Consider the following 57,671-nt stretch of genomic DNA (forward strand, 5'->3'; position numbering starts at 1 on the left):
CATCAGAACATGGCTGGTTCCGATATGGGCGATGATCATAAAGAATACTTCGCTGGTGAAGCCGCTCTAAAAGCAGCCGGTGAAGACAACACCATGAATCAGTTCTAATACTGATCGATTAAATGAAGGGCGCTACGGCGCCCTTTTTTGTACCCTAAATCAAGCGGTATGATTACCACGCTGCTAAGACTCACCCATCAATGCCCACTCATAAAACAAGGCTTTATTGATCTGGCGCAAACCTCTATTTCTAGGCCTCGTTTTAGCAGTTAAAATCTGCTCCAAATCAATACTTTCTAACAATGATAGGCGTTTAATAACCACACTTTTTAAACGTTATTTCGCATAAGGATTGTATTAATGAACAGAAAAGCGCTTTCCGCATTTGTTCTGAGCGTATCAATGGTTGCCACCGCTAACTGCATGGCATACGAATCAGGCGATATGATTGTACGCGTGGGTATTGCTAATGTAGACCCACACACATCAAACGACACGTCCGTTCCTGGCCTAGATGTTGATGACAATACCCAACTCGGTATCACCGGCACCTATATGCTAACCGAGAACATCGGGGTTGAATTACTCGCCGCAACGCCTTTCAAACACGATATTACCCTTAACGGCGCTAAAGTCGGTGAAACTAAACACCTGCCACCGACTCTGACGCTGCAATACTATCCCATGGATAGCAGCTCTGCCTTCCAGCCTTATGTTGGCTTGGGTATTAACTACACTGAATTCTTCTCAGAAAGCACCACCGGAGCACTGGCCGGCACCTCGCTAGAACTCGATAGTTCCTGGGGTTTAGCCGGTCAACTGGGCATCGACTATGCCATTGACGACCAATGGTTAGTCAATGCTGCTGTTTGGAAAATGGATATCAATACCGATGTCAACGTGAATGGCGCTAACCTGGGTGAACTCGAAATTGACCCCATGGTGTATATGATGTCTGTCGGTTACAAGTTCTGACATATAAGTTCTTGTATAGGCTTTTGTATAAGCTTTTATATAAGCTCTTATATAAGCTCTTATCAAACAACACTAGAGGCCGGGATGTAAAAACATCCCTGCCTAAAATCGCCCACATAACCCATCAAAAACAGCTTTAGATTACCCCTCCACCACGCTAATAATGGTCTAATGAACCTGCCATTAGCCCCCATCACTGCACTGCGCCCCACGCTATTATCTGATACAATTTATGACGTCTTTAAAGATTATTCGTATAACGAAACAATAACGATAATAGATTTAATGGAATAATAATGACTGATAATCTGCAACTGCCGACATTGAGCGACAGTATTCTAACGCTGTCCAACCGAGTAGCCACCCTCACCTTTAATCGGCATGATGTTCGTAATGCCCTCACGGGTACTCTGTTGATCGACGATATCATCACCGTCTCAGACTGGGTTAATCGTACCCCGCAAATCTCGGTATTAATTATGACCGGTGATGGCAGCGCTTTTTCCGCTGGCGGTAACATCAAAGAGATGTCCGAACGGGACGGTCAGCATAAGGATGGCGCGTTTGGCGGGGACGTTTATACGGTGCAGAATAAATACCGACATGGCATTCAACGTATACCTTTAGCCATGAGCAACATTGATATACCGGTCATTGCCGCCATTAATGGCCCCGCTATCGGCGCTGGATTTGATTTAACCTGCATGTGTGATCTGCGAATTGCTTCAACGACAACCCTATTAGGTGAAACCTTTGTCAATCTAGGACTGATTCCCGGCGATGGCGGGGCTTGGTTTTTACAGCGCTTAATCGGCTATCAGAAAGCCGCCGAACTAACACTCACAGGGCGCATGATCAGTGCCGATGAGGCGAAATCGCTGGGCATTCTATTAGAAGTTGTCGAGCCGGAACTGCTGATGGAGAAAGCCATGGAGCTCGCCCTGCGGATCGCAGAAAAACCACCGCAAGCCCTCCGTATGACTAAACGGCTACTTAAGGGGGCACAGAAAATGGAATTACCCGAGTTTCTTGAACATTCCGCCTTAATGCAAGGCATCTGTCATAATACAGAAGATCATCTTGAAGCCGTTAATGCATTTGTTGAAAAACGAACGCCTAACTATCAAGGCCGATAATGCACTGAGTAACACTAAGGAAGGTGCGAATAAGTCAATTACGCCTCTGGCTTTCGCGTATCTGGCCATTCTAATGTCCACAGAGAACATAACGGACTTATTCGCACCTTCCCTAACACAGACCATGACGTGAATAATTCTGGGCTATATCTATAAGGACCTTAAGCATAGCGACATTGAGCACAAGCAGCTCAAGCATAAGCACCTTAAGTAAGCTCTTTATGTAAGCACCTTATGTAAGTACTTTAAGTAAGCACCTTAAGTCAATGTCTTGAGTAAGTAGCCCAGATTAATCCACCTTATTGGCTTAAGCTAAATGAGCCTCATCATCCTGTTTAAACTGTAATTTAGCCAAACGAGCATAGAGATCTGAACTCTGTAATAACGCCGCATGACTCCCCATATCAACAACCTGTCCCTGTTCCATGACCACAATCTGATCCGCATGTAGAATCGTTGATAACCGGTGCGCGATAATCACGGTTGTTCGCCCCCGCATTAAGGTATTCAATGCCAACTGGACGTTATGCTCATTCTCGGTATCCAAGGCACTGGTCGCTTCATCTAGCAAGAGTATGCGACGATCACTGAGAATTGCCCGCGCAATCGCTATACGCTGCTTTTGCCCACCAGAAAGACGAACACCGCGCTCACCTAACTCGCTCTGATAACCCTCCGGCAAACGCTGAATAAATTCATCGGCATAAGCGGCCTTGGCGGCGGCGATAACCTCAGCTTCGCTTGCAGCGGGACGACCATAGCGAATGTTGTCGATGACGTTAGCGGTAAATAACGCCGGTTGTTGCGCCACTAACGCAATCTGCTGACGTAGCTCATTCGGATCGAGAGCGCGTAGATCGAGGCCATCGAGACAGACCTGTCCCTGCTGCGGATCATAAAAACGCAGTAAAAGCTCAAACAGCGTTGACTTACCCGCCCCAGATGGCCCAACAAGCGCGGTGATACTGCCCGCTTTCAATGTTAATGAAAAATGATTTAATGCCCTCTGCTCGGGTCGCGAGGGATAGCTGAAACAGACATCGGTCAAGCTCAGTTGTGCCCGCAACATGGCCGGATTGGCAGGCTTACTCTGCTGATCGAGCATATCCATCACGGAATGCCCACTTAACGAAGTATGGCCGGCTAACGACTTAATATCACTTTCGGCATCCAGTAACGCCATCAAGCGCTCGGTGGCCCCCACGGCTCGCTGCAATTCACCATACACCTCGGAGATCGTGCCTACGCCCATGGCAACAATGAGTGCATAAAACACAAAAGCACCTAGCTCACCGGCTGACATAGCCCCGTTAATCACATCATAGCCGCCCACCCAAAGCATGCCTGACAGGGCACCAAACACCAGCAAAATGACCAGCGCCATCAGCATGGCTCGCTGACGAATACGCTGCTGAGCGACCTTGAAGGCACGCTGTACTTCGGCGCCAAAAGCTCGGCTTTCGTGTGCTTCCTGAGTATAGCTTTGCACCGTTTTTATCTGCTGAATCGCCTCCCCAGCATAACTGCCAACGTCGGCAATACTGTCTTGACTCTGTCGCGCCAGCGTGCGCACCTTACGAGCAAAAATAATAATCGGCAATAGGACCAACGGCACCCCCGCCACAATGATCAACGATAGCTTAATATTGGTGACAAATAGCATGAGCAGTGCACCCGACGTCGTCACGACACTGCGTAACGCCATTGAAAAAGAGCTACCGATAATGGCTTGCAACAAGGTAGTATCGGTGGTCAAACGAGACATTATCTCGCCACTTCGATTGGTCTCAAAAAAACTAGGCTGCAAGCGAATGACATTATCGAACACCGCCTGTCGAATATCCGCAGTCACCCGTTCCCCAAGCCAAGAGACGAGATAAAAGCGAATAAACGTCCCACCGGCCATCAAAACGGCCATACCCACCAGCAATAGAATGGCTTGATTGAGTTGTGTCACAGAGCCTGCCACAAACCCATTATCAATCACCAAGCGCACCCCCTGACCGATCGCCAACGTAATACCGGCAGTCAATAACAAGGCGATCATGGCACCCAGCCAATAGCGACGATAGGGCTGCATAAATCGCAATAACTGAGCTAAGGTGGAGCATTTATTCATCAGCAAGAGACCCGCATTACGAGATCATTAACTATCTGGCGCGTTAAAACATCTTGGCTTTTAATAAAAGCCAAACTTGTGGCGTCGCCTGCTTGAGCCAATAGAACTGATAGCGCAAGGTCAATTTAAGCCAACCGGTGGTCGAATATTTGCGTGCACTGGTGGTTAATGTTGCGCCGGTATTAATCAATGCTATACCGCCATGGTGTGCCTGCCAAACAAACAGATGATCTTCACCATAAGGCGCATCAAGCGGGTAGCCACCTAAACGCTTAAACTGATCGACCGCAAGGCAAAAACCTTGATCGCCAAACGGTAACCGAAGACAACGGGAGCGCAAGTTGGCTCCCTGACGATTCAGCCACATTGGCCCGCGTCCATCACTCAAAAAACGTAGATTAAAATAGTGTAACCCTGTCGGTGCACGCCTCAAGCTTTGCTTGAGCATCTGCCACTGAGCGTTTGAAAACTGACTGTCGAGGTGGAGAAACCAGATAAATTCGCTGTTCACCCGTTGTGCACCGGCATTCATCTGCGCCGCCCGTCCCGCTTCAACGGTCAGCGTTATGATGCGTTCATCGGTTGGCAATTGCGCTCTGAGTGAGACTGAGGCGGGACAAAATACAAAGATTATCTGCTCGGCCGATTGCAGATAAGCTAACTGCTGCAACATCGGCGCAAGGGTTGTTTCAGATGGACCAACGGGGATCACTACGGCAATGCTCAAGGGTTTCATTTGGCCGCCAACACCATCACGTAAGTTTTTTTAGGTTTCACTACAAGAGGCACCATATTTAAAACAACTAAAACAACGATGATGTTTCATGCTCACCTGCTGTTCTAACGATGCCCGCAGATCACTGCCCATATCATATTCAGGATCATCATCCACCAGCGTACAAGCATATACGCGCATCTGCCCCCGCTGCTTAACAACCATTTTACTAAAGGAACACATAAAGCTGTTGCGGGTCTCTTCAGTATGAAACTGGGTCATGCAATTGGTGGTAATATCTGGCCCATGACCATGACTACCCGGGGGTAAAAAATCAGGAAAGGCAACGAATTTAGTATCACTAGGAATACCGTAATTCTCTAATATCGCCCGATACTGATGCTCTACAGCCGCGGTATCTTCACCGTCTGCCATATGACGAGCGAGCGACACCTGAAAGCCCATATCATAGAGCGCTTTCATCCCTTTCAGGGCGAGATCAAACATCCCCTCACCCCGCCCAGCGTCATGTTCAGCTTCGATATGAGAATCGATACTGATACGAAAACTCACGGGGTAACGGCTTTTTAACAGCGGCACTAACTGATGCAATCGCTTTTGTACCGCATCGGTGCCATTGGTTAATACCAAACAAGGGACATGCTGCGCGGCTTGTTGCAGTATTTTGACGAGATCTTTTGCCAGAAAAGGCTCTCCGCCGGTAAAGGAAAACTGTTCGACACCTAATTCAACCGCCTGATCAATATAGGGTGTAACATCCTCTAATTTTACTAACTCAAGCCGCTTATCGCCGGGGCTAGACCCCTCAAGACAAAAATCACAACTGAGATTGCAGGCGGTACCGGTATGAAACCATAACTCTTTCAATAGATGAGGGCGTATATACCCTCGATCGGCACCATCAGCCGTTGTATACCAGTCTCGACTTCGAATTAGCTCCATACAAACCCCTTACAATTCAATCTACTAACGCATGTATTAATGATAAAAGCTGCGCTCTGGCCGGTCTTGAATCATAGGCTAATGAATCCAATAAGCGACGTAGATCAGCTTCAGTATCCACATCGTACCCAGTGGAACTGAAAGCAACCTGAAAACCGGCAGTTGTACAAGCTGCGGCTAGCTGTTCACCAAGTGCCGGGGTACTCCAACCAAGATTTTCCAAAGCGGGCCAAGGTTGGCAGCCTCCCATCGCCGTCACACCACCATCTTCGGCGGGAGACAGCACAATATCATGCTGTTCTAACAGTCGATCAAACTCGGCATAGCGCTGCAGCGTATGCTCCGGCGCATCGGTACCGATAAACAGTAATCGAGACGCACCCTGCTGACGTAATATCTGATCGACATAATTCAGCTTGGTCCCTAAATTACCTTCACACTGCGGCACGACCTGATAATCGCGTAACAATAGGTCTTCTGCCCATTGCCGGTCCGCCTCACTGCTAGGCGAAAGCACCACAGGGCCGGGCCAACTGCGGGCATCTTCCAAGGCGCAGTTCAATAGCGCACAGGCAACTTGATAAGCAGCATCTTTACCGAGGGTGGCGGCAATACGCTGCTTCCCTTGACCATGAAGTGGTCGTTTACAGAAGATAACTAGGGTTGTCTGACTCATTGACTCTATCCTTACCTATAGAAAAGGCAGCTCAAAGCTGCCTTTATCATCATTTAAACCTTATTTTTAAAACGCTTGAAACTGAGGTTATGCAAAGCGCCTTATCGAAGCAGAAATCGCTTAACCTTCACGAAACCAGGTGGTCCCTTCACGGCTATCCTTCAAGATAATACCCTGAGCGACTAAATCTTCACGAATCTGATCCGCGGCGGCAAAATCTTTCGCCTTTTTCGCATCAGCGCGCTGCTGTATACAGCGTTCGATCTGTTCAGGGGTAATTTCGCCCGCTTTACTCTCACCCTGCAAAAACACCTCGGGTGATTGCTGAAGTAGTCCAATGATACCGCCAAGCTGCTGCAACTGCGCGGCCAAGGCCGATGCTTTTGCCTCGCCTGCACGACTGGCTGAATTCAGCTCGTTAACGAGTTCAAACAATACCGCCAAGGCTTTGGGCGTATTAAAATCATCATCCATCGCTTCATAAAAGCGCTCAGCGTAATCGTTATTCAACTCACCGGCCACCGCATCGACACCATTGAGTGCCTGATAAAAGCGTTCTAGTGCACTGCGTGCCTCTTTCAGACTGCTCTCAGAATAATCAATATAACTGCGATAATGTACGGAAGAGAGGAAATAACGGACCACCTCAGCATCATACTTTTCAAGTACATCGCGGATAGTGAAGAAGTTGCCTAAGGATTTAGACATCTTTTCAGCATTCACTCGCACCGCCCCCGCATGCATCCAGGTGTTAACAAATTTCACACCATTCGCCGCTTCCGACTGTGCAATCTCATTCTCATGGTGAGGGAATGGTAAATCAGGGCCACCGCCATGAATATCAAAGGTATCGCCTAGGCAGCATTTAGACATGGCTGAACACTCAATGTGCCAACCTGGACGTCCCGCGCCCCAAGGCGATTCCCAACTCACTTCACCGGCTTTAGCCGCTTTCCATAGCACAAAATCTAACGGGCTCTCTTTCGCATCCTGTACTTCAACCCGCGCACCGGAACGTAGCTCATCGACATTTTTATTCGTCAGACGGCCGTAATCGGCAAATTTTTCTACCCGATAATAAACATCACCGTTGGCGGCAGCATAGGCATAATCTTTATCGATCAATACTTGCACCATATTGATAATATCTTGCATGTGACGCGTTGCTCGGGGCTCTTGATCAGGCCGCAAGACACTCAGTTTATCTTCATCTTCATGCATTGCGGCAATCATACGCTCCGTCAACTGATCTGGGCGTTCGTCGTTTTCAGCCGCACGTTTAATGATTTTATCGTCAACATCGGTGATATTACGAATATAGGTAACATCCCATCCTCGGGCACGCAGGTAGCGAGTAATGACATCGAATGCCACCATCACGCGTGCATGCCCGATATGACAAAAATCGTATACGGTGATACCGCACACATACATGTTGATCTTGCCCTCTTCCAATGGTTGAAAGGGCGCTTTCTCTTTAGTCAGGGTGTTATAGATCTGCAACATCGGAATTCGCTTATGGCTCTGGCTTAGATGAAATTCGGTGAACAATCGCTGCATGAGTACAGACCCATGAACGTTTAGTCGGCCATTATAGAGGAAACCGCGAAAGAATTAACAACCGGATTTACATTCCCTGCAAAAGGCCATAAAAAACAGTCTTTTGGTGGGCATTATTAAACGATTCATGGTGTGAGGATTGTGTTTTTCGCTGAGACTACTGCGATGCATTATAAAAAGCCGAGCATCACTGAAGAGTGATTAGCGGCGAGTAGCGACGAAAACTGCCACGATTCAGCATGATTAGCATACCGAGAGTGTCGAACAGCTGCATGTAAAACGCAGCAACGTTGGCGAAAACCCTCGCAAACCTTCATGACAACATGAATCAACGCTCAGGCTCAAGCATTAGAGTGTAGAAAAACTACTCTCTCCGTTAATTTATAACCGCTGCTATTTATGCGCTAAATAGCCATAATACACACTCAAGACGGTGTCGGCCGTCTGTTGTTTATGATCTATTTTGGGAGTATTGCATGCTGAGGTATTACCTTGCATTGTTGCTTTTAGGTGTCATCTGGGGCTCTAACTTCATTTTTATGAAATGGTCAACCTTACTGATTACGCCGATGCAGACGGTTTTGCTGCGCGTCCTATTTGGCTTTCTGCCACTCTTAATCGTGGCGGGGTATAGCAAACAGTTGCAACTAAGTCAGTTGAAACATCTATTTCATTTTATGGTGATGTCCGTCCTCGCAACGACATTTTACTATTACGGCTTCGTCGCCGGCACGGATTTGATTCCGACCAGCGTGGCGGGCCTGTTAAGCGGCTCAATTCCTATTTTTACGTTTATTTGTGCCTTTCTGTTTTTACGTCAAGATCGACCGACCTTACAGATGCTGATGGGTGTAATCGTCGGCTTTACGGGCATTATCATTAGCGCTAGACCCTGGGAAGGTACTGAGGGCGTGAATATTATGGGGGTCCTATGGATGCTCGCCGGAACCACCAGCCTTGGTATTTCGTTTGTCTATGCGCAACGTCAACTATCTCCTCTCAAGTTACCCCCTCTGGTCTTGGCGACCTGGCAAACCGGCTGCGCCACTGTCACGCTATTAATCTTGACGGATCTATCCGGCATTAGCCATCTTGCAGCGGATATCAAAACCGTATTAGGGGTGGTGCTTGGCCTTGGCGTGCTAGGCACAGGCGCCGCGTTTTTTCTTTATTACTATGCCATTGAAAAGCTAGGCTCGGTAAAAGCATCGGGCGCCACCTATATTGCACCACTGGTGGCGGTGATTATTGGCGCCATTGTCGGTGAAGATATGAATAGCTCGATTGTGATAGCTTTCATGCTGATTTTAGGGGGCGTGATATTGATTCAAACCGGTAAACCTAAAGCCTCGCCGATACAAGCAGCAGACATCGACAGGCATCAACCCTAATTACCTAATCGAATATTATGGCCGAGTCATGATTGTTGCGTTGCAGATGGGCTCAGCGCTTGCTGACACCACGTCCAAACCGCCTCCACGGCTTGTTGCGGTGCACGGCTGCGTTTGCGTACTAAGTAATAACTAGGCTTTACGATCAGTCGTTTATCGATGACTGAGATAAGCCGCCCAGCAGCAATATCCTTCTCAACAAAAGCCCGACAAGCGAGTGCGATACCCTGACCTGCCAACGCAGCATCAATCGCCAATGTTGTTTGATTAAAGGTCGCCCCCTGTGGCTTTTCATTCGTTTGAAAAAAAGTAGGCCATTGATTATGTGAATCATGCAAAATAGGCAATTGCCGCAAACGCTCTAATGACAGCGGCAAACGGTGACCGACCATTAAAGATGGACTCGCCACAGCAATCAACTCTTGTTGAAACAAGCACACGGCATCCAAGCTCGGAGGAAACGAGTCATGGGTTAAACGCACGGCAATATCCACTTGATCTCTATCGAAGTCAGATACCGATTCGGTGGCGATAATGCGTAACTCTATATCAGGTAAGCGTGCATTCAATTCGCCTAATCGTGGAATTAATAACTTTGCTGCGAAGCTAGGGGTGACACTGATCGTCACTACATTGGGGTGGGATTGGATATGATTAATAGCATCGCTCATCACATCAAATGCCTGTGTCATCTCGACTAAAAAGCTGGCACCTTGAGACGTTAGCGCCAAGCCTCTTGGTAATCGATGAAATAGCGTTTGACCTAAATACTCCTCTAAAGCTCGGACTTGCTGTGCGACAGCACCTTGTGTAACACCAAGCTCGTCAGCGGCATGACGAAAACTCAAACGCCTACCTGATACTTCAAATGCACGGAGCGCATTAAGAGGCGGAAGCTTTCTTCGTGAAATAGTCATGACGGCATACCAATCGTTTTACGACATATTAACTGGAATATTAAACCCGAGAAAGCCCTGTGTATGGCGAAATAAGGCCGTGCCTATATAAAGATCAAGGCAACAGTTACAGGCATACTGGTTGTACGTCGAAAAATGTTAACACTGAGATCCTGCTTCTCTGAAATCCCCGAAGGGCGGACATTAGAATGGTCATCTACTACTTTGTCAGCCAGCTTGAAAAGGTCCAGACATTTCGCTGCACTGGCTTTCGCGTATCTGGCCATTCTAATGGCCGCAGAGAACATAACGGACTTATTCGCACCTTCCCTAAAGCGACTCATCACAACCGCAACTATGACCGCTTTTAACAGCAAAATCATGAGAATAAACTAATATTTAGACAGCGATGTATGAAAACGAGTGTTTGGCTAACCAGTCGTGCTATTTAAGCCGCTAACCTATCAATCTCCGTTTTTAACGTTACGTGAATTGCGTCAGCCTCTCTAGGAGTGCCCTCATGAGTACCACCGAATTCCGCATGATGGATGGCAATGAAGCCGCCGCCTATATTGCCCATCACTTAAATGATGTGATCGCCATCTACCCCATTACGCCGGCGTCTCCGATGGGAGAATTAAGTGATCGCTGGAGTGCCGAAGGGGTTACCAACCTGTGGGGTGTCATCCCCGATGTGATTGAGTTGCAGAGTGAAGGCGGTGCTGCTGGCGCGGTTCATGGTGCATTACAAGCCGGCGCTAAAACGACGACCTTTACCGCATCGCAGGGCTTGTTATTAAAAATCCCTAATATGTACAAAATTGCAGGCGAGCTTACCCCAACGGTCTTTCATGTTGCCTCCCGTTCATTAGCATCCCATGCGCTATCGATATTCTGTGATCACAGTGATGTGATGTCGACGCGGGCAACCGGTTTTGCGCTGCTCGCCTCCAACTCAGTACAAGAAGTGATGGATATGGCCACGATTGCCGAGATGGCTACGTTGACAGGTCGAGTACCGATTTTACATTTCTTCGATGGCTTTCGTACCAGCCATGAAGTCAAAAAGGTTGAACTGGTCACCGAAGCGATGCTACGTCAACTCATTGATATGGAGCGTGTGCGCGACTGCCGTAGCCGAGCGTTATCACCGGATCATCCGGTGGTGAGAGGTACCTCACAAAACCCCGATGTTTTTTTCCAAGCCCGTGAGGCGAGCAACCCCTACTACGATGGCTTCGCCACTATTGTGCAGCAGGCGATGGACAGATTTGCCGATATCACCGGACGGCAGTACCAACTCTATGAATACGAAGGCGCTGCCGATGCCGAATCGGTCATTATACTGATGGGATCAGGCGCCGAAACGGCTTGTGAAACCGTTGATTACTTAAATCGTAACGGCGCTAAAACCGGTGTATTGAAAGTACGTCTGTTTCGCCCTTTTGATGCCGAGCGATTACTCAATGCTCTACCCCGGAGTGTGCAGCAGATCGCGGTTCTCGATCGCAGCAAAGAACCGGGCGCCAATGGCGAGCCTCTTTATAAAGATGTGGCTACCGCGTTGATGCAATCGGTTTTAGCCAAGCAACGCGCTAGTGATAGCTTACCGAAACTCCTAGGTGGTCGCTTCGGCTTATCGTCTAAAGAGTTTACTCCGGCGATGATTAAAGGCGTATTTGATGAACTCCAAAAGACCAATAGCATCAATTTATTTACCGTTGGCATTGATGACGATGTGACCCATAAGAGTATCGATTATGATGCTACCTTCAGAACCGATGCCCACAGCGACACGTATCAAGCCGTCTTTTATGGTCTAGGCGCGGATGGCACGGTCAGCGCCAACAAAAACAGTATTAAGATTATCGGCAATGTGGAAGGTCAGTATGCGCAAGGACACTTTGTCTATGATTCGAAAAAATCCGGCGCGGTAACCGTTTCACATCTCCGCTTCGGCCCTCATAAGATCCATTCCGCTTATGAAGTTCAAAACGATCAAGCTGATTTTGTTGCCTGTCATCAGCCCCGCTTCCTGAATTTATACCCGATGTTGACTAAGGCGCGCCATGGGGCTGTATTTCTACTTAACACCCGTGCGCCAGCGACAGAGGTTTGGGATACCTTGCCCGAACAGGTACAACAACAACTCATTGATAAACAAATTCGCTTCTTCGCTATCGATGCCTATCAAGTGGCGCAGCACTGCGGCTTAGGTAAGCGCATTAATACCATTATGCAAAGCTGCTTCTTTAAGATTTCTAATATTTTACCGCTTGATCAAGCCATCGTGCAGATTAAACAAGCGGTACAGCACGCTTACCGGCGCACCCCCACGCTCATCGAACTGAACTTAAAGGCGATTGATGCGAGCCTCGATCAGCTTCATGAAATTCAGTTACATAGCAAAGCAACCAGTCGTATTCCCATGCATGAATTAATCTCTCATCAAGCTAACGATTTTGTACGACAACTCACTGCCGAGTTAATTTCGGGTCATGGGGATCAGGTGCCGGTTAGCGCTTTTTCTGCCGATGGTACGTGGCCTACGGGCACCGCCGCGTTCGAAAAGCGAGATCTCGCTACCGAACTGCCGTTATGGGATGACACGCTCTGTACTCATTGCGGTAAATGCGTATTAGTCTGCCCTCACAGCGTTATGCGTAGCAAGATCTTCGATCAATCCTTGTTAAAAGAGGCCCCTAATAGCTTTCGCGCCGTGCCGATAAAGGGTGCCAAGGATTTCCCCGAAAACAGCTATATCAGTTATCAGGTATCCCCAGAGGATTGCACCGGCTGCACCCTCTGCGTCGATATCTGCCCGATTGTAGATAAGCAAAATCCGACACACAAAGCGATCAACATGGTACCTAAAGTTCAAACCTATGCGGATGAAAGAAATAATTGGGACTTTTTCCTGTCGCTACCGGAGTTTGATCGCACCAAACTAAAAAGTGGCACACTGAAAGGCTCAATGGCCTTTCAACCCCTATTTGAATTCAGCGGTGCCTGTTCTGGTTGTGGCGAAACGTCTTATATTCGCTTAGCCAGCCAACTGTTTGGCGATCGGATGATCGTCGCCAATGCGACCGGCTGCTCATCTATCTATGGTGGCAATCTGCCGACCACCCCTTGGACAACAAATGCCGAAGGACGGGGGCCCGCCTGGAACAATTCGCTGTTCGAAGATAATGCGGAGTTTGGCATGGGCATGCGCGTTGCTTTGGATAAACAAAAGCAATATGCCACGCGCCTACTCAATGAACTGAAGCCACAGCTCGATCCCGAGCTGGTTAATCAGTTAGTCACTGAAACTGAAGCCGATGAGGCGGGGATTGAACATCAACGGCAATCGATTGAACAACTCAAACTCGCTCTCGATGGGCTAAGTGATCATTCTGCTAACGGTGATAAAGCCATTGAACTACGTCACTTAGCCGATCAACTCAGCCGCAAGAGTGTCTGGATTATCGGTGGCGACGGCTGGGCCTACGATATTGGCTTTGGCGGTTTAGATCACGTATTGGCTTCAGGACGTAACGTCAACATTCTGGTACTCGATACTGAAGTCTACTCTAACACCGGCGGTCAAACCTCGAAAGCAACCCCGATCGGTGCGGTGGCTAAATTCTCTGCTTCTGGTAAAGCGGTGGCTAAAAAAGATCTAGCCCGCCTAGCTATGGATTATGAGCATGTGTATGTTGCCCATATCGCCTATGGGGCCAAGGATGTACAGACACTTCGCGCATTTCTTGAAGCTGAATCCTATGATGGCCCTTCGTTAATCATCGCCTACTCACCCTGTATCGCTCATGGCTTTGAGCTCAAGGATAGTCACTTACATCAGCAGTTAGCGGTCAAGAGTGGTCACTGGCCCCTATTTCGTTACGATCCCCGCTTGGCGGCACAACACAAAAATCCGCTCACCATGGATTCTAAACCCCCTTCTATCCCCTACGCTGAATTTGCGCGCCGAGAAACCCGTTTCAGCTCATTGTTACAAGCTCATCCCGTTGAAGCCGCCGCTTTTCTCGATAAAGCACAACACGAAGTTAGCGAACGTTATAAGCATTATCAGCAGCTGGCAGAGATGGACTGGGAAGCCGCATCAATACCGCAACAAGCCCCCAAATAAGCCAGTCGTTCAATGCGAGCGGCTAGAACATCAGCAACGTTTAACGAAAAGAACTATGATCTGATTAATAATCATTATCATTTACAATAAAAGTGATATATTGTATAACGTTGTTTTAATCAATGTTGCGACAGGTATCTGCGGATGGCTAACTCACTTAAAGCTAAAAGCCTTTGTAAACTTAAAAGCGAACTTATCTCGAAACACCTAGACGAAATAGCGAATATAACCCGTAATAGTCAGTATATTTGTAGTAAGTGCGCCCGCTCATCCGAAGGGAAAAAGTGGTTATGCAAACCGGTCGCGATCTAAGTCATTTAAGTGATCACTAAATTCGACCCATAAATGTGCTACATCAATAACTCGCTGCTATTCTGTGATTATGAATGCTTATTTCTTCTTTTAAAACGTGTATGGAGTCCACATGCTAAACAGCTCAATGCTGGAAAAACTCAATCATCAGATCAATCTAGAATTTTACTCATCTAATATGTATCTACAGATGAGCTCTTGGGCAGAATCAAAAGGCTATGAAGGATGCGCTGCGTTTTTATCTCAACATGCAGATGAAGAGATGCAGCATATGAAGCGTCTATTCACCTATGTGAATGAAACCGGTGCCATGGCGAAAATTGGATCGATCAAAGCCCCGATCGAAACCTTTGAATCCATCAAAGATCTATTCGAAAAAGTCTATCAACATGAATGCTTGATCACTCAAGAGATCAATGGTCTGGCGCATACCGCCTTCACCAATCAAGATTACTCGACCTTTAACTTTTTACAGTGGTATGTTGCTGAACAACACGAAGAAGAGAAGCTGTTTAAGGGCATTCTCGATAAAATTGAGATCATCGGCGACGATGGTAAGGGACTCTTCTTTATCGACAAAGAGATTGGACAGTTAGCTAACGTCGATAGCAGCAATATCTTAACCGATACCGATTGATACTCTTTCCTCGCGGTCCTTCTAGCGATATCCCGCTCTATCGTCGTTTAATCAACCGATAACACCATAAACGAAGACCTCGCTGAAGATTCCACGAGGCCTTCTCGCGTCATTCAAAGAAATAACATACCAAATGATACATAATTGATTATCGTCATTATTTTTTAGTAACACAAAGCATAGAATTTAGTGATCAGAAAGGATGCTCCACTGCATTGGACACTCACGTGGCTTCCTGACTTTATTAACGTTACCGGTGTGATTTGGGCGCGATCCCGATCAGCCATTAAGGTGAATAAAATGACCACTAGCACTCCCCCTACCGACGATTTTTCACAATGCCATATCCGCATTCTGCAGAATTTTGAACAGCTACGAGCCTTAGGAAAAGTGGATATCACTAACCCTGTTGCTACAGATATTCAGGCCAGCGCCAAGAAACTGTTAACTTTTTATCATGAGGTCGTCCTCAATCACCATCATGAAGAGGAACAGGAACTCTTTAATATCGTCATGGATTGCGCCAGCCCCGGCGAAGAACTGCATGCCGCTTCGCGGATGATAAAACGCCTTACCGATGAGCATAGAGCGTTAGAACAGCAATGGAAAAACATTGAAGCTCCGCTAAAGAAATTAGCACAAGGAAGGTTCGCTCAGATGAATAACGCTGCCGCTACCGCCCTAGCGGATAGCTATCTATTACATGCTAAATATGAAGAGTCACACTTTTTACCCCTCGCCGCGACCATTCTCAAAAATACCGATCTTGAGTCATTAGGGCTTAGCTTACATACACGTCACAACATCCATCAAACCGCTGGCTATATGTGAGATCTCCATCACGTAAAAAAACGGCCACATAAAGTGGCCGTTTTTAGCAGTTTATCGCGTTATTTCTTCCAAGTATCTCGCAAGCCAATCGTCTTATTAAAGACTGGATGCTCGGGTGAATGTTCATACCGATCGGCGACGAAATAACCTTCACGTTCAAACTGAAAGGTCGTTTCTGGCGCCGCATCGACTAAACCAGGCTCTACCCAACAGCCCTCAATAACACTGAAAGAATCTGGATTGATATTGTCGAGGAAATTACCTTCGCCTTTATCCGGTGATTCGACATTGAATAAACGATCATAGACTCGTACGGTGGCCTGCTTGCCTTCTGTGGCCGATACCCAATGCATCACACCCCGAGGTTTCATCCCTTCCGGTGGATTTTCGCCAACCGTTCCCGGCACCAAAGACGCATGAATTTCGCAGATTTCGCCCGCCTCATCCTTAATCACGTCGTCGGCTTTAATCACATAGGCACCGCGTAAGCGCATATAGTCATCCGGTACGAGCACTTTAAACTTCTTACGCGACAAGGTGTTATCTTCATTAAAGTCCGACCGATCGATATACAGCTCGCGCGTAAACGGTAACTGCCGCGTACCCATCTCTTTTTGCGGATGAACGGGTGCATTAAGTACTTCAACTTCACCTTCTGGAAAATTGGTAATCACCAATTTCAGGGGATTCATCACACACATCGCCCGTGGCGCGTTCTCGTTTAAGTCTTCGCGTACAAAAAACTCAAATTGAGCCATATCGACAACGCCATCGGTTTTAGACACCGCTAGACTATCGCAGAAATTACGTACCGCTTTAGCGCTGTAACCACGACGACGCATACCTTGAATCGTCGGCATACGTGGATCATCCCAGCCGGTGACATGATTTTCATCGACTAACTGCTTCAGCTTACGCTTACTGGTAACCGTATAGTTGATGTTAAGACGGCCAAACTCGTATTGACGCGGCGTACTCGGCACCGGCAAATGAGCCAAAAACCACTCATACAGCGGTAAATGATCGGCAAATTCAAGCGTACAGATCGAGTGAGTCACGCCCTCAATCGCATCTTCTTGGCCATGAGCAAAATCATAACTTGGGTAGATACACCATTTATTACCGGTTTGATGATGAGTCGCCTTGCGAATACGGTAGAGAATAGGATCGCGCAGATTCATATTCGGTGATGCCATATCAATTTTGGCACGGAGTACGCGAGTACCCTCATCAAATTCACCGACTTTCATGCGTTCCAGCAAATCAAGGTTCTCTTCCGCCGAACGGCTGCGGAAGGGGCTTGGCTTACCCGGCTTTGTCGCCCAGCCACGATACTCGCTCGCTTCTTCAGGACTCAGATCACAAACATAAGCGTTGCCTTCGCGGATGAGATGTTGCGCCCACGCATAAAAGGTATCGAAATAATCAGAGGCGTAGCGAACATCACCGGCCCAGTTAAAGCCAAGCCAATGCACGTCATCTTTGATGGCATCAACGAACTCCTGATCTTCTTTAGAAGGGTTGGTGTCATCGAAACGCAAATTACACTCACCATTGTACTTATCCGCGGTGCCAAAATTGACACAGATCGACTTAGCATGGCCAATATGCAGGTAGCCATTAGGCTCTGGCGGAAACCGAGTGACAACTTTTTGTAGTCCCTGTTGAAGATCCTTTTCAATAACCTGATGGATAAAGTTAGTCGGTTGTTTCACAGTGTTGTTAGCGTCGTTCGTGCTCATAAAGGCGTCTTAACTTCCGTCTGAAATCAAATAGAGGGATATTATAGACAGATGGCTGACAGACAACCATAAGTAAGCTGAAATTAATCAGTTAGTTATCAGCTTCAATCTTTAGTATAATCACGCCTCTCGATGAGTGACGGCATTTATCAGACGATAATTTATCAGATGAACTTACTAGATAGACGAAAATATCTGGATTTTACAAAGGGATCGCAAGCATGATCGTACTGCACACCAACTTCGGCGACATCAAAATTGAACTGGATTATGAGAAAGCGCCGAAGTCCGCAGAAAATTTCGAAAACTACGTTAAAGACGGCTTCTATGATGGCGTTATTTTTCACCGAGTAATCGATGGTTTCATGATTCAGGGCGGCGGCTTTGAACCCGGCATGGTGAGCAAAGAAACCAACGCGAGTATTGAAAATGAAGCCGATAATGGTCTACAAAATAAGCGCGGTACGTTAGCGATGGCCCGCACCATGGACCCGCACAGTGCATCGGCTCAGTTCTTTATCAATGTCAGCGATAACACTTTCCTTGATCATACCGCGAAAACCACCGAAGGTTGGGGCTATGCCGTCTTCGCTAAAGTCGTCGAAGGTTTGGATGTTGTCGATAAAATCAAAGCCGTTTCAACCACGTTTCGTGGCGGCCATCAAGATGTACCGGCTGAAGATGTTATCATCACTTCAGCTGAAATCCTGGATACCGATAGCGCCGAATAATGCGTATTCTGTTTATATCTGATTTACACCTTTACAGCGCTCGGCCTGATCTTACTCGGGCGCTGATTGGTTTTTTAGATAGTACCGCACAAACATGTGATCAACTGTATATTCTTGGCGATCTATTTGAAGCCTGGATTGGTGATGACTTTATTGCCGATGATCTACAGCCGGTTATCACTGCATTAAGGCGTCTGTCCGATAGCGGCTGTGAGATATTCTTTCAGCATGGTAACCGCGATTTTCTGGTTGGCGAGCGATTCGCTCAACTCACCGGCGTGACATTATTGGACGATGCTATCGTCATTCAGCTCGCCTCCGGACCCGCCTTATTGATGCATGGAGATCAACTTTGCACCGATGATCATGAATATCAAGCGCTTCGTCAGCAGCTAAGAGACCCTCAGTGGCAACAAGCTGTTTTAGAGCAATCGGTTGAAGAACGCTTGGCAATGGCGAAACAACTACGCATGGCTAGCGAATCGCATACCGCGAATAAAAGCACGCAGATTATGGATGTTAATCCGCAGGCGGTTACTCAAGCGATGTCCGAGGCTCACTGTAAGCTCTTAATACACGGGCACACACATCGCCCTGCGGTACATCAACTCAAAGATGGTCAACAGCGAATTGTGTTAGGTGATTGGGATACCTCTGGTTGGTATTTAGACGCTTCAGAGCAAGGCGAAAAACTGATTGAATTCAGTATTAACTGATCAGGACTATTCATTCACCACTTAAAGGCAGCTTTTGATACTTCAGCTGCTTTTTACTTTCTGCTGATCAACAACAATCGCTGATCCATTTTACTATCACTTAAGGCATTTTATGCTGATGTAGAGACGACTAGATATATCTTAATAGCGCGATCAGCTAATCAACTGCATACCGCCTAAAACACAATAATATTAATTTAATAAACAACGGAATAACAGAAACTTACATCATGGACTTTATCTGGATTCTAGTCGCTTACCTTTGTGGTTTGTCACTTAAAATGATTGGTATGCCGCCACTCATCGGTTTTTTGCTGGCAGGCTTTTTACTACACTTCTTCGGCGTAGAGCCCAGCGATAGCCTAGATAGCTTGGCAGATATTGGCATCACATTGATGCTCTTCACTATCGGTTTGAAATTACACCTAGGCGACCTGTTGCGCAGCGAGGTTTGGGTGAGCACGCTCAGTCATATCACGCTGTGGATCATCGTGTTTGGTTCGTTTGCCCTATTGATGGCCAGCTTCGCCATGCCCTACTACAGTGATATCGATCTAAGCACCGCCGCCCTCATCGGCTTTGCGCTCAGTTTTAGTAGCACCGTCTGCATCGTTAAATTACTCGAAGAAAATGGCGAAATGAAAACGCGTCATGGTCAGTTAGCCATCGGTGTACTGGTGATGCAAGATATCGTCGCCGTCCTTTTCCTAGTGGTTGCCACAGGCAAGCTGCCTTCTGTTTGGGCACCGATACTATTGGCATTAGTGTTTGCTAGGCCGTTACTCTTCAAGCTACTCGATAAAGCGGGGCACGGCGAAATGCTACCCCTTACGGGCTTCTTTTTTGCCCTCGGTGGCTATGAATTGTTTAATCTCTTGGGTGTTAAAGGTGACTTAGGCGCATTAGTATTGGGATTATTATTAAGCCAACATGCCAAGGCTTCAGAGCTCACAAAATCGCTTCTTAGCTTTAAAGATCTTTTTCTGATTGGTTTTTTCCTCTCAATTGGCTTTACCGCCCTACCCACGTGGTCGATGTTAGCCAGCGCCGGTGTGATCGCGCTATTAATTAGTATCAAGTTTATCCTCTTCTTTGCGCTCTTTACGCGTCTTAAGTTACGTAGTCGCACCGCCTACTTGGCTTCCCTTGCCCTCAGTAACTTCAGCGAATTTGGTCTGATTGTCGCAGCTCTCAGTGTCGATGCTGGATGGCTCTCTCGAGAATGGCTAGTCATCCTAGCCTTAGCGGTATCGCTATCCTTTATTCTAACCAGCATCCTCTATCCCGCAGCTCATCGCGTCTACATGCGCTATAAAGATCATCTAAAACGCTATGAAAGCCCGCAGCGACTCGGCGCCGATATCATTCAACAACCCCCGAATGCTGAAGTACTGGTCATCGGTATGGGACGCGTCGGTAAAAGCGCATTTAAGGCGCTTCAAAGCGTGTTGGATGATCGAGTGGCGGGCATCGATTCCGACCGTTTCCGCGCTTCTCAGCTACAAGCAAAGGGACTGAATGTTTGTTTTGGGGATGGCGAGGATGCCGATTTTTGGGAGACTTTCGATTGTTCTGATATTAAATTGGTACTGCTAGCCCTGCCTCTTATTGAGGATAGCCGTAATGTATCGGCACAATTAATCAATGTCGGTTACACCGGTCAGATTGCCGCGATTGCTCGCTACGAAGATGATCGCAAAGCGCTCATTGCGGCCGGTATCGATAAGGTATTTAACTTCTATAAAGAGGCCGGTAGTGGCTTTGCTGAGGATAGCCTACATTTGATCTCAAAAGGCCACCACGACACAAAGCCTGCCCGCAGCATAGATTAAACCACCGGCTGATCCGACCATACCGCCAATTCATTACCGCCGGGTTCATAAAAATGAAACCGGCGGCCACCCGGAAAATCGAATATAGCTTTGCAGATCACGCCCCCATGGCGGGTTATCTTTGCAGCGGTTGATTCAAGATCGTGACTATAAAATATCAGTAGCGCACCGCCCGTTATTGGCGCGGCGCCCTCTTCTCTTTGAAACAAACCGCCTTCAAGTCCTTGATCATCAAACGCACTATAATCAGGGCCATAATCGCTAAACTGCCAATCGAATACGGCGGAAAAAAAACGCTTACTTAGGGTTAACGCATTGGAACCTAATTCAACATAGGTGAGCTTTTCATGCTGATACTGCATACATTGGCCTACTTTTACACTGAATAGCTAGTCGATCGTATAAGTATAGTGGCCATGCTGAGTTTCACACTCACCGAGACGGAAAGCGAGACCGACAGGCATAATAGAGTGGTTGTAGCCAGCGCCAGCGACTCACCAGCATTGCCATGAAAATCAGACCGCAGCCGGCGAGCTGCAAGCCGGTCATCACTTCAGCGTAAATAATGGCTGCCAATAGCGCCGCCCAGACCGGCTCCAATGTCATGATTAAGGCGACATGGCTGGCAGGTGCTAGGCTTTGAGCATAGGTCTGTATGGCAAAACGTAGACTCGTAGCAATGACCGCGCTAGCCACTACCCACCCGATCGCTGAGTCACTCACCGACTCAGGCCACGACTCGAAAACCGCAGACACGATAATGCCGCCGCTACCCACCACCAACAGCTGTACAGCCGTGAGCACGATGGCAGGCACCATTAGTGCCATCTTAGACACCAACACAAAGTGAACCGAAAACAACAGCGCAGCACAGAGAAACCAAAACTGCCCTGCCGCCAGCGATAAGCCTCCTTCGAGTGATAACAAACCTAAGCCGGCAATCGCCACGGGGAGTGACAACCAAGTACTCCGTTGTGCTCGTTCTCGATAGGTTAACCAAGCCATCAGCGGCACCAATATCACCCCCATACTGGTAATAAATGCGCCTTCACCGAGATGATGCCCATGGTACAATCCCATAATCCAGCATAACAGAGCACTGCTCATTAATAACCCAAGCCCAAACACAGGTTTCAAGGCGCGCGCGTTGAGTAAGTCGAGACAGCCTTTATAGGCAGGGATTAACAAAATAGCACCCGCTAACAGAAAGCGCACACCAATAAACAGTAACGGCGGCATCTCTTGCAACGCCTCTTTCGAAAAAATCCATCCCGCAGCGGCAATCAGCGTTACTAACAACAAGAGAAAATCAGCCCGGGCTGCAGACGACAGCGGCATATAAACCTCAGTATTTAACGAAATAGATGGATAGGATGACCGTCAGTCAATGTGGCTAAACCGTTGCTTAAGACAAGCGTTAAACGACTGAGCGCTGTTGGCTAGTGATTTTTATTGTTAGCCGGGCATGTCATACGAATGGAAAATGCGAACATGGCTCAATTAACACCACTTTTTTTCCATCTTAATCAGGCTCTCTTGAGCCATTAGGCGGCCTAATTCTATCATCTCTTTCGCTCGATGAAACTCATAAAAACGGCAAGCATTTTTAGGAATACCAATTAATTGATCAGGAGGATAACCCGCCACTTTATATTTACCGAGCGAGGCCTGCATCACTTCAACCGAATTAAACAACACGTCAAAACGGCTAATCGCCTTAGGTGACACGGTTTTAACTTGGCCACGATGATTGAGCGCCTGTTTCTGAGCATCCGGCGTATATTCCCACTCGTCACTAAAGCCCGAGCGCTCTAAGTAATGGGTTATGGGCAACGTCGTTTGATTGCGCTGCACATCGGCATTAAGATCGACAGCGACAATAAGATCAGCATGCGCCGCCACGGTAGGAATGATGGGAATAGGATTGAGAACGCCACCATCGACTAGCAGCCGCCCCTCTTCAATTACCGGCGTAAAAAAGCCCGGTACAGCAATTGAGGCACGAATAGCATCGAGCATTGAGCCTTTTTGAAACCATACCTCTTTCTGATGTGTCAGATCGGTCGCCACCGCCGTATAGGTGATGGGGAGTTCTTCAATTAACGGGTTGCCGACAATCTCACGCAGCTTTAGCAGCAGCCGATCACCACGAATAGTGCCTTCGCCACGTAACGTCAGATCCATCAACTTAAACACATCGATACGCTTGAGGCTGATGACCCAGTCACGATATTCCTCAAGACGCCCTGCCGCATAAATACCGCCAATCAACGCACCCATCGAGCTGCCCGCAATACAGACAATCTCATAGCCCCGTCGGTTCAATTCTTCAATCACCCCGATGTGACTATAACCTCTGGCTCCGCCGCTGCCTAATACCAGTGACACCGTGGTCTTCAAAAGCGAGTTCCTTTGTTATCTTTAGTTCCACCCTACAAGCCCGCAACGCTTGAGCAAAGCTTGTAACATAAGCGTTATCCTCAGCGCACTTGCACCCACAGCCCTACAAGCGACGCTCGCTCAAGCGGTAGCGCAGGCCCAACGCCTACGCTCGCGATACGCTCGGCAGCAATCCCCTTGGCGATCAATAACGCGCTAAAGGCATCTGCGGCTTGCTGACTCTGACGTACTAAATCATCAAACTCGCCAACGCGCTTATCATAGCCGCCGATTAACACCTTCTGCTGCGCATTATTGCGCATGTAATCCAATAACGGCTCGATATCATCGGCATGATTTAGCCAGCTAACACCGCGCTGCTGTAAATCGCTGACCAAACTATCGCCTGACTGCTGCGGCGACTGAATCAGATCGAGCTGAACATAGCTGCGACGGTTACCCCGCTGAACGGTATAAAAGGCGAGCTGTTGCTGGCCGAGATTGGCAGAGATAAAGAACTGCGACCGATCAATACCGTACAACTCAGCAATGTCGAAATAGTTATTCGCCCATTGATTACTACTACCACACTGACGACTACTGCATTGAAATAAGATCGTTGCCTGAAGTGATTCTAATAACTCATGATAATAATTAAATACCTGCGCTGGCGTATGTGTATCGGGTACGCGATAGGTAATGCGCAGTAGATTGCCGCTAATCCGCTGACTTTTCTCGGGTGCGATAACGCCGCCAATCTTGCGCATTGGGCCCGTGGCAAGCTCATACTCTGGAATCTGCTGTTCGTTAAAGTTAACGATCCAACTTAATGGAAACCTCGGCAACTGTTGCGGATCACGACTCCCCGTAACATCGCTCTGTGCCTGTACCGTAAAACTTAACAGCAGTAACCCTAGCTGTAACAGTGTTAGTATCCTCATTAATATTCCTTATGCTCGTCAAGTTATGCGCTGCAAAAATGTTAAGCCTGATAGAACTCATTGATTAGTGTAGCAACTGGCGCAACGGCCTGCTCTTCAAGATGAAGATGATGTCCGCCTTTTAAGCGCTGCGTTTGACAATGCTGTAACAGTGCTATGCGCCGCTCACTTTGAGGAATACCACTGTCTGCCAAGATAAGCAGTGTCTCGGCGCTCATTCGCATTAGAAAGCTTTCTACCTGAGCTTCACTCATGCGCAAAATGGAGGGCAATATAAGGTTAGGGTCGCTACGCCAGTAATAACCATCTTCTCTTCTCTCTAGCCCCCGCTCGACAAGCCATTTAGCCGCCTGATGATCAACCGGCCAGCGACCATTCATGCGCGCCCTAACTGCACCATCCACTTGTTGATAGGGTTTCTGCTCTCTTTTCTGCAGTCGAAGCCGCTTTTTAATGGCTGTTTCCAGTTGCTCGGCAGACTGCTCTGATGGCGTCACCAACGGACCAATGCCTTCGATGAGTACGACTTTATCGACTCGCTCGGGAAAGCCACCAGCCACTAATGTTGCAATGCTAGCCCCCATCGAATGACCCAGCAGTGAAAATCTTTGCAACCCCAGTTGATCGGCTACCCCGAGTACATCAACCACATTATCCCAGATATAATAAGGCATGGACGGAGGACGGTGATCGGAATACCCATGCCCCATCAAATCAAGCGCAATCAACCTCAGCCCCGTTAAGCGAGGCGCCAAACGATTAAACGTAGCCGCATTGTCCAGCCAACCATGCAAAGCCAACACCGGCATACCATTCGCATCACCCCAGCTTTTGGCTGCAATCTGATGGCCATTGACATTAAACGTTAACTCATCTGCTATCGCTGTATACTTCATTGATCTATTAACCCTGTTAATCATCCGCGTTGATGCTTAGCTAACGTGCATAAGCATACAAAAATGGGGTAGTATCTTCACTGTTTTTTCTTTTAAAACAGATAGTTTAAACACGAATTCACCCTATTCTGTCAACATTTTACGCCGAGGCTTTTGATGAACAACCCTCTATCAACGATTCAACCCGCACAAGTGGGGCTGTGGCTGCTCGGTTTTTTATTCATTCCAGCGACCCTATTCTTTCAGCCAAACTTAGGCGGTGAGGGAATGTCCATTTCGCACAATATTAGCGTCTGGATTGGCGCGGTTGTTGTCATCTCTAGCGCCCTGCTACTGATGTTAAAAACCAAACAGTTTCGTTATCCAAAATACTGGTTGGCGATGGCCGCCCTGCCCATCAGCATGATCATACTGGGTTTTATCGTCAATAACGTCCTGCCCACCGAATGGCTGTTTCGACAGCTATATATTTTAGGCGGCTTTGTCTTTCTAATGGCGCTATTTCAGTTTCGCTTTACCCCGCGAGATATCGAACGCGGGCTGATGCTTGTACTGCTGTGCGGCAGCATTCATGCCCTTTACGGTATCTCACAAATTTTCTGGCCTAATATTCTGACCTCCTTCATCACACCGAGCCGAAACGTTCCCTACAGTACCTTTCAACAAATCAATATTCATGCCTCATTTCAGGCAACCGTTTTGATGATCGGCGTTTACCTGCTGAGCCGACCCGTCAGCCTAACACGCTCACCATTGTTGACATCCATGCTACTTGTCAGCACCTTCCTGAGTAGTTTCATTGTGGCGTTTTCTGGCTCTCGGGTAGGGATAATCGGCGCCGCGGCCGGTCTCCTTATCCTTACACTTTGCCATTGGCAGTATTTTTGGAAACGTAAATCGCTAACGCTCGCGGTATTAGTGACAATAACCGCCGCGCTATTCATGGGCAGCCAAGGCATTGAACGTAGCTCCGGCAAACTCGGCGATCTCACGTCGCTAAACGAAGCCGGGGTCGCACAATCAGGCTCAAATAGCCGTATTAATATCTATAACATTGCTATCGAACTGTTTCGTCAACAGCCCTTAAGCGGATATGGTATAGGCAGCTTTCAGAAGGTCTGGCATGATCAGAAGGTGGATTATCTAGACCGGTATCCCGAGGCTAACTTACCGCCGGAACGTCTAAGTCACCCGCACAATGAATTGATGTTCTGGCTGGTTGAGGGCGGACTTATCGCCGTGAGCGGCATTTTCATCTCGGTAGCCGCTATTCTGTATGCCGCCTTCCGCTGTGGCTGGCGACGCGGCCTAAGTTATACCGCCCTGTTATTGCCTATCGGCTTGCACACTCAAGTAGAGCTACCGTTTTATATCAGCAATATTCCTTGGTTTTTAATGCTGTTCTTGGTGTTCATCATTTTGCATCATCGTCAACGCACACGTCGACTGAGATTGAGTCGTTCGGCTGAAATGACCATGGGGGTAATGGCGATCAGTCTTACTCTCGGGGTGACGGCGATCATGATTCAAACGGTACAGGCGAATCAGAGTATTATTCGCTTTCTCAACGGGCGGATGACGGAACCGATGCTGCTGCAACCGGCCCTGAATAATCCGTTTTTTCGGGATTCTGCCGAACTCTATCTGATGCGAACACTGCTACTGCGTGAACTCAACGCACAACAGGGTCAGTTTGCGCCGCAGTTTATCGAATGGGCGGAGCCCTATATTGAGTACACACCGATCCCTCAACTCTATATTGATCTGTCGCGTGCCTATCTAGCCATCGGCGATAAGCAAAACGCTCTGCGTAGCATTGATGCGGGGCTGGCCCGCTATCCTAAACTCACGTCATTGCAGCAAAGTGCGCGACTGATTAAAGAGGCCGCCGCTGGCATGTCTAAAACACCGCCGCAAACAGCGGATAATCAAGCCTCTAAGGTTTCAACAGCGAGCGTAACGAGCCAGCAGGTTAACGCACCAACTGCTGCAACTGCCCCAACCCAGCGGCAGGAAACTCTAGCTCAATAACGGCCAAAGCACCGGGAAGCATCGGCTCAGGGTGCAAGACATGACCTTCACAGAGCAGTGACACGAGTTGTCCAATCAGAGGCTGATGCGTGACTAGCATCAGCTTCTCATCGGTCTGCTGACTCAGCCAATCCAGTAGTTGTTGCGGTGAAGATTCCGGCGTCAACAGTGCTAGCGTCTCACACTCAAGCGAATGCACCTGCTGCACCAATTGAGCGGTTTGCAACGTGCGCAGATAAGGACTATGAACAATGCGCGAGACACCGTCGAGCAGCGATTCGTGCTGATTAAGCATCTGCTGCACTCGCTGCCGTCCCTGTTCGCTTAGATGACGCAACTCATCACTCGGCGCGTCATAGCCCGCCTCACCGTGACGCATCAATAGTAACTGCATCAGCAGTCACTATCGCGCGGTAGAATGAACTCTACATCACTGCTCTGAGTATTCAGCATCATCATCTTGGCTACCTCAGACACGGGAGCCCCCTTAAAGACCACTTCATAAAGCCCACAAACCAGTGGCATATAGATCTCAAGAGCGTCCGCCTTCTCTTTGACATACCGCAGCGTATTAACGCCTTCAGCGACTTCGCCCAACGCGGTGACCGCTTCATCGAGTGTTTTTCCCTCGCCTAGCGCATAGCCGACGCGATAATTACGGCTCAGGGGCGATGAACAAGTAACGATCAGATCGCCCACCCCCGCCAAGCCCAAAAACGTCATCGGATTGGCGCCCAACTGCACAGCAAAACGACTCATCTCCGCCAGACTCCGCGTCATCAGCATACTCTTGGTGTTTTCCCCCATACCTAAAGCGGCACTAAGACCCGAGGCAATGGCATAAATATTTTTCAGCGTACCGCCCAATTCAACACCGTACATATCGCTGCTGGCATAGATACGGAAAAAAGCACAGTGAAGGATCTCCTGTACAGCGGTTCTGACCTGCTCACTCTCACTCGCAATCACCGTCGCGGTGAGTTGCTGTTGCGCAATCTCTTTCGCTAGGTTTGGTCCACTGATCACTCCGATCGGGTTAGCCGGTAATTCAGCCGCTAAGATTTGACTCATCAAACTAAAGGTTTTCGCTTCGATTCCCTTGGTCGTACTGACAACAATCTGTTCTGCAGTGATGAAAGGCTTTGCTTGCTGAATAACCTCTCTAAACGACTGACTCGGGATAGAGACAAAAATAATGTTGGCTCCCTTCAGCGCCTGCTGCAGATCGGCGGTCGCCGTCACCTTAGCAGATAATTGACAGCCGGGAAGATAACGACTGTTTTCATGCTGACGATTGATTTCTTCGGCGCGCGCAGCATCGCGCATCCATAAGCTCACATCGACCCCTTTACTGCCAATCAGGTTTGCTATTACAGTACCGAAGCTACCGCCACCGAGTACTGAAACTTTTACCCTGTCCGTCATCAGAGATTCCTTACCTATATATTCAAAGCGTTGTCACAAAAACACGCCTAAAGAATCGAGTCTTTAGGCACCACTGAAGTTATCGGAGTGATATTAGTCTGACCTCGGATTATGCTTCTCATCCAGCGAATCTAATAATTTATTCACCCCAAAAAACAAAAATTTAACCACAAAATAGCCCACCACGGCTAACAAGCCAAACAGCACCGCCACGCTACTATCACCGGTGCGTTGATAACCATTCACCGCAATAAAAACGAAAAACAAACTCACCACGATCGATAGCACCTGACTAATCAGGCCGGTTTTATGCTTATCCATGAGATCCTCTTTAGTGTTAATCATGATGCTCATCAGGCTCTGTACAGGTCAAGATGAACAACTGAGTGAGACGTTATTCTCACTCTTAGGAGGCGCTTGAGCATAACGATTCAACGGCACCTCAAAGGGCTGCTTCAATGTCGCATGCAGCTGTGCTAGTTCACTAAAATCGCCCTGCTCGGCCCGCTCAATCACGGCTTGAGCCAGATAATTACGTAGTATAACCCGAGGATTATGTTGTGCCATCACTGCAGCGGCATTTGCCGTGATACGATCACGATAATCACGATACCAAGCGGCAAAGCGATCTGATGCACCTAATAGCGTCATTAACGGCTCGCTATCACCCCGTTGAGCTTGCTCTAGCGCTAAAAAGGCAATCGAATAATCCGCCTTTTGTTGTTCCAGCAGCTGCAGAAAGGTATCAATCAGTGCTCCATCCTGTTGGGTTCTACCCTCCATCCCTAAGCGCTTCTTCATCAACTCGGTATAGGCTATGCCGTAAACGGGCTGAAAACGCTGCAGCGCCGCTTCGAGGTCAGACTGTTTGATCAGTCCACTCAACGTCTGAGCCAAGCAGACGCAGTTCCACAATGCGATCGAGGGCTGCTGTTGAAAAGCGTAACGGCCCCGATCATCGGTACGATTACAACGATAGTCAGGCTGATACTGATCCAGAAAACCGAATGGGCCATAATCAAGAGTCACGCCGATAATCGACATATTGTCGGTATTCATGACTCCGTGACAAAACCCGAACGCCTGCCAACGCGCCACTAACTGCGCCGTGCGTTCGACGACTTCGGCAAACATCGTCAAGTATGGGTTGGATTGTTCCACCGCTTGAGGGTAATGATGCTCAATAACAAAATCAGCTAACCGCTTTAACTGCTCGGACTGACGACTGTAATAACAGTATTCAAAATGACCAAAACGGATATGGCTAGGACTCATACGCACCATCGCGGCAGCCAATTCGATCGATTCCCGATAGATTTGAGTTTCACTACCGATAATACACAGCGCCCGAGTGGTGGGCACATCGAGTGCTGCTAACGCTTCACTACAAAGATATTCCCGAATCACCGAGCGTAAGGCAGCACGGCCATCACCATGACGCGAGTAAGGCGTCTTGCCACTGCCTTTAAGCTGTAATTCCCAACGTTGTCCATCGGTGCCGACAAGATCGCCGAGCAGTAACGCGCGACCATCCCCGAGTTGCGGTGTATAGCCACCAAACTGATGCCCAGCATAAACCGATGCGAGCGGCTCACTACCGCTAAGCAAACGTTGGCCACTGAAATATTCACTCAGCGTTTGCGCCGATGTCTGACAGGGATCTAAGCCAATCTGCTTCGCCGCCGCCGTACTGAACGCGATTAGATAAGGGTTTTTAAGCGGCTGAGGGGCAACCGATTGATAAAACGCTGCCGGCAGTTGCCGAAAGCGGTTATCGAGATGTAATTGATTCAAGCCTAGCCATGTCATGATGCGTTACACCGTCAGGCTACACCGCTTCAAGCAAGTTGGGGTCCGGATAAACGCATTTCATTTTCACCCCAGCCACGGTTTCAATTTCAGGTAATAAAAACGCATCATCTTCCGTTGCAAAGCTAATCGATGTGCCTGTGGTGCCCGCTCGACCGGTACGGCCAATACGGTGAACATAGTCATCGGCATCTTCAGGCAATGAATAGTTGATCACATGACTGACACCATCCACATGAATACCACGACCGGCAACATCGGTGGCAACGAGGATATTGATCTTGCCACTACGGAAATCTTCCAACGTCTTCACTCGCTTCTGCTGAGTAATTTCACCGGACATCAATGCCGCTTTCAAGCCATCTTTCTGTAGCCGGTCAGCCAGCCGTCGAGTTTCATCACGGCGATTACCGAAGACAATCACTCGCTCTAACTGATTCAGTTGCATAAAGTTACGCAGCAACTTGTATTTATCCTGACGCGAGACGAGATAGACTAACTGTTCTACCGAATCAGTACTCTTCTGCTCTGGCGCAATCTCGATGACCTTCGCATCGACGGTCCATTGACGCGCCAGACTCATCACATCATCGGTAAAAGTGGCACTGTACAGGAGGGTTTGACGATCGCCCTTTCTCGGCGTGTGGCGGATAATAGTGCGTACATCAGGAATAAAGCCCATGCTCAACATGCGATCAGCCTCATCGAGCACCAGTACTTCAACATCCCCGAGATCAACATCGGATGAACGGACAAAGTCGATTAAACGGCCGGGGGTTGCCACCAAAATATCCACGGAACGCGCCGCCAATTGCTTGCGTTGACGATCATAATCCATGCCGCCCACCAAGGCCACGACGCCGATATTCGCATATTTGCCCATCTCTTCAGCATCGGAGGCAATTTGCAACGCCAGTTCCCGAGTCGGGGCAATAATCAATGCCCGAGGCACCCCTTTAGCCGCTTTATACTCCAACGGATAATCCAATAGGTCGGTGATAATACTGATCAGAAAGGCCGCTGTTTTACCGGTACCGGTCTGCGCTTTACCAATAATATCCCGTCCTTCAAGCGATTCGATCAGCGTGGCTCTCTGAATATCGGAACAATATTGGAAATTAAGATCGGCAATGGCATGCATCACATCATCCGGCAGATCAAAATCATGGAATCGTTGCTTACCCTCAGCCGGCGCTACCGCAAAGTCTTCACGGCGCCAAGCCTGCATGGGCTTGGCCGTCACCGTCGACTGTCGAGCAGAATTACCTTTATTAACACGATCCGTCTCCTTGGATTTTGGCTTGCTACGGTCAGCTTTGCCCTGAGAGGCCCTAGCATTGACTGACTTAGTCGCTTGCTGAGGTTTATCAGGGCTTGCTTGTGTGAGGTTCGGCTTAACGGCCGTCGGTTCAGTTTTTAAAGACGACTTATCGTCTGAGCGCTTAAATAATTTCTTTAACAAAGTCATACCTTATCCGCTTAAGCGAACGGTTAGCTAATATTTCGTCGGAATGGCGGTAATGAATCGAGCAGTTGTCGGCCATAACGCTTAGTGACAACGCGCCGATCCAGTAGCACGATACGCCCCCTATCCTGCTCGGTGCGCAGTAACCGTCCCGCCGCTTGAGTTAAACGTACCGAGGCCATCGGTACCGACCATTCCATAAAAGGGTTGCCACCTTGCTGTTGTATCCACTCAGCCATGGTAGCATCCACCGGATCATCCGGCACACTGAAGGGGATTTTGGTGATAATGACTTCGGTCAAATAATCACCGGGCAGATCCACCCCCTCAGTAAAAGAAGCGAGACCAAAAATAACACTGCCTCGCCCTGCATCAATTTCGCTTTTATGACGTTTTAGTATTTCATTTTTACTAAAATCGCCTTGTGATAGCACCCTATTGTTGAGCTTTTCGTCGAGACTGGCAAGCACTGATCTCATTTGCCGCCAAGAGCTGAACAATACCAATGTGCCTGAATCCGTCTGCAAATGCGTATTCAAGTAGTCAGTAACGGCCTGTGTATGCAGTTCTGGGTCATTGGCTTCAACCTTCATCGGCGGCACGTAGAGCTCAGCGGCATGATAATGATCAAACGGGCTAGCTAAACTGAAGCAAGGCGTATCAGCCGGCAATCCGAGATCGACCAATAGCCGATCGAAGCGCCCCAGCGCGGTCAGTGTCGCTGACGTAATGACGGCAGCATAACAGTGCTGCCAGAGATTCATGTGTAGCATCTCTGCGGCAGACACCGGTGCAGTGCTGCACTCAAAATCATAACCTTGTGTGGTTTCTGCTAAGCTAATCCAACGTGCTGTTGGCGTACTATTCGCCGCATCAACATGCCCCATCGAACGGCCCAGCCCAGTAATATTCTGCAGCCGAGCCACCATCATACCGACTCGGGGATACCAGGTTTCAGCCGCCTGACGATCAATCCCGCCTTCACCATCCAACGATTCTTTGAGCAGATCGAGTATCATCTCCATCTTCGTCGCCATGCGAGCGGCTAAATGCTCAACCTGCAAACCGAACTGTTTAACCGCATCAGGGACAACACCGCTGGGATAACGAAAACGCTCTTTAGGACGACTAAACGAATCGTCCATTAAGATAGGCCGGATAAGCTCGGCCCAGTTATTCAGCACCACTTGTAGATCTTGCATCGGTTGACGTTGCTGCTCAATGTAGTCGCTCATCAATTGCGGGCGACCACTCTGCTCTAGCATCTTATCTAGCTGCTTTAAGGTACTCGCGAGCCAGCGTTCGGTGGATTTAAGGCGCAAATTAAATGAAAAGTGACCACTGGCCTTATCGGATAGATGATGACCTTCATCAAAGATGTAGATGGTTTCAGCCGGATCCGGCAGAATAGCCCCGCCACCTAAAGCAAGATCAGCCAAGACGATATCGTGATTGGCAATCACACACTCCACCTGATCGAGATCTTTGCGGGCCTTAAAGAAACTACAGGCTGAGAAGTTACTGCAACGTCGGTTAGTACATTGCAGGTGATCACTGGTGAGCGGATACCAGTCTTGCTCACTGATATCTTGCGTCAGATTATCGCGATCACCATCCCAACGCCCTGATGCAAATTCGTTTAATAGGCTTTTATAGAACTCGACCGTTTCAGTGTCCATACGCAAGGACTGTTCATCTTCATACAACGCCTGCTGCCCAGTCCCACCATGCGCATCGAGATGTTGCTCCGCCTTACTAATACAGAAATACCGCCCTCGCCCTTTAGCTAATCCATAGGTCACGGAAAGCCCCGCATGCTCGGCGACTTCAGGCAGATCTTTATGTAATAGCTGCTCCTGCAACGCAACGGTCGCCGTCGATAAAACCACCTTTTTGCCTTTCGCCTTAGCAATCGGTAAGGCGGCCAGCAGATAACCGATCGTCTTGCCGGTACCGGTGCCCGCTTCAATAACGCTGACATGTTGCTCGCCTAAGCGGTGCGACTTATCATCCTCAAGAATCGCCCCCAGTACTTTAGCAACTTCAGCAATCATCTGCTTTTGACCCAAACGAGGCTTAAGCTGACGGCTCTCCAGAAAGCGTCGGTACGCCCCCTGTATCTCTTTTTTAATCTCTTCTGAAAGCACCTAAACGGCCCTAATACGCTGTAACGACGCACATTTTAGCAATAATACTGGATAAATAGACAGAAAAATGTTTACAAAGTACAAATACTGTATATAGTTACAGCTACTGGATAAAGATACAGAGTTCATCATGAAACTGACAAAACGCCAAACAGATGTACTTGAATGCATTAAACACTGCATCAGCACAACAGGTTACCCGCCTACTCGAGCGGATATAGCCAAAGCCCTGGGGTTTAAATCAGCCAACGCAGCTGAAGAGCACCTTAAAGCACTGGCACGTAAAGGCGCCATCGAAATGATTCCCGGTACGAGTCGCGGCATCCGGATTCCCGGATTCGATGACGAAGACCCCGGTCTACCGGTGGTGGGTCAAGTTGCCGCAGGCGAGCCAATCCTAGCGCAAGAGAATGTTGAGGAGCGGATTACTATCGCCTCCGACTTTTTTCACCCGCCCGCTGATTATTTACTCCGCGTTCGCGGTACCAGCATGAAGAATATTGGCATTATGGATGGTGATCTGCTTGCGGTGCATCAGTGTCAGACGGCCAAAGACGGCGAAATTATTGTCGCCAGAATTGATAATGATGTCACGGTAAAACGCTTTAAACGAGAGGGTAATTTAGTCTACCTAATCGCAGAAAATGAAGAGTTCGAACCGATTGTGGTCGATCTACAAAAGCAAGAACTCTCAATTGAAGGCCTCAGCGTTGGGGTTATCAGAAGAGGACAGTAATTATGTTGCACGCAGTCAGTGGTCTTAATAGCTCAATCCCCGTATTGCCAGGCCTTATTCGCCCTGCAGCGGCACCCTCAACTCATCCAGCACTGGCCGGCAAAGTGACAGAGATCGTTTTGCAAGGTAGTGACTTAGGACAGATGACTATGCTGCTACCACTGTTAGCGCAACTCAGTAAAGATGATCGCTGGTTTGCTTGGATAGCGCCGCCAGCCTCGCTGCCCAAGAACTTGTTGGAAGCGGCAGGTATTGATTTAAAGAAAGTCATGCTACTGCAGCCCGATCAGAACCATTCAACCTATCAACTCGCCTGTCAGGCCCTCAAAGCCGGCACCTGTCACGCCGTTATCAGCTGGCCTGGTATCCTCAGCAATGAAGAACTCACAGGCCTAGAAGATGCAGCCCTTAACGGTCAGAGTCATGGCATCGTTATCCGCGATCGCCGACTGACATAAGACAAATAACATCCGTCCTTCACGCAAGCAAACCAGCAGTCATAAATAGACCGTCGTAAAGCGCCTGTATCGCGGCAAACGTAAGATAGAGAGATAGCGCTTAAGCTATCTTTCTAGTTAGTGAATAATGCGATCCTCATTCTCAAAATCCACATCATTCTCGAGATCGGTATCCAATCGAGGCGTCTGCTTGTTAGCCTTCTCAGATGCTTTAACGCTCAGATCCGAGATCATATGAATGCCAGCAGTCAGCATGACTTTGGCGACATCAATACACTCATCATCAAGCTGCTGTTTGACATCATCCGAAAAACTAATGCGCATGATCGGCTCATCGGTGGAGTCGGCTCGACGTAATGCAATCTGACCATCATCCAGCTCAATTATTTCTAAAAACATATCAGACATATTATTCAACTCAAGTCATGTCTGTGACTGCAATCAATGAGGGTCAAGCTCTCTCAACAACAGTCAGCAGGCTGTTTATCTTTTATCACCACTCTTGCATACCGCTACGCATACGTTCGATCAATGCCTTAAACTCGCCAAACCAAAGCTGATATTCACGAACGATATCATCATCTTCGGCATGATCAGGGTTGATCTGCATGACGTGTATTTCGGAGACACTTTCAGCCCTCGAACTGGACTCTTTATGCTCCTCGGCACGCCAGCAGGCTTTATAAGCCGCTAGCAGCTTATGCAACCAACTCTCATCGTTACCGTGCAACTGCTGTAGCTCTGCAATTTCAGGCGCCTCCAGCCCCTGAAGTTCCATCTGCTCGATTAGTTGACTCAGCTTGGTTATTCTATCGGCATCAAAGCTGTATTGCTCGGCAATCTCCCTAAGCAATGAGCTATAAGCCGATACCATATGAAACAATACCGACTCATTATAGGATTCGATTAAGGCATGTTTACTCCAGCCGGTCGATTCCTGAGCCACTTTAAGCGCATCAAGGTGGATACGCGTAAAGTTTAACTTTTGATTGGTACGGGTTAAGTACACACCACTCATGCTCAAGCCTCCGCTTATTTCTTCGCCGCTTTCTTCGCCTTAGCTGCCTCAGCTACCCACTTACCACCGCTATAAAAAGCGCGCCAGCCAGTCGCTTTACCGTCAACTTCGGTCATCACATACTGCTCTTTCGTTTTGCGGCTATAGCGAATGATTGTTGGATTTCCATCATCATCCTCGACAGGCGCACTGAACAGGAAGCTATACTTGGGATCAATTTCGCTCTTATGCGGTAATAACTCGGCGACTTTCGGTGCCCGGGTTTCCCGCTTACGCGGGAACTGACTCGCAGCGAGGAACATACCCGATGCCCCATCCCGCAAGATGAAGGTATCTTCGACATTATCACACTGCAGCTCCGGCATCGGCACGGGGTCCATTTTCGGAGGCGCAGCTTCACCATTCTTCAATAACTTACGTGTGTTTTTGCAGGTTTCACTGGTACAACCAAAGAACTTACCAAAACGGCCAGTTTTCAATTGCATTTCAGCGCCACACTTATCACATTCCAACACCGGACCATCATAGCCTTTAATCTTAAAGGCGCCCTGCTCTACTTCAAAGCCGGGGCAATCTGGGTTATTACCACAGATATGTAATTTACGTTGCTCATCGATGAGATAACTATCCATCGCGGTATCACACAGCTGACAACGATGCTTGTTACGCAGAATCCGCGACTCTTCCTCATCATCACCATCAACACTGACGACTTCATCACCGTGCACCAAATTCATGGTGGTTTTACAGCGTTCTTTCGGTGGCAATGCATAGCCAGAACAACCAAGGAAAACTCCAGTGGTACCGGTACGAATCATCATCATCCGACCACAAGTAGGACAAGGGATATCGGTTTCTGTTGGGGCATTCAATCGCATCCCATTATCAGGGTTTTGAGCCAATACCAAGCGATGACTGAAACCTTCATAGAACTGATTTAATAGCGCCTTCCAGTCTGCCTCTCCCGTGGCGATATCATCCAACGACTCCTCCATTCGGGCGGTAAAACTGAAGTCCATCAGATCAGAGAAGTTTTCCACCAAACGTTCGGTGACGATATCGCCCATCTTTTGCGCGTAAAAACGCCGGTTATGGACTTCAACATAGCCGCGATCTTGGATTGTTGAAATAATTGAGGCATAAGTTGAGGGTCGACCGATGCCGCGCTTTTCTAACTCTTTCACCAAACTGGCTTCGGTAAAACGAGGTGCCGGTTTGGTAAAGTGCTGCTTAGGATCGAGCTGCTGCAACTGTAAGACATCACCTTGCTTAACATCTGGCAAGATAACATCATCGTCTTTTCCGCGACTATTCATCACCCGAGTATAACCATCAAAGCGCAAGATGCGACCCTTGGTACGTAACTCGAAATCACCGGCGTTAATCGTCACGCGCGTACTGGTGTAAAGCGCCGGCGTCATCTGACATGCCATGAACTGCCGTCTAATGAGTTCATAGAGGCGCTCAGCGTCTCGCTCCATGCCTTTCAGCGATGTAGCCTCAACACCTACGTCTGACGGACGAATCGCCTCGTGAGCTTCCTGAGCGCCTTCCTTACTGCTATACGAGTTAGGCTCTTCAGGCAAATACTTGCTACCAAAGTTGTCTTTAATATAGTCACGACAGGTGGCCACCGCTTCGGCACTCAAGTTGGTCGAGTCGGTTCGCATATAAGTGATATAACCAGCTTCATAGAGCCGTTGCGCCAGCATCATGGTTTTCTTCACGCCAAAGCTCAGTCGCGTACTTGCGGCCTGTTGCAATGTCGAGGTAATAAAAGGAGCCGAAGGGCGACTACTGGTTGGCCGATCTTGACGGTTAGTCACCTTAAAGTCTTGTTGCTTCAGCTGTGCAACATGGCCTTCTGTTTCCTCGGCACTGACCGGACGAAACGGTTTATCTTTAAACTTTTCGACCTGTAGACGTAACGCTTCTTTTTTATCGGACTGCACATCCGCATGCAATTCCCAAAACTCTTCGGGAATAAAGCTGCGAATTTCCTTTTCTCGCTCCACCAAGAGCCGTACCGCAACCGACTGAACACGGCCAGCCGATAAACCACGCGCAACTTTTTCCCACAACAGCGGTGACACCATGTAGCCCACCACACGATCGAGAAACCGACGTGCTTGCTGCGCATTGACGCGATTGAGATCAAGCTCACCTGGCTGTTTGAACGCCTCTTGAATGGCTTTCTCAGTAATTTCGTTAAACACAACACGCTTGTAACGTGAATCTTCACCGCCGATCGCTTCCCGCAGGTGCCAAGCAATAGCCTCCCCTTCGCGGTCCAAATCGGTTGCGAGATAGATAGTGTCAGCATCTTTAGCAAGTCGCTTCAGTTCATCTACGACTTTTTCTTTACCCGGTAAAATTTCATAACGGGCATCCCAGTCATGTTCCGGATCGACACCCATGCGAGCAATGAGTTGCTTTTTACTCTTTTCAGCTTTGTGCCGTATTTTATCTTCCGGCGATAATTTGCGGGTAATGGCAGCCTGACGAGCACGCTCTTTTGGATCAGATGCGGTCGCACTCCCCGAGCCACTGGTGGGCAGATCCCGAATGTGGCCCACACTCGATTTAACCACAAACTGATTACCCAGATACTTGTTTATGGTTTTCGCTTTGGCCGGTGACTCAACTATAACTAGGGACTTTCCCATATACATAAAATCCTTAAAGGACGAGATAACAATACAAAACAGCGTGCATATATAAGGGCTGTAACTAGCAGGGTCAAGCTTCTGCTAAAAAAAACACGCCAATTAATCAAGATTAATGGCTAATAAAGGTATGTTTCTGGTAGCTTAAATACAGTATGCTGCCGCCAACATTAGCCGGTTCCTTAATTACAACTACCTGAGAATATGTTGCAAGACAACCTGATTTTCCTTTTTTCTTTGATTGCTGTCGGTTTCGTTGCGTTACTGGTGAATAACTTTTTCTCCACCAGAGAACAACAACATGAGTACCGCCAAAAGCGCTTAAAAGAACTCAACAAGAAATCTGCAGAAGCGCTGGAAAGCCTTGCGGTGCTTAGGGAAGCCAATTGCCGCACTGAGATTACCGACGCTCTAAGCGGCTTTGTCGTCAGCATGATTGAAGAGATCTCCGCGCTCGCACCAGAGTCTGAATTACTTCAAGATATCGGCGCGCAGAAAGAAAATACCGATCGTATCACCGCCGTTCCCGGTGGATTTAATAATGATCGCGCGCTTAAAAAAGCTCAAATCCATATTCAGCATGCTGAAAAAATGTGCATCGAGATGGCTCAACTCAACAAACTCAGCGTTGCTCGGGCTAAGCAATTTCAACATGATCTCTACTGGCTCCATGTTTGTGTGTTTGCCGATGCGCATATTAATCAAGGCAATGACTATCTAGCGCGTGGCGATAAGTTGGTGGCCATGTCCCATTACAAACACGCCAAAGCGATGGTTGCGCGTGCCAATGTGCCACAGAAGCAGAAGCAGGACTACATTGAAAAGATCAGAGATCTGCTCAACCGAGCCCGCCCCAGTAGCGCCATGGCCACCGGAAACTTAGCCGCATCGATCGACTTAATGAGTCAAAAGGAAAACAAAGAAGAGTAGCCTCAAGCGTTACGCTTGCCGTAAAAACTCAAATCTGGGCACCGATTCGCCGTTTAACCCTGTGACATGCTCAATGAACATCTCCAATGGGCGAACCCAAATGCCACGATCACCGTAACAGGGACTGTAAACCACCAGCCACTCTTCCGTCTCTGAGTGCCTCGCTAAATGAAGCACTGTATATTCAGCGCCTTTGTAATGACGGTAAATACCGCATTTAAGCGTCTTGTTCATACTACCCTCTCAAGCTTGTTAAACTAAAATCGTTGTTCAATGAATGGCTGCAACCGTGCTTTTAATTCATCCAGCGTGTTTTCGTCGCCTCGCTCATCCCAATACAGCGAAATATGTATCGGTGTAGATTCAATAGATGACACACCCTCTGGCAGCCCTGCAAGCAGCGTATTCAAAGTTGCCAGTTGCTGTTCATTTAAACGTCGCTCGCCCAAGCCCCAACACCAGCCCTCAGGCAAGCCCTGATTGGCCACTGCAACCTGACGAAAGATCTGCCACGGAATAAACTGATGACGCTGCTCTTTTTCTAAGTTAAAACGAGGTAACCGGTATGCCGTTGCGGTGAAGGTTTCTGGCTCTACCTGTCCGGCTGCTCGAGGCGGCGTGAGGCGCACTATTTGTACCTGAAAGCCATCACGAGAGGCCTGCTGCCTCAGCTTGGCTAACAGCCGCTGTCGCGGGCTCGGCATCACCCACATCATTGAACCTAGCAATGACATCATAACGAAAATAATAATGGTCCATTTCATTCAATACTCCTCGACTAACCCGATTGACACCCGTCATAATTAGAATCACAAATTCTATGTTATTCTTATTATTAGGAAACAATAGGAGCGTCTCCCATGTCTGTATATAAACATATTTTATTGGCGACTGATCTATCAGCCGAAGCTGATCAACTTATCGATAAAGTAAAACATTTAGCTGAATTTTCGAAAGCTGAACTATCCCTAATTCATGTCATCGAACCGCTGAGCTTTGCCTATGGTGGCGATGTTCCGATGGATCTAACGGCGATTCAAGCGCAACTCGATGAGCATGCACAAAGTAAAATGAATCGCTTCAGCGGACTGCTCAACTACCCTGTTAAGCAGAGTCACGTTGTCTCAGGTCATACTGAAACAGAAATCCACAAAGTCGCGGATGAACAGGGCTGCGATCTGATCATCGTTGGTAGTCACGGCCGTCACGGCTTAGCGTTACTGTTAGGTTCGACTGCTAACGGTATCCTCCATGGGGCTAAGTGCGACGTATTGGCGGTTAGAGTGACCGAAAAAGAAGAATAGAGTCTTATTCTTCTTTAACTCAGCGATTCATCCCTCTCAGGCGATGACAATCCTATTGCATCGCCTCTATTTCAACCCAACGATCCATCAACGTTTCCAATTCAGCTTCTTTGGCTTGCAACGCTGCCAGCTTGTCGGCGACATCGGTATGATCGCCACTGTAGAAATCAGCAGCACTGGTTTCGCTATGCAGCCGCTCAATATCCGCTTCAAGCGCCTCCAACTGAGCCGGCAGCAAATCCAGCTCTCGCTGCAACTTATAGCTCAGTTTCTTCTTCGCTGGCATCGCCTTTACCGGCTCAGCCGCTACCGGTACCGCCTTAGCTACGGGCTTAACCACAGCGTTCTGGGCGCGCTGCCTCAACCAATCTTCATAACCACCGACGTACTCTTGAACTTTACCCTCGCCTTCAAACACTAACGTCGAGGTGACGACATTATCCAAGAACGCTCGGTCGTGACTGACGAGCAGCAAGGTGCCCTTGTATTCCAACAAGATCTCTTCCAGCAACTCGAGCGTCTCGATATCCAGATCATTGGTCGGCTCATCAAGCACCAGCAGATTGGAAGGCTGACTGAAAAGTTTCGCCAGCATGACTCGGTTACACTCGCCCCCCGATAACGCCTTTACCGGTGTACGCGCACGTTCAGGCGAAAACAGGAAGTCACTCAGATAACTGATGATATGCCGTGATTTACCATTGATGGTAATGCTTTCACGCCCTTCCGATATATTATCAATAATGGTTTTTTCAGGGTCTAGCTTGCCTCTGAGCTGATCAAAATAAGCAATATTGAGGCTGGTACCCAGTTTTACCTCACCCTGATCAGGCGTCAGCTGTCCGAGTAAAACTTTCAGCAGCGTACTCTTACCCACACCATTCGGGCCGATCAAACCAATACGATCACCGCGTTGAATAGAGAGCGTAAGATCACGCAATACTGCTTCACCGTTATAGCCATGATTGACGTTCTCGACTTCAATAACGATCTTGCCAGAACGATCAGCCTGCTCGACTTGAAACTTAGCCTTGCCTTGCTTATCGCGCCGCTGCGAACGTTCCACTCGAAGATCCTTAAGTGCACGAACACGACCTTCATTACGGGTACGACGAGCTTTTATACCTTGACGAATCCATTTTTCTTCCTCTGCCAAGCGCTTATCGAACAACGCATTATGACGCTCTTCTTCCTCAAGCATTTTCTCTTTTTGCGTCAGGTAAGCGGAATAATTGCCGGGGAAAGAGGTTAAATGGCCGCGATCCAGTTCGATAATACGTGTCGCTAAGCGTTCAACCAACGAGCGGTCATGGGAAATAAATAACACGCCGCCACGAAACTCCATGATCTGCTTTTCAAGCCACTCAATCGTTTCGATATCCAAATGGTTGGTCGGCTCATCAAGTAATAAGATATCGGGAGACTGAACCAATGCCGCCCCTAGTGCAGCACGACGACGCCAACCGCCGGACAGTGATGACATCAACTGTTCACCATCTAGTTCAAGTCGTTCAAGCACCTGAATAATTTTTTGCTCTAAGTGCCAACCGTCAACCAACTCGATTTTATGCTGTAATCGCTCTAGCTCAGCCATATCGGTATCACTGTGACTCATCGCCAAGGCTTCATAACGATTCAGCAGATCGACGGTCTCGGCACACCCAGAGGCAACCACATCCCGTACTTTACGTTCATCTGCCGCCGGTAACATCTGCGATAGCTCAGCGATACGCGCGCCACCATCTTGCCAGATTTCACCATCATCGGTTGCCTGATGCCGAGCCAACACTTTGAGCAGCGTCGATTTACCCGCCCCATTAATGCCGACTAAGGCAACTCGCTCGCCTTTATCCAGTTGAAAGTCGACATGATCGAGCAGTTGTTTATCGCCAAAGGCGACGGAGACCTTGTCCAGTCTAATCAGAGCCATGCTTAAATCCATCAAAAACGTTGGCCGCATATTCTACAGAAAAACGACTCGCGGATGATACGCAATCAAAATATATTTACATATCCCAGCCTTCGGCAGCAGAAGCGTGTGATTCAGTCGATAATTTCAGCCATTTCAAGCATATTTTTCTCGAATTTAGATTGGTTTTACCGCTATGATGAATATAAATGCAGCTACCGACAAAGATGAACAATGTCTTATATCAATCATAATACTATTCGCCCCCGTCTCGTTTGCAGTTTATTGCTCTGCTTTTGCTTTGTCAGCAGTGCCGTTGCCGATCAACCTGAAGCCTCTCGGCTGATCTATCAAAAAGCACTCAAACAGCTGAACGATAACAACTTGAATGAATATGACCGACTTAAAGCTCAGCTGACTCAGTACCCGCTGTACCCTTATCTTGAACAACAGGAATTGACACATCGCTTCGATCAGATCTCTCAACAGCGGATCGATCGCTATGCAACCCAGTATGCAGCACTGCCGACCGTGTATCCGCTGGAACAAAAATGGCTGAATTACTTAGCCTCAAAGCAACGCTGGCAAGACTATATCGCCGCTTATCGTGGCTCGAAGGTTCGAAGTGAGTTAGCACAGTGTCATTATCGCAACGCGCTATTACAAACAGATCAGCCGACCCAAGCGCTTAACGCTATTGATACCCTATGGAATGCAGGCCACTCTATCGTCAGCGCCTGCGATCCCGTGTTTAACTACTGGTTTGCCCAGCAACAAGGCCCCAGCAGTTCACTGGCCTATCAACGCTTCTGGAAAGCCGTTGACAATAACAACTTAAGGTTAGCCGTTTACTTGCAGCGCTATATCAACGATGCTGCGCAAACAGCCGCCATTGAGCGTTTTCAACGCGTTCGCAAACAACCCGCTCTGATTAAAGACCCAAACTATTTTCCCGGCGATACTATCGCCAGCCAAATAACCTACTTATACGGCATTGATCGCCTCTCCAGAAAGAGCCCACAAGCGGCTGCTGAGGCCTGGTTCAATATTCGTACTCAGCGATCATTTAGCGAAGCTCAACAGCAAACGCTCAACCGCACACTGGCCCGCCGTCTCGCAAACCGGCCCGATAAGCAAACCGATACACTGCTAAGTCAACTGAATATCTTCCAAGACGAGCAAATTCAAGCGCGACGCATCAAACTGGCACTCACCGCGTTGAACTGGAACAAAGTCCATCAATTGATCGATGAAATGCCCGTCGAAATGCAACAAGATGAGCGTTGGATCTATTGGAAAACACTATCTGCCAGCCATATCAAAGGACTGCAACCGGCCTACTCCGATGCATTTGTTAAACTCAGCACTCAACGTAGCTACTATGGCTTGTTAGCTGCACGCACACTAAAAACAGGTTTTCACCTTAACCCACAGCAGGATAAAGTTGTCGAAACCGCCGTGTTACAACTGGCCAGCAGTCCCGCCATGAGACGCATGCACGAGCTTTATCAACTCGATCAACGCTATTTAGCACGACGCGAGTGGAACCAACTCACCCGTGACTATGATGCCGATCAACTCCGCACAGCGGCCACCGTGCTGCACCGCTGGGGTTGGCACAACATGGCCATTATCGGTATCGCTAAAGCGAAATACTGGGATGACATTACGCTACGCTTTCCTATGCCTTATTCAGATACTTTTGCCACACTGGCCGGAAAGTTCAATATCGACACCAACTGGGCACGCGCTATCGCACGACAAGAAAGCGCCTATCAACCTCATGCCCGCTCCCGCGTAGGCGCGCGTGGCTTGATGCAGTTGATGCCTAAAACCGCCAAGATGACGGCTAAACATAACAATATTCCTTACAAGGCGGTCAGCGACTTGTATCAACCCAACACCAATATCAACCTCGGTGTAGCTTACTTAGCAGAGATGCAAAAGAAATTTGATAACAATCAGGTATACGCCACCGCCGCCTATAATGCCGGCCCTAGTCGAGTAAATCGCTGGCTTAAACAGCGCGGTGAATTGCCTATTGATATTTGGATCGAAACTATACCGTTTACCGAAACCCGCCGATACGTCATGAATGTTATGGCCTATCATGCGGTCTATCGCACGCTGGCGGGTAAACCGGTTCATCTGCCTGAGGCTCAAACCGCCTTTAGAGTCGCACTGCAAAGCTCAACGGGCGCCGATCAAGCCGAGCAACTGCGCGACTTTATTCGTCATAACCGTCATTAAACGTCAATCCAGTAAGGCTGTATACCAAGATGCAAGATACTCATTACCCGCTGACCGATATCGGGGTAAACCTCACTGATAGTGCCTTTGATGCCGACCGCGAAGCGATTATTACCGATGCTGCAGCTGCCGGCGTTCGACGCTTACTGATAACAGGCACCACTGCGGCAGACAGTGAACAAGCGCTCAGTCTTTGTCAGCAATATCCCGATCAATTGTATTGCACTGCAGGTGTGCACCCACATTACAGTAAAACCTTTACCGCCGAGGTGCGAGCCACGCTAGCCGCATTACTGACTCATTCAGCCGTCCTCGCCGTCGGCGAAACGGGATTAGACTTCAATCGCAATGCCTCACCGCCGGCACAGCAGATCTTAGCCTTTGAGCAACAACTCGAACTCGCCAGTGAAACGGCCCTCCCCCTGTTTCTCCATGAACGGGATGCCCATCGGCAACAGATCGAGATACTCAAGCATTATCGTAATGATATCAATGGCGGGGTCGCACACTGTTTTACCGGAAGTCGAGAAGAACTCTTCAACTATCTCGATCTTGATCTTTATATCGGCATTACCGGTTGGATTTGCGATGAACGCCGAGGGCGTGAGTTGCTCAGCTTGATTAAACAGATTCCGGCAGATCGATTACTACTCGAGACCGATGCGCCCTACCTGCTGCCGCGCAATCTCGACCCCAAGCCCAAAAGTCGCCGCAATCTACCGGCTTATTTACCTCATATACTTAAGGAAGCGGCCTTAGCCAGAGGCGAAGATCCACACAGGCTGGCACAACAAACCGAACAAAATGGTCAGCGCCTATTCCGCTTTTAGTCAATCGTTGAGGTCATATCAGCGACAAAGTGGCTGACACCTTTAACATCAAATGGCCAGCGTAGCTCAAGGCCACTTTCCTCATCCACTAGCACGGGAATGAGCTGCGCATATTTATCCATCAACGCATCATCGTAAGCGATATCCACTTCATCCAGCACATGCTGACTTGGATCCAGCGCACACATGAGTACCTCAATGGCCTCATCACACAGATGACACCCGACACTACTCATCAGTAGAAACTGACGCATAATCTCTCCTCAGCGACCTAAAAAAGAACTTTTTGCTGCTGCAGAGTATAAACAACAACGAGATAGGTTTGATAGTACTAATCGATAGCGCTACTACCGCCAGACTCAATGAGACATCCAACACGCTGCCTGACGCGTGTCGAAATTGCTGTCTAAGCCTAACGACTATCCGGCATAACTTGTTGCCGACTGAGAACCGACTTTGATGCAGCGATTATCAACCGCAACCTAGCAAAACGTTATTTATGCCGCCTGTCGATCACACTCATCACACTAACGTACTAAAGTAGTGCAATAGAAGCTTGCTGCGCCGCATCAAGTTGTCTATGCTCAATGTCTCTGCTTGAGCATAAGTATGGGTTTGATTTGTGATACTGGACATCATTTAACAGAACGCTAAGCCAATACACTGATAAGAATAGAGTCGGTCGTCCACCAGCGGCGGCTTTCCACAGACGTTAGCTACGCTGACTAAGATAGGCTTCAGAAAGAAGGCAGTTATATGGAAAACAACAGCAACATTCTCTCTAATCCACAAGAGTTCATCAATTACCTGAATAAGGAAAGCAAGAAGGTTCTGGAGATGTATTCTCAGAACTGCAATGATGATCTGTTTCAAAAGTTCACTCAATCATGGACTGATCTAGCCGCTCGCTCGTTTGAGGACCCCTCGGTTTGGGTTCGTGCTATTTCCGACTATCAGCAAGCACAAGTTAATTTGTGGCACAATATACTCACGGGCAAAGCGGTCGAAAAACCGATTGCAGAACCCATGAAAGGCGATCGCCGCTTTGCCGCAGATGAGTGGAGTGAGAATCCTGTTTTTTCTTACATTAAACAGTCTTACCTGTTGACATCAGATCTACTCAATCAGATGGCATCAAAAGCTAACCTCAGCGAAAATGAGCAACGCAAGCTCGAGTTTTATACTCAGCAATATACCGATGCTATGTCTCCGACTAACTTTGCCCTAACCAACCCAGAAGTCCTGCAACAAGCGCTCGAAACCAAGGGACAAAGCCTCATCGATGGGTTACAGAATCTCCTTGGCGATGTTGAGAAGGGTCGCATCACGATGACCGATGAGTCGGCATTTTCGTTAGGTGAGAATATTGCAACATCGGAAGGCTCGGTGGTTTTCGAAAACGAAATGCTTCAATTGATCCAGTATAAACCGGCAACCGAACAGGTCTATAGCCGCCCAATACTGATCATCCCCCCTTGCATCAATAAATTTTATATTCTCGACCTGCAAGCCCATAACTCTTACGTTAAATACTGTGTCGAGCAAGGCTTAAATGTCTTCTTAATCTCTTGGGTTAATCCAACCATTGAACAACGCGGTCTTGCCTGGGATGACTATGTTGAGAATGGCACCCTGCAAGCGATCAATGCCGTGAAGGAGATTACCGAGCAAGAAAAAATAAACTGCGTTTCATGGTGTATCGGTGGCACGATACTGGCCACGACATTGGCAATTATGGCCAAGCGCAAAGATGAATCCGTTGCCTCTGCCACCTTCCTCACCACCCTGACTGATTTCACCGACCCCGGTGACCTAAAAGTGTTTATTGATGAGCAGCAAGTTAAGCAACTCACTGAAAAAGTGGATGAAGAAGGCCTACTGAATGGTCGTGATTTAGCCGCCTCATTCAACATGCTGCGTTCTAACGATCTTATTTGGTCTTACGTCGTTAACAACTATCTCAAAGGCAAAAACCCAGCCCCCTTTGATATTCTGTACTGGAACTCCGATTCCACCAACCTGCCGGCCAACATGTACAATTTCTATATCAACGAGATGTATATCAATAACAAACTGGCACAACCCGGCGGCCTAACCATCTGCGGTGAATCTATCGATCTGAGCGAAATTAAGATTCCAACCTATTTCCTCTCGGCTATCGATGATCACATCGCCCCTTGGAAAGGTACCTTTAAGGGCACCGAACTGATGCAAGGCAAGCGAGAATTTGTCCTTGGTGCTAGCGGCCATGTTGCCGGCGTCGTCAATCCCGCTTCCAAAAATCGACGCAACTTCTGGTCTAATGGTGAATTGGGGCAAGGCGCCGATCACTGGCTAGAAACCGCTGAGCGTCACGAAGGTAGCTGGTGGCCTCACTGGGCTAAATGGCTGAAGCCGAAATCAGGTAAAAAAGTCGATGCGCCACAGACCTATGGCAATAAAGAATTTAAAGCCATCGAAGCCGCTCCCGGCCGCTATGTCACCAGCCGTATTGACTAGCAAGCGTCGCACCCCCTAAAAAGCCGAGGCCTGCCTCGGCTTTTTATATCAAACCTCCTTGATAAACAGATAACCTGTGACATACATTTCTTTATTTTCTCTACGAGAGAGCCAGAAAATACTGGCGCTGGCGACCCCTATTCTCATTGCTGAATTGGCACAAGCCGCCATGGGATTTGTCGACACCCTGATGGCATCGCGTTATAGCGCAGAAGATTTAGCCGCCGTAGCACTCGGCTCAGGCATCTGGCTGCCCATCATGATCGCGTTCAGCAGCATCTTAATGGCCATCACGCCAATGGTCGCCAATCACGCCGGCAACGATCAACTCAATCGAACCCGCCTGATCTACCATCAGGGCGTCATCATCGCACTGCTTATCAGCGCCGTGGCTTGGCTGATTTTACGCAACATGGCCCCGGTACTCGAGTTAATGCAGGTAAGCGACAGCCTGAAAAGCAAGACATTAGCTTATTTAGACGCACTCTCATGGGGTGTGCCGGGCATCATGCTTTATCAAGCGGCCCGCAGCTACTCTGAAGGGCTCGGAAAAACTCAGCCATTAATGAAAATAGGCGTCTTCGCCCTGCTCTGTAACATTCCACTTAACTATATTTTTATTTACGGAAAACTTGGCATGCCTGAATTAGGTGGTGTCGGCTGTGGCTGGGCGACAACCATCGTGATGTGGATTATGGCGTTCAGCGCCATGCTTTATCTACGCCACTCAAAGTACTTTCGCCGATTGAATCTGATCATCTGGCCTCGCTTCAAAGCCGCATACTTTACCACTATTCTAAAAATTGGACTCCCCATCGGCTTCACCATGCTCATTGAAGTCAGCATGTTTTCGGTGATCGCGTTACTCATTGCCCGTCTCGGCGAGACTGTCATTGCGGCCCATCAAATCACGCTGAGCTTTACTGGGATGGTTTTTATGCTGCCGCTGAGCATTTCAATTGCACTAACGATCAGGACCGGTCACTTTATTGGCCGCAAAGATTACAGCAGCGCGCGCCGCACCGCGATCAGCGGTTATGCCATCGTCATTCTTACCTCCATCACTAGCTGCACATTGATCTCATTGCTATCGGTGCAGATCGCCACACTCTATACCGCAGATGATAACATCATCAAACTCGCCAGCAGCCTGCTCTTAATCGCCGCTATATTTCAAATACCGGATGCGATACAGGTTGTCAGTGCGGGAATCTTAAGAGGCTATAAGGACACCGCATTTCCGTTGCTCATTGTATTTACCGCTTATTGGCTAATCGGCTTACCGCTGGGTTATGTGCTCGGCCTGACGAATATAGTAACACCGGCTAGCGGCCCTACCGGGTTCTGGCTGGGGATGATTGCAGGCCTAAGCGTTGGCGCTATACTGCTATTAATGCGCTATCAACATCTTAAACGTCAATGCTAGTTTTTCGCCGAAGCCTTAGCCTTGTATCTATCTTGATATGCCTATCAGGTTGCGATCAACAGCCTGTAGAAACGATGCTTGAACGCTATAGCAATCGCGTAGCTAACAGCTTAGAGAGTGATGCTGAGCTCAACCTTGATCTGCCTTTGAATCTTCCGGCTTATCCCCCAAGAAGGGATCGTATACGCACAGTCCCCGATCTGCGTCAGGGTTTACTTGAAGTGTTAAATCTACGTCATTGTCAGTTGATCCCCTTAATAGCAGAACGTAATAGCTCACTGGGCAAGGTCATGCCTCCCTCGCGTCAGATGGTCTATGAGATACAGCTAATCAGCCGTCTCAATCATTGTCGACAAACACTCAGAGAGACGCAGACAGAGCCCGAATTGATTCAACAGGTGGACGCGCTTTTTCAGGTAAAACAAGACAATATCGAAGCCGCACTCTGGAACGGTCTCTTTACCAGTGAAGCGATGGAGAGAAATTTTTCCCGTTCAGAACCACCGCTGCCTCTCATCGAAGACGACGGCTTCAGTCAAACTCGTCAGGCCTTTATCCTCTTCAACCGTATCGCCGCGTTAAATAGCACCATTCAACAGCAGCCCACATGGACAGAGCCAGACTACCTGAATCAGCTCGAGCCACATTATCAAGCACTCACCACGCTCCGCTATGGCAGTCGCTGGCTACGCTCAATTTATTTGCTCACTCACACGCTCAACCATACCGCTAACCTCATAGAACAGAGGCTGCGACAACGCCCCCTGTGTTACAACCAACAGGCCACCCCCAAGGCGAGGATTGTTAAAAATGTCTTTAACAAATATTATGCCGCTGAGCTGCAGCCTTACATGGCGAAAATTGATCGCGATGGGCGACAGTGGTTAGCACTCAATCAACAGCTACTCCAACACTTCACTGTGATTCCAGAACCAATGCAACGATACCAACGCTTAGCCCTGAGCACCGAAGCGCCGTTTTGGCAGCGTTATATCGAAGCACGCAATCGGCACACACAAGCCTGGCAGCGGTTACTCAAACAATGCAATTTAATGCCTAGTGCCTCCTGATGATTAACACCCATTTTGAGTAAATAAAACAGGTGTTCTTGATCGGACTATGAAACAATTAAGTCATGCTTAGTTATCAACGGTTCGCCGTCCCCACAGCAGCCAATGACAGGCGACAACACCGATCGACAGGTTCGATATTGTCTCGCTTGAGTATGTTCACGATGCTCGCCTTGTTATCGTTGACCTATACGCTCACCGCAGCGCCGGGGCTGACTGTCATCATGTCGGACAGTCAGATTAACAAGTTAGGTCAACAATATGGTGAGATGGCGATGCGCCGTTTACGCCGTTGGCAAGATTTGATGGCAGAGATCGCTGACGTCAGCGAGGATGAAAAGCTGCGGCGTGTTAATCAATTTTTTAATCAGTTAAATTTTGTCGATGATATCGATCACTGGCAGCAGAAAGATTATTGGGCCAGCCCCGTCGAATTTCTCATCACCAACGGCGGCGACTGTGAAGACTTTTCGATCGCTAAGTACTATACCCTGCGTCAAGCCGGCGTACCGATCGAAAAACTCAGTATCGCTTATGTAAAAGCGCTAAAATTAAATCAGGCACATATGGTGTTAACCTATTACCGTACACCTAAAGCCACACCACTGATACTCGATAACTTAATATCAGACATAAAGCCCGCCCATCAGCGTACCGATCTACAACACGTATATAGCTTCAATGGCGAAAATCTATGGCTATCAAAAAAAGGGCGCCGCAGTACACTGGTCGGCACCTCTGATCAGCTAAAACCTTGGGTCCAGCTACAATCACGAATGGAGAATCAGGATTATTAACCTGATAAATAGAAGATGAGGAATCAAACATGTCGATTGTAAATCAGTTAATGGCGGCCGTACTCGCTGTACTGATCGGATTAGCGGCAGGCACCGTCTATCTTATGTCCGATAGCTCGAAGACGATGCTAATACATCAGCTCGAGTCTCATGGGCAGGATACCGCCACTCACCTCGGTCTCTATTTAGCGCCCTATATCGCAGCGCGCGATACGGCGGTTATCGAAACCACGGTTAACGCTATTTTTGATAGCGGCTTCTATCAACAGGTTCGCGTTGTCGATGCCGATAACGCGCTGCTGTTTATGAAAACAACCGATGCCCATGTCAGCAACAAGGTACCTAATTGGTTCATTCACCTTATCGATATCACTCCGCCGGAGATGACACGAGAAATCACCCATCAGTGGCAAAAAGCCGGCACAATCTATGTCCAGAGCCGAGCGGGTTATGCCTATGAACAACTCTGGCGAGGCACAGAACAGACGTTTATCTGGTGCGTTGTACTCTCGCTGCTGAGCCTGTTTTTTATCAGTTTATTGATGCGTTATATCCTCAACCCCTTGAAAGGCGTTGAAGATCAAGCATTGGCATTATCACAACAGAAATATATCGAACAAGCCCGCATTCCAAGCACTCGTGAACTCAAACAGGTAGTTCTAGCCATGAACATGATGGTGCGCCGAGTGCGCACCATGTTTAATGAGCAAGCGAAGAATATCGAAGAAATTCGCCGCACCGCCTATCAGGATGATCTAACCGGATTAACCAATCAGCGCGCCAGCCTAACACAACTGAGTGAACGCATAGACTACCGTAATGATTTTGGCCTCGGTAGCTTAATTCACTTACAAATCGCCGACCTGCAACAATTAAACGCGGAACTCGGGGTAGAAAAAGCCAACAATTTCATCCGCGCTTGCGCGATTCAGCTGCAAAAGATAGCCCGACTCACAGAAACCCCCGTACTAGGGCGAATCAGTGGCTCGGAATTTATTCTGCTTAGTCATATCACCGATCCCGATCAATTAACCCGAGAACTGAATAAGCTGACAGACAACCTACAAGGTGAATACCGTCAACTCAGTGGCAAACCGCCGCATCAGATCATTTTTATCGGCGCGGTCGCGTATAAAGAACAGGGAAATTCAGAACAACTATTAGTCAGCGCAAAACTCGCAGCAGAACAAGCGAGTACGGCCAATACGACACTTTGCTGTAAAGGCATCGGCAATCCTGAGCAACAGAGCAGCTGGCATGAACATGTGAGTCAGAAAATCATTAATGGCGATATCTTTTTACAATTTCAGTCGGTGGCACAACTATCTGAAACACCGGAAACGCTGCATCGCGAAGTCTATGCGCGTATCTTAAATCAAGATAATCAGCCCTGTATGGCCGGCGAATTCATTAGCGTGGTGAAACAGCTTAATCTCATGACCGCACTCGATATCTCGGTGCTACACTCTGTCACTGAACAACTCAAATACAGCCCAGATATCAAATTTGCGATCAACCTCAGTAATGACTCCGTCAAAAATATCGACTTTTGTGAAAGGTTAATCGGTGTCACGACACAACTGCCGACACCCAATAACCTGTCCATTGAGATCAACGAAACCTCAGTTCTCAACAATATCGATCAGGTTACCCTGTTTCGCGATCAATTAAAGCAGGCTGGCGCACGGTTTGGTGTCGATAACTTCGGTATCAACCCAGCAGGTTTTAGCTATCTATATACGGTACATCCGGATTACATCAAAATTGATGGTTCCCTCATAAGAGAGCTCGATAGCAGCGCAGAGGACCGCTTCTTTGTGCGCAGTTTAGTGACCGTTGCTCATAGTCTTGATATCGCCGTCTATGCCGAACATGTTGAACGAACCACGCAACTCGAGGCTCTGCAACAATTAGAAGTGGATGGCTATCAAGGCTGGCTGATCGATAAATCAGCGCAAACCTAAGCTAGGTTAGTCCGTCACTCAGACATAGAAACAAGCGATAAAAAAACCGCCAGATGGCGGTTTTGATGATCAATCAATGGCTATTTAACCGCGCTTGGTTAACAGCATCTCAAGCTTATTATTAAGGCGTTCTTCTTTTTCCTTAACTTTTTGCTTGGCTTGTTCCTCTTGGCGTTTTTGCTGACGCAGCTTATTAATCTCTTTCAACTGCTGCTTAGCATGTTCAGCTTCTGACTCGGTTACCGTCCCTGATGGCTGAGCATCTAGGCCAATCCGATCAGCACCCTCTTTCAGACTGCGAATATAATAAGGCGAGCGCACATAGGATGCGAGCGCGCGTTTAATTTTGTTCTTTGCCAATTTCTCATCAGCAATCAGATCTTCCTGAATACCGATTTTCAATGGTCGCATACTTTCCCGATTGAAAACCTCTGGGTAAGCATCACACAACAGCTGTAAAGCCGCTTGATTCGCTGCACGGTTTTTTGAACGGGTACGGGTTTTAGTTTTATCCGTAGTTTCTGTTGCTGTCACAGTAAGTTTCTCTCAACCATTTATCTATAAGCCTGTTTAATCGGCCAGTTTTAAAAAATCAGTCTCTCATCCGAAAGCGGGATTACTCCCCTTTACGGATAAGATAACAATATTGATCATCTTCTGCTTTCTGATCGATGAGCTCATGACCTAGAAAGGTGCAAAACTTGGGTACATCACGCTGCGTTGATGGATCAGTTGCCATTAATTGCAACACTTCACCAGTCGCCATTTCACGTACTTTATTGTGTAATAGCATAACCGGTTCCGGACAGAACAGGCCGGTTGCATCCATTACCTGATCCGCTTTAACTTCAACCATCAACTCCACCTCTTATAAATCCGGAGACTTATTGTCGCAAATTCAGCGGTATAGAAAAACCCATGTTTTGATCAGATCCTCTTTTACCCACTATAACAGTGCTATTATGTTGATATAAATAAAATAAATTTGTTCTGCTATAGGAGAGTCATCATGATAAAAGTACTCATCGAACGTCATATAGCCACCGACTTAGCAGAGCTCTATGAAAAAGCCGCCCGTAGTACCTTGCAAGTCGCGATGCAGGCTCATGGGTTTATCTCCGGTGAATCATTGAAAAATAGTGCTGATCCTCATCATCGAATAGTCATCGCAACCTTTCTGTCCTTAGAGGACTGGCAGCGTTGGTATATTTCATCAGAGCGCAAAACCATCATGGCAGCGATCATGCCGATGTTAACAACAGACGAGAAGATCACCATCTTGGAACACGAATGCTAAGGAAGGCGCGAAACTGTCATTAACCGTGATAATTGAGTAACCGAACATGCACCGTTATCTCTTCGCGATCATGGTAGAGATGCTTAGCAGCAAGGCGATAATCAACGCCCGCTTCATTCAACGTAGTTTGTAAATACGCTAAGCAACTCTTTACTTCAGGATAACGCTGCTTCATCGGTAATTTAAGGTTAAACACCGTTTCACGACACCAACCCTGCAATAACCATTGCGTCATCAGTTTGATAACACGGGTCGGCTTATCGACAATATCGCATACCATCCAATCAAACGGCTTCTGCGGCTGATAAGCAAATGCATCTTCGGTCAAATGTTTCACTTGACCGGTCTCCATCAAAGATTCTGCCATCGGGCCGTTATCAATGGCGGTGACAAACATATTCTGATTCACCAATTGCCATGTCCAGCCTCCCGGCGCAGCCCCTAAATCAACGGCCCGTTTACCGCTACTGATATAATGATGCCACTGTTTTTCCGGGATAAACCAATGCCATGCTTCTTCGAGCTTCAAGGTGGAACGACTCGGAGACTGATTGGGAAATTTCAAGCGCATAATTCCCATCGGCCAAGGCGCGGAGTTACTGATAGGTGCATAGCCAATATAAAAACAACTCCCTGACAAGGCAAACATATGCAGCCGACACGGTGCTTTTCTCGGTAACAACCCTTGCTGACGCAAAACCTGACTGAAAGCCGAACCAAAGCTATTACAAAAACGCTGCATCTCACGCCCTGCCGTTGTATCGGCAGGCTCAATCCAAAGTTCGCAGCATTCAGGTAAAGCACGAATATAGGGCATCAATGACGCAACCCGATCCTGCGTATCGATATCTTCAACCAACGGCAACGTAGCGACCCATTGACGGGTAAAAATCAGTTGCTGAAAGTCTAATTGCTCTACCGCCAAGGTAGCACCATCCGCTTGATGACTAACAAAGAGTGCATAACCGCTATTGTCTTCCAGCTTGCAGTAACCATAGATACCCTGCTGTTCACACAGTTCACGCACCTCGGCTGCACATTCTTTTTCGAAGCCGGGACGACAATAGAGCAAAAGGTGATTCACAGGATAATTCCTCGATGATAGTCATTAATAATTTCAAGAGTCGATTCTACTGCATCTACCATGTGTTCGTCCTGAGTTATTCCAGACATTTTTCGCGGCTTCAGGTCATGATCACCGTCTTCAAGCCAGTGCAGCGTGACGGCATCGGCTAACGGATATTGATCAACTTGCTCTTTTCGTCCCATGCTATCCCGAGTGCCTTGAAAAATATGTATCGGCTTAGTCACGGATAATAGATGCTCGATCCGCGGTGCATCCTGCTTGCCGGCAGCATAAAAAGGATAACCATAAACAAAACAACCGATCACTCGGGGGTGAGCTGCCATCATCGTTGCCATTCGCCCGCCCATCGATTTACCCGCCAGCCAAAGAGGCCGGTCATCATCGAATGATTTAATCAGTTGCGTAAAATACTCGAGTAATTTTGGCTGTCGATCGGGCGGACGTTTTTTTCCGTCCATCCGCCGCTTCTGCATATAGGGAAATTCAAACCGAATAACCTCAAGCCCGCCGGCCGCTATCGCCTCTGCGATTTGACTCATAAACGGACTATCCATCGGCGCACCGGCACCATGCGCCAGTAATATACGCCCCTTTTCTCCACCACCGTCGATCAGCATTGATGCGCCCTCTGCTTAAAAAAGCGTCAGATTATGCCTCAATTTACGCTTGATCCATATCAACAAAAACTAAACTAGGAAGTTTTGATACGGGTTTGATATATATCAATATTACCTGAAAGCCGCTTAAAACAGCGACCGATTGGATACATCAGAGAACACAACCAAGCTATAAACTCATATTTATCAACAAGTTGATGAAAAACCGAGCACTGTAAAAGGTTACCGCCATAAACCTTTCTCCTTAATAACAGTGCGGCACTATGTCGCAACTAATACCGTTGACGCATTGAAATTTGACCGCCATTTCAACATAATAGCCAGCGGAAATTTACTTTCTAAACCTTTCTAAT

The 57,671-nt window shown here is 48.1% G+C and carries 51 protein-coding genes; 22 read left to right on the forward strand and 29 right to left on the reverse strand.

The annotated features are described in order from the left end of the window. The first annotated feature begins 360 nt into the window (after nucleotides 1-360). Both Q4488_RS08600 and Q4488_RS08605 read left to right on the forward strand, forming a co-directional pair. Nucleotides 361-975: an OmpW family protein gene (locus Q4488_RS08600; RefSeq protein ID WP_303580065.1), complete on the forward strand. Its 615-nt coding sequence runs from the start codon at nucleotides 361-363 to the stop codon at nucleotides 973-975. A gap of 296 nt (nucleotides 976-1,271) precedes the next feature. Next, the gene (locus tag Q4488_RS08605) at nucleotides 1,272-2,111 is read left to right on the forward strand and encodes an enoyl-CoA hydratase-related protein (protein ID WP_303580066.1); all 840 of its coding nucleotides are present in this window, start codon (nucleotides 1,272-1,274) and stop codon (nucleotides 2,109-2,111) included. A gap of 307 nt (nucleotides 2,112-2,418) precedes the next feature. Here Q4488_RS08605 and Q4488_RS08610 read toward each other — a convergent pair whose 3' ends face one another. The 5 genes from Q4488_RS08610 to cysS all read right to left on the reverse strand — a co-directional run bounded on the left by Q4488_RS08610 (nucleotide 2,419) and on the right by cysS (nucleotide 8,090). Further along, a complete protein-coding gene (locus Q4488_RS08610) occupies nucleotides 2,419-4,230 on the reverse strand; it encodes an ABC transporter transmembrane domain-containing protein (RefSeq protein WP_303580067.1) in 1,812 nt (603 codons plus the stop codon). A 43-nt stretch (nucleotides 4,231-4,273) separates the two neighbouring features. Continuing rightward, the gene (locus Q4488_RS08615; protein WP_303580068.1) at nucleotides 4,274-4,966 is read right to left on the reverse strand and encodes a glycosyltransferase; all 693 of its coding nucleotides are present in this window, start codon (nucleotides 4,964-4,966) and stop codon (nucleotides 4,274-4,276) included. Between the two features lie 30 nt (nucleotides 4,967-4,996). Further along, entirely contained in the window at nucleotides 4,997-5,908 is a 912-nt protein-coding gene (locus Q4488_RS08620) for a radical SAM protein (protein WP_303580069.1), read from the reverse strand. Between the two features lie 16 nt (nucleotides 5,909-5,924). Beyond that, the gene (locus tag Q4488_RS08625; RefSeq protein WP_303580070.1) at nucleotides 5,925-6,584 is read right to left on the reverse strand and encodes a DUF2064 domain-containing protein; all 660 of its coding nucleotides are present in this window, start codon (nucleotides 6,582-6,584) and stop codon (nucleotides 5,925-5,927) included. Between the two features lie 120 nt (nucleotides 6,585-6,704). Next, the gene (gene cysS / locus Q4488_RS08630; RefSeq protein WP_303580153.1) at nucleotides 6,705-8,090 is read right to left on the reverse strand and encodes a cysteine--tRNA ligase; all 1,386 of its coding nucleotides are present in this window, start codon (nucleotides 8,088-8,090) and stop codon (nucleotides 6,705-6,707) included. A gap of 530 nt (nucleotides 8,091-8,620) precedes the next feature. On the opposite strand from cysS, the gene Q4488_RS08635 reads away from it, so the two are divergent. Continuing rightward, nucleotides 8,621-9,535: a DMT family transporter gene (locus tag Q4488_RS08635; RefSeq protein WP_303580071.1), complete on the forward strand. Its 915-nt coding sequence runs from the start codon at nucleotides 8,621-8,623 to the stop codon at nucleotides 9,533-9,535. A gap of 26 nt (nucleotides 9,536-9,561) precedes the next feature. On the opposite strand, the gene Q4488_RS08640 is transcribed toward Q4488_RS08635, so the two are convergent. Further along, the gene (locus Q4488_RS08640; RefSeq protein WP_303580072.1) at nucleotides 9,562-10,452 is read right to left on the reverse strand and encodes a LysR substrate-binding domain-containing protein; all 891 of its coding nucleotides are present in this window, start codon (nucleotides 10,450-10,452) and stop codon (nucleotides 9,562-9,564) included. A 499-nt stretch (nucleotides 10,453-10,951) separates the two neighbouring features. On the opposite strand from Q4488_RS08640, the gene nifJ reads away from it, so the two are divergent. The 3 genes from nifJ to Q4488_RS08655 all read left to right on the forward strand — a co-directional run bounded on the left by nifJ (nucleotide 10,952) and on the right by Q4488_RS08655 (nucleotide 16,346). After that, on the forward strand, nucleotides 10,952-14,566 hold the full coding sequence (nifJ, locus tag Q4488_RS08645) for a pyruvate:ferredoxin (flavodoxin) oxidoreductase (protein ID WP_303580073.1): 3,615 nt from the start codon (nucleotides 10,952-10,954) through the stop codon (nucleotides 14,564-14,566). Nucleotides 14,567-14,990: 424 nt separating this feature from the next. Beyond that, entirely contained in the window at nucleotides 14,991-15,515 is a 525-nt protein-coding gene (gene ftnA, locus Q4488_RS08650; RefSeq protein ID WP_303580074.1) for a non-heme ferritin, read from the forward strand. A gap of 300 nt (nucleotides 15,516-15,815) precedes the next feature. Continuing rightward, nucleotides 15,816-16,346, forward strand: a complete 531-nt coding sequence (locus tag Q4488_RS08655) for a hemerythrin domain-containing protein (protein ID WP_303580075.1) — start codon at nucleotides 15,816-15,818, stop codon at nucleotides 16,344-16,346. A 59-nt stretch (nucleotides 16,347-16,405) separates the two neighbouring features. Here Q4488_RS08655 and Q4488_RS08660 read toward each other — a convergent pair whose 3' ends face one another. Continuing rightward, the gene (locus Q4488_RS08660) at nucleotides 16,406-18,088 is read right to left on the reverse strand and encodes a glutamine--tRNA ligase/YqeY domain fusion protein (RefSeq protein ID WP_303580076.1); all 1,683 of its coding nucleotides are present in this window, start codon (nucleotides 18,086-18,088) and stop codon (nucleotides 16,406-16,408) included. A gap of 221 nt (nucleotides 18,089-18,309) precedes the next feature. On the opposite strand from Q4488_RS08660, the gene Q4488_RS08665 reads away from it, so the two are divergent. The 3 genes from Q4488_RS08665 (at nucleotide 18,310) to Q4488_RS08675 (ending at nucleotide 21,367) form a co-directional block, all read left to right on the forward strand. Continuing rightward, nucleotides 18,310-18,819: a peptidylprolyl isomerase gene (locus tag Q4488_RS08665; protein ID WP_303580077.1), complete on the forward strand. Its 510-nt coding sequence runs from the start codon at nucleotides 18,310-18,312 to the stop codon at nucleotides 18,817-18,819. Continuing rightward, nucleotides 18,819-19,535, forward strand: a complete 717-nt coding sequence (locus tag Q4488_RS08670; protein WP_303580078.1) for a UDP-2,3-diacylglucosamine diphosphatase — start codon at nucleotides 18,819-18,821, stop codon at nucleotides 19,533-19,535. The genes Q4488_RS08665 and Q4488_RS08670 overlap by 1 nt, the downstream gene beginning before the upstream one ends. A gap of 230 nt (nucleotides 19,536-19,765) precedes the next feature. Then, a complete protein-coding gene (locus tag Q4488_RS08675) occupies nucleotides 19,766-21,367 on the forward strand; it encodes a cation:proton antiporter family protein (RefSeq protein WP_303580079.1) in 1,602 nt (533 codons plus the stop codon). Here Q4488_RS08675 and Q4488_RS08680 read toward each other — a convergent pair. From Q4488_RS08680 to Q4488_RS08700, 5 genes are all read right to left on the reverse strand, one after another. Further along, a complete protein-coding gene (locus tag Q4488_RS08680) occupies nucleotides 21,364-21,729 on the reverse strand; it encodes a VOC family protein (protein ID WP_303580080.1) in 366 nt (121 codons plus the stop codon). The genes Q4488_RS08675 and Q4488_RS08680 overlap by 4 nt on opposite strands. A gap of 70 nt (nucleotides 21,730-21,799) precedes the next feature. Next, nucleotides 21,800-22,705, reverse strand: a complete 906-nt coding sequence (locus Q4488_RS08685; RefSeq protein WP_303580081.1) for a DMT family transporter — start codon at nucleotides 22,703-22,705, stop codon at nucleotides 21,800-21,802. A gap of 162 nt (nucleotides 22,706-22,867) precedes the next feature. Further along, on the reverse strand, nucleotides 22,868-23,767 hold the full coding sequence (locus Q4488_RS08690; RefSeq protein ID WP_303580082.1) for a patatin-like phospholipase family protein: 900 nt from the start codon (nucleotides 23,765-23,767) through the stop codon (nucleotides 22,868-22,870). An 80-nt stretch (nucleotides 23,768-23,847) separates the two neighbouring features. Continuing rightward, nucleotides 23,848-24,687 carry a DUF4892 domain-containing protein gene (locus Q4488_RS08695; RefSeq protein ID WP_303580083.1) on the reverse strand — a complete coding sequence of 280 codons (840 nt, stop codon included), beginning with the start codon at nucleotides 24,685-24,687 and terminating at the stop codon, nucleotides 23,848-23,850. Between the two features lie 41 nt (nucleotides 24,688-24,728). Then, a complete protein-coding gene (locus tag Q4488_RS08700; RefSeq protein ID WP_303580084.1) occupies nucleotides 24,729-25,583 on the reverse strand; it encodes an alpha/beta hydrolase in 855 nt (284 codons plus the stop codon). A gap of 156 nt (nucleotides 25,584-25,739) precedes the next feature. Here Q4488_RS08700 and Q4488_RS08705 point away from each other — a divergent pair, with 156 nt between their 5' ends. Next, nucleotides 25,740-27,614: a PglL family O-oligosaccharyltransferase gene (locus Q4488_RS08705; RefSeq protein ID WP_303580085.1), complete on the forward strand. Its 1,875-nt coding sequence runs from the start codon at nucleotides 25,740-25,742 to the stop codon at nucleotides 27,612-27,614. On the opposite strand, the gene sixA is transcribed toward Q4488_RS08705, so the two are convergent. From sixA to dinG, 6 genes are all read right to left on the reverse strand, one after another. Then, the gene (gene sixA / locus Q4488_RS08710; protein WP_303580086.1) at nucleotides 27,556-28,008 is read right to left on the reverse strand and encodes a phosphohistidine phosphatase SixA; all 453 of its coding nucleotides are present in this window, start codon (nucleotides 28,006-28,008) and stop codon (nucleotides 27,556-27,558) included. The genes Q4488_RS08705 and sixA overlap by 59 nt on opposite strands. Continuing rightward, nucleotides 28,008-29,039: an NAD(P)H-dependent glycerol-3-phosphate dehydrogenase gene (locus tag Q4488_RS08715; RefSeq protein WP_303580087.1), complete on the reverse strand. Its 1,032-nt coding sequence runs from the start codon at nucleotides 29,037-29,039 to the stop codon at nucleotides 28,008-28,010. The genes sixA and Q4488_RS08715 overlap by 1 nt, the downstream gene beginning before the upstream one ends. 93 nt (nucleotides 29,040-29,132) lie before the next feature. Beyond that, nucleotides 29,133-29,360 (reverse strand): hypothetical protein, encoded by a 228-nt coding sequence (locus Q4488_RS08720; protein ID WP_303580088.1) that lies wholly within the window; start codon nucleotides 29,358-29,360, stop codon nucleotides 29,133-29,135. 48 nt (nucleotides 29,361-29,408) lie between these two features. Beyond that, entirely contained in the window at nucleotides 29,409-30,848 is a 1,440-nt protein-coding gene (locus Q4488_RS08725; protein ID WP_303580089.1) for a YdiU family protein, read from the reverse strand. Between the two features lie 19 nt (nucleotides 30,849-30,867). After that, nucleotides 30,868-32,316, reverse strand: a complete 1,449-nt coding sequence (gene rhlB, locus Q4488_RS08730) for an ATP-dependent RNA helicase RhlB (RefSeq protein WP_303580090.1) — start codon at nucleotides 32,314-32,316, stop codon at nucleotides 30,868-30,870. Between the two features lie 23 nt (nucleotides 32,317-32,339). Then, nucleotides 32,340-34,460 (reverse strand): ATP-dependent DNA helicase DinG, encoded by a 2,121-nt coding sequence (dinG, locus tag Q4488_RS08735; RefSeq protein WP_303580091.1) that lies wholly within the window; start codon nucleotides 34,458-34,460, stop codon nucleotides 32,340-32,342. A 127-nt stretch (nucleotides 34,461-34,587) separates the two neighbouring features. Between dinG and lexA the strand changes: the two genes are divergently transcribed. Together lexA and Q4488_RS08745 are read left to right on the forward strand one after the other, a co-directional pair. Next, a complete protein-coding gene (gene lexA / locus Q4488_RS08740; RefSeq protein WP_303580154.1) occupies nucleotides 34,588-35,196 on the forward strand; it encodes a transcriptional repressor LexA in 609 nt (202 codons plus the stop codon). A gap of 2 nt (nucleotides 35,197-35,198) precedes the next feature. Continuing rightward, a complete protein-coding gene (locus Q4488_RS08745; protein WP_303580092.1) occupies nucleotides 35,199-35,654 on the forward strand; it encodes a cell division inhibitor SulA in 456 nt (151 codons plus the stop codon). Between the two features lie 117 nt (nucleotides 35,655-35,771). On the opposite strand, the gene Q4488_RS08750 is transcribed toward Q4488_RS08745, so the two are convergent. The 3 genes from Q4488_RS08750 to topA all read right to left on the reverse strand — a co-directional run bounded on the left by Q4488_RS08750 (nucleotide 35,772) and on the right by topA (nucleotide 39,338). Continuing rightward, entirely contained in the window at nucleotides 35,772-36,062 is a 291-nt protein-coding gene (locus Q4488_RS08750) for a hypothetical protein (RefSeq protein WP_303580093.1), read from the reverse strand. An 85-nt stretch (nucleotides 36,063-36,147) separates the two neighbouring features. Continuing rightward, on the reverse strand, nucleotides 36,148-36,672 hold the full coding sequence (locus Q4488_RS08755; protein WP_303580094.1) for a DUF6586 family protein: 525 nt from the start codon (nucleotides 36,670-36,672) through the stop codon (nucleotides 36,148-36,150). 14 nt (nucleotides 36,673-36,686) lie between these two features. Further along, nucleotides 36,687-39,338, reverse strand: coding sequence for a type I DNA topoisomerase (topA, locus tag Q4488_RS08760; RefSeq protein ID WP_303580095.1), 2,652 nt, complete (start codon nucleotides 39,336-39,338; stop codon nucleotides 36,687-36,689). A 204-nt stretch (nucleotides 39,339-39,542) separates the two neighbouring features. Here topA and Q4488_RS08765 point away from each other — a divergent pair, with 204 nt between their 5' ends. Further along, complete coding sequence (locus tag Q4488_RS08765) at nucleotides 39,543-40,268, forward strand: DNA topoisomerase I (protein ID WP_303580096.1); 726 nt, start codon at nucleotides 39,543-39,545, stop codon at nucleotides 40,266-40,268. A gap of 9 nt (nucleotides 40,269-40,277) precedes the next feature. On the opposite strand, the gene Q4488_RS08770 is transcribed toward Q4488_RS08765, so the two are convergent. After that, nucleotides 40,278-40,502 (reverse strand): DUF1653 domain-containing protein, encoded by a 225-nt coding sequence (locus Q4488_RS08770; RefSeq protein WP_303580097.1) that lies wholly within the window; start codon nucleotides 40,500-40,502, stop codon nucleotides 40,278-40,280. Between the two features lie 23 nt (nucleotides 40,503-40,525). Continuing rightward, on the reverse strand, nucleotides 40,526-41,032 hold the full coding sequence (locus Q4488_RS08775) for a hypothetical protein (protein ID WP_303580098.1): 507 nt from the start codon (nucleotides 41,030-41,032) through the stop codon (nucleotides 40,526-40,528). Between the two features lie 96 nt (nucleotides 41,033-41,128). On the opposite strand from Q4488_RS08775, the gene Q4488_RS08780 reads away from it, so the two are divergent. Then, the gene (locus Q4488_RS08780) at nucleotides 41,129-41,572 is read left to right on the forward strand and encodes a universal stress protein (protein WP_303580099.1); all 444 of its coding nucleotides are present in this window, start codon (nucleotides 41,129-41,131) and stop codon (nucleotides 41,570-41,572) included. Between the two features lie 52 nt (nucleotides 41,573-41,624). On the opposite strand, the gene Q4488_RS08785 is transcribed toward Q4488_RS08780, so the two are convergent. Further along, nucleotides 41,625-43,502, reverse strand: a complete 1,878-nt coding sequence (locus tag Q4488_RS08785; protein ID WP_303580100.1) for an ATP-binding cassette domain-containing protein — start codon at nucleotides 43,500-43,502, stop codon at nucleotides 41,625-41,627. Between the two features lie 213 nt (nucleotides 43,503-43,715). Between Q4488_RS08785 and Q4488_RS08790 the strand changes: the two genes are divergently transcribed. Continuing rightward, a complete protein-coding gene (locus Q4488_RS08790) occupies nucleotides 43,716-45,731 on the forward strand; it encodes a transglycosylase SLT domain-containing protein (protein ID WP_303580101.1) in 2,016 nt (671 codons plus the stop codon). Between the two features lie 29 nt (nucleotides 45,732-45,760). After that, nucleotides 45,761-46,561 carry a TatD family hydrolase gene (locus Q4488_RS08795; protein WP_303580102.1) on the forward strand — a complete coding sequence of 267 codons (801 nt, stop codon included), beginning with the start codon at nucleotides 45,761-45,763 and terminating at the stop codon, nucleotides 46,559-46,561. Here the strand turns inward: Q4488_RS08795 and Q4488_RS08800 are convergent. Continuing rightward, nucleotides 46,558-46,815, reverse strand: coding sequence for a glutaredoxin family protein (locus Q4488_RS08800; protein ID WP_303580103.1), 258 nt, complete (start codon nucleotides 46,813-46,815; stop codon nucleotides 46,558-46,560). The two genes, Q4488_RS08795 and Q4488_RS08800, sit on opposite strands and share 4 nt — an antisense overlap. Nucleotides 46,816-47,317: 502 nt before the next feature. Here Q4488_RS08800 and phaC point away from each other — a divergent pair. The 5 genes from phaC to Q4488_RS08825 all read left to right on the forward strand — a co-directional run bounded on the left by phaC (nucleotide 47,318) and on the right by Q4488_RS08825 (nucleotide 54,317). Beyond that, on the forward strand, nucleotides 47,318-49,060 hold the full coding sequence (gene phaC, locus Q4488_RS08805) for an alpha/beta hydrolase (RefSeq protein WP_303580104.1): 1,743 nt from the start codon (nucleotides 47,318-47,320) through the stop codon (nucleotides 49,058-49,060). Nucleotides 49,061-49,136: 76 nt separating this feature from the next. After that, on the forward strand, nucleotides 49,137-50,486 hold the full coding sequence (locus Q4488_RS08810; RefSeq protein WP_303580105.1) for an MATE family efflux transporter: 1,350 nt from the start codon (nucleotides 49,137-49,139) through the stop codon (nucleotides 50,484-50,486). A 74-nt stretch (nucleotides 50,487-50,560) separates the two neighbouring features. Then, entirely contained in the window at nucleotides 50,561-51,556 is a 996-nt protein-coding gene (locus Q4488_RS08815; protein WP_303580106.1) for a DUF3080 family protein, read from the forward strand. Nucleotides 51,557-51,696: 140 nt separating this feature from the next. Then, complete coding sequence (locus Q4488_RS08820) at nucleotides 51,697-52,353, forward strand: transglutaminase-like cysteine peptidase (protein WP_303580107.1); 657 nt, start codon at nucleotides 51,697-51,699, stop codon at nucleotides 52,351-52,353. Nucleotides 52,354-52,382: 29 nt separating this feature from the next. Then, complete coding sequence (locus Q4488_RS08825) at nucleotides 52,383-54,317, forward strand: EAL domain-containing protein (RefSeq protein ID WP_303580108.1); 1,935 nt, start codon at nucleotides 52,383-52,385, stop codon at nucleotides 54,315-54,317. Between the two features lie 84 nt (nucleotides 54,318-54,401). Here Q4488_RS08825 and Q4488_RS08830 read toward each other — a convergent pair whose 3' ends face one another. Beyond that, nucleotides 54,402-54,851, reverse strand: a complete 450-nt coding sequence (locus tag Q4488_RS08830) for a ProQ/FinO family protein (RefSeq protein ID WP_303580109.1) — start codon at nucleotides 54,849-54,851, stop codon at nucleotides 54,402-54,404. Between the two features lie 82 nt (nucleotides 54,852-54,933). Then, nucleotides 54,934-55,173, reverse strand: a complete 240-nt coding sequence (gene tusA / locus Q4488_RS08835; RefSeq protein ID WP_303580110.1) for a sulfurtransferase TusA — start codon at nucleotides 55,171-55,173, stop codon at nucleotides 54,934-54,936. 153 nt (nucleotides 55,174-55,326) lie between these two features. Here tusA and Q4488_RS08840 point away from each other — a divergent pair, with 153 nt between their 5' ends. Continuing rightward, a complete protein-coding gene (locus tag Q4488_RS08840; RefSeq protein ID WP_303580111.1) occupies nucleotides 55,327-55,614 on the forward strand; it encodes an antibiotic biosynthesis monooxygenase in 288 nt (95 codons plus the stop codon). A gap of 19 nt (nucleotides 55,615-55,633) precedes the next feature. Here Q4488_RS08840 and rlmM read toward each other — a convergent pair whose 3' ends face one another. Together rlmM and Q4488_RS08850 are read right to left on the reverse strand one after the other, a co-directional pair. Then, complete coding sequence (gene rlmM / locus Q4488_RS08845) at nucleotides 55,634-56,698, reverse strand: 23S rRNA (cytidine(2498)-2'-O)-methyltransferase RlmM (RefSeq protein ID WP_303580112.1); 1,065 nt, start codon at nucleotides 56,696-56,698, stop codon at nucleotides 55,634-55,636. Continuing rightward, nucleotides 56,695-57,318, reverse strand: coding sequence for an alpha/beta fold hydrolase (locus Q4488_RS08850; protein WP_303580113.1), 624 nt, complete (start codon nucleotides 57,316-57,318; stop codon nucleotides 56,695-56,697). Before Q4488_RS08850 ends, rlmM begins: the two co-directional genes overlap by 4 nt. Nucleotides 57,319-57,671: the final 353 nt, after the last annotated feature.

Origin of the sequence: Amphritea sp. 1_MG-2023, assembly GCF_030547545.1 — a bacterium.
Classification (GTDB): Bacteria; Pseudomonadota; Gammaproteobacteria; order Pseudomonadales; family Balneatricaceae; genus Amphritea.

Coding starts and splice junctions, on each gene's coding strand:
- Q4488_RS08655 (WP_303580075.1), top strand. CDS start 15,816: ATGACCACTAGCACTCCCCCTACCGACGATTTTTCACAATGCCATATC.
- sixA (WP_303580086.1), bottom strand. CDS start 28,008: ATGCAGTTACTATTGATGCGTCACGGTGAGGCGGGCTATGACGCGCCG.
- Q4488_RS08625 (WP_303580070.1), bottom strand. CDS start 6,584: ATGAGTCAGACAACCCTAGTTATCTTCTGTAAACGACCACTTCATGGT.
- rhlB (WP_303580090.1), bottom strand. CDS start 32,316: ATGACTTTGTTAAAGAAATTATTTAAGCGCTCAGACGATAAGTCGTCT.
- Q4488_RS08780 (WP_303580099.1), top strand. CDS start 41,129: ATGTCTGTATATAAACATATTTTATTGGCGACTGATCTATCAGCCGAA.
- Q4488_RS08665 (WP_303580077.1), top strand. CDS start 18,310: ATGATCGTACTGCACACCAACTTCGGCGACATCAAAATTGAACTGGAT.
- Q4488_RS08775 (WP_303580098.1), bottom strand. CDS start 41,032: ATGAAATGGACCATTATTATTTTCGTTATGATGTCATTGCTAGGTTCA.
- tusA (WP_303580110.1), bottom strand. CDS start 55,173: ATGGTTGAAGTTAAAGCGGATCAGGTAATGGATGCAACCGGCCTGTTC.
- Q4488_RS08840 (WP_303580111.1), top strand. CDS start 55,327: ATGATAAAAGTACTCATCGAACGTCATATAGCCACCGACTTAGCAGAG.
- Q4488_RS08640 (WP_303580072.1), bottom strand. CDS start 10,452: ATGACTATTTCACGAAGAAAGCTTCCGCCTCTTAATGCGCTCCGTGCA.
- nifJ (WP_303580073.1), top strand. CDS start 10,952: ATGAGTACCACCGAATTCCGCATGATGGATGGCAATGAAGCCGCCGCC.
- Q4488_RS08795 (WP_303580102.1), top strand. CDS start 45,761: ATGCAAGATACTCATTACCCGCTGACCGATATCGGGGTAAACCTCACT.
- Q4488_RS08790 (WP_303580101.1), top strand. CDS start 43,716: ATGTCTTATATCAATCATAATACTATTCGCCCCCGTCTCGTTTGCAGT.
- Q4488_RS08705 (WP_303580085.1), top strand. CDS start 25,740: ATGAACAACCCTCTATCAACGATTCAACCCGCACAAGTGGGGCTGTGG.
- Q4488_RS08660 (WP_303580076.1), bottom strand. CDS start 18,088: ATGAGCACGAACGACGCTAACAACACTGTGAAACAACCGACTAACTTT.
- Q4488_RS08750 (WP_303580093.1), bottom strand. CDS start 36,062: ATGTCTGATATGTTTTTAGAAATAATTGAGCTGGATGATGGTCAGATT.
- Q4488_RS08755 (WP_303580094.1), bottom strand. CDS start 36,672: ATGAGTGGTGTGTACTTAACCCGTACCAATCAAAAGTTAAACTTTACG.
- Q4488_RS08715 (WP_303580087.1), bottom strand. CDS start 29,039: ATGACGGACAGGGTAAAAGTTTCAGTACTCGGTGGCGGTAGCTTCGGT.
- Q4488_RS08620 (WP_303580069.1), bottom strand. CDS start 5,908: ATGGAGCTAATTCGAAGTCGAGACTGGTATACAACGGCTGATGGTGCC.
- Q4488_RS08825 (WP_303580108.1), top strand. CDS start 52,383: ATGTCGATTGTAAATCAGTTAATGGCGGCCGTACTCGCTGTACTGATC.
- Q4488_RS08785 (WP_303580100.1), bottom strand. CDS start 43,502: ATGGCTCTGATTAGACTGGACAAGGTCTCCGTCGCCTTTGGCGATAAA.
- cysS (WP_303580153.1), bottom strand. CDS start 8,090: ATGTTGCAGATCTATAACACCCTGACTAAAGAGAAAGCGCCCTTTCAA.
- Q4488_RS08670 (WP_303580078.1), top strand. CDS start 18,819: ATGCGTATTCTGTTTATATCTGATTTACACCTTTACAGCGCTCGGCCT.
- Q4488_RS08610 (WP_303580067.1), bottom strand. CDS start 4,230: ATGAATAAATGCTCCACCTTAGCTCAGTTATTGCGATTTATGCAGCCC.
- Q4488_RS08685 (WP_303580081.1), bottom strand. CDS start 22,705: ATGCCGCTGTCGTCTGCAGCCCGGGCTGATTTTCTCTTGTTGTTAGTA.
- Q4488_RS08720 (WP_303580088.1), bottom strand. CDS start 29,360: ATGGATAAGCATAAAACCGGCCTGATTAGTCAGGTGCTATCGATCGTG.
- Q4488_RS08850 (WP_303580113.1), bottom strand. CDS start 57,318: ATGCTGATCGACGGTGGTGGAGAAAAGGGGCGTATATTACTGGCGCAT.
- Q4488_RS08635 (WP_303580071.1), top strand. CDS start 8,621: ATGCTGAGGTATTACCTTGCATTGTTGCTTTTAGGTGTCATCTGGGGC.
- Q4488_RS08725 (WP_303580089.1), bottom strand. CDS start 30,848: ATGACATGGCTAGGCTTGAATCAATTACATCTCGATAACCGCTTTCGG.
- Q4488_RS08745 (WP_303580092.1), top strand. CDS start 35,199: ATGTTGCACGCAGTCAGTGGTCTTAATAGCTCAATCCCCGTATTGCCA.
- Q4488_RS08600 (WP_303580065.1), top strand. CDS start 361: ATGAACAGAAAAGCGCTTTCCGCATTTGTTCTGAGCGTATCAATGGTT.
- phaC (WP_303580104.1), top strand. CDS start 47,318: ATGGAAAACAACAGCAACATTCTCTCTAATCCACAAGAGTTCATCAAT.
- topA (WP_303580095.1), bottom strand. CDS start 39,338: ATGGGAAAGTCCCTAGTTATAGTTGAGTCACCGGCCAAAGCGAAAACC.
- ftnA (WP_303580074.1), top strand. CDS start 14,991: ATGCTAAACAGCTCAATGCTGGAAAAACTCAATCATCAGATCAATCTA.
- Q4488_RS08605 (WP_303580066.1), top strand. CDS start 1,272: ATGACTGATAATCTGCAACTGCCGACATTGAGCGACAGTATTCTAACG.
- Q4488_RS08675 (WP_303580079.1), top strand. CDS start 19,766: ATGGACTTTATCTGGATTCTAGTCGCTTACCTTTGTGGTTTGTCACTT.
- Q4488_RS08680 (WP_303580080.1), bottom strand. CDS start 21,729: ATGCAGTATCAGCATGAAAAGCTCACCTATGTTGAATTAGGTTCCAAT.
- Q4488_RS08800 (WP_303580103.1), bottom strand. CDS start 46,815: ATGCGTCAGTTTCTACTGATGAGTAGTGTCGGGTGTCATCTGTGTGAT.
- Q4488_RS08615 (WP_303580068.1), bottom strand. CDS start 4,966: ATGAAACCCTTGAGCATTGCCGTAGTGATCCCCGTTGGTCCATCTGAA.
- Q4488_RS08695 (WP_303580083.1), bottom strand. CDS start 24,687: ATGAGGATACTAACACTGTTACAGCTAGGGTTACTGCTGTTAAGTTTT.
- Q4488_RS08765 (WP_303580096.1), top strand. CDS start 39,543: ATGTTGCAAGACAACCTGATTTTCCTTTTTTCTTTGATTGCTGTCGGT.
- Q4488_RS08700 (WP_303580084.1), bottom strand. CDS start 25,583: ATGAAGTATACAGCGATAGCAGATGAGTTAACGTTTAATGTCAATGGC.
- Q4488_RS08815 (WP_303580106.1), top strand. CDS start 50,561: ATGCTTGAACGCTATAGCAATCGCGTAGCTAACAGCTTAGAGAGTGAT.
- Q4488_RS08770 (WP_303580097.1), bottom strand. CDS start 40,502: ATGAACAAGACGCTTAAATGCGGTATTTACCGTCATTACAAAGGCGCT.